General features: G+C 51.6%; 57 protein-coding genes, 2 rRNA genes and 1 riboswitch (2 of these 60 only partly in view). Of the genes, 56 read left to right on the top strand and 3 right to left on the bottom strand.

What is annotated here, in order from left to right:
- The 3 genes from R70331_RS00055 to R70331_RS00065 form a co-directional block, all read left to right on the top strand.
- Positions 1–1,656: ribosomal RNA gene (locus tag R70331_RS00055) — 23S ribosomal RNA — on the top strand (it extends 1,271 nt beyond the left edge of the window).
- Between the two features lie 75 nt (positions 1,657–1,731).
- A 5S ribosomal RNA gene (gene rrf / locus R70331_RS00060) occupies positions 1,732–1,848 on the top strand.
- Between the two features lie 251 nt (positions 1,849–2,099).
- Positions 2,100–2,516 (top strand): hypothetical protein, encoded by a 417-nt coding sequence (locus R70331_RS00065; RefSeq protein WP_042171798.1) that lies wholly within the window; start codon positions 2,100–2,102, stop codon positions 2,514–2,516.
- A 97-nt stretch (positions 2,517–2,613) separates the two neighbouring features.
- Here the strand turns inward: R70331_RS00065 and R70331_RS00070 are convergent, their stop codons facing one another.
- On the bottom strand, positions 2,614–3,138 hold the full coding sequence (locus tag R70331_RS00070; protein WP_042171800.1) for a hypothetical protein: 525 nt from the start codon (positions 3,136–3,138) through the stop codon (positions 2,614–2,616).
- Between the two features lie 207 nt (positions 3,139–3,345).
- Here R70331_RS00070 and R70331_RS00075 point away from each other — a divergent pair, with 207 nt between their 5' ends.
- The 10 genes from R70331_RS00075 to rsmI all read left to right on the top strand — a co-directional run bounded on the left by R70331_RS00075 (position 3,346) and on the right by rsmI (position 11,074).
- Complete coding sequence (locus R70331_RS00075) at positions 3,346–3,531, top strand: sigma factor G inhibitor Gin (RefSeq protein WP_042171802.1); 186 nt, start codon at positions 3,346–3,348, stop codon at positions 3,529–3,531.
- Positions 3,532–3,743: 212 nt separating this feature from the next.
- Positions 3,744–5,474 (top strand): aminotransferase class I/II-fold pyridoxal phosphate-dependent enzyme, encoded by a 1,731-nt coding sequence (locus R70331_RS00080; RefSeq protein WP_042171804.1) that lies wholly within the window; start codon positions 3,744–3,746, stop codon positions 5,472–5,474.
- Positions 5,475–6,116 (top strand): dTMP kinase, encoded by a 642-nt coding sequence (gene tmk, locus R70331_RS00085; protein WP_042171806.1) that lies wholly within the window; start codon positions 5,475–5,477, stop codon positions 6,114–6,116.
- Between the two features lie 77 nt (positions 6,117–6,193).
- The gene (locus tag R70331_RS00090; RefSeq protein ID WP_042171809.1) at positions 6,194–6,523 is read left to right on the top strand and encodes a cyclic di-AMP receptor DarA; all 330 of its coding nucleotides are present in this window, start codon (positions 6,194–6,196) and stop codon (positions 6,521–6,523) included.
- Positions 6,524–6,547: 24 nt separating this feature from the next.
- Positions 6,548–6,991, top strand: coding sequence for a YaaR family protein (locus R70331_RS00095; RefSeq protein WP_042171811.1), 444 nt, complete (start codon positions 6,548–6,550; stop codon positions 6,989–6,991).
- Between the two features lie 18 nt (positions 6,992–7,009).
- The gene (holB, locus tag R70331_RS00100; RefSeq protein WP_042171813.1) at positions 7,010–7,984 is read left to right on the top strand and encodes a DNA polymerase III subunit delta'; all 975 of its coding nucleotides are present in this window, start codon (positions 7,010–7,012) and stop codon (positions 7,982–7,984) included.
- Between the two features lie 142 nt (positions 7,985–8,126).
- A complete protein-coding gene (locus tag R70331_RS00105) occupies positions 8,127–8,927 on the top strand; it encodes a PSP1 domain-containing protein (RefSeq protein ID WP_039868836.1) in 801 nt (266 codons plus the stop codon).
- Between the two features lie 28 nt (positions 8,928–8,955).
- A complete protein-coding gene (yabA, locus tag R70331_RS00110) occupies positions 8,956–9,321 on the top strand; it encodes a DNA replication initiation control protein YabA (protein WP_039868839.1) in 366 nt (121 codons plus the stop codon).
- A 68-nt stretch (positions 9,322–9,389) separates the two neighbouring features.
- Entirely contained in the window at positions 9,390–10,166 is a 777-nt protein-coding gene (locus R70331_RS00115) for a tRNA1(Val) (adenine(37)-N6)-methyltransferase (RefSeq protein ID WP_042171816.1), read from the top strand.
- Positions 10,163–11,074 carry a 16S rRNA (cytidine(1402)-2'-O)-methyltransferase gene (rsmI, locus tag R70331_RS00120; RefSeq protein WP_197071382.1) on the top strand — a complete coding sequence of 304 codons (912 nt, stop codon included), beginning with the start codon at positions 10,163–10,165 and terminating at the stop codon, positions 11,072–11,074. Before R70331_RS00115 ends, rsmI begins: the two co-directional genes overlap by 4 nt.
- A gap of 892 nt (positions 11,075–11,966) precedes the next feature.
- Here rsmI and R70331_RS00125 read toward each other — a convergent pair.
- A complete protein-coding gene (locus tag R70331_RS00125; RefSeq protein ID WP_019914502.1) occupies positions 11,967–12,221 on the bottom strand; it encodes an AbrB/MazE/SpoVT family DNA-binding domain-containing protein in 255 nt (84 codons plus the stop codon).
- Between the two features lie 307 nt (positions 12,222–12,528).
- Here R70331_RS00125 and R70331_RS00130 point away from each other — a divergent pair, with 307 nt between their 5' ends.
- From R70331_RS00130 to R70331_RS00190, 13 genes are all read left to right on the top strand, one after another.
- A complete protein-coding gene (locus R70331_RS00130; protein WP_042171819.1) occupies positions 12,529–13,812 on the top strand; it encodes an HD domain-containing protein in 1,284 nt (427 codons plus the stop codon).
- A gap of 54 nt (positions 13,813–13,866) precedes the next feature.
- On the top strand, positions 13,867–14,637 hold the full coding sequence (locus tag R70331_RS00135; RefSeq protein ID WP_042171821.1) for a TatD family hydrolase: 771 nt from the start codon (positions 13,867–13,869) through the stop codon (positions 14,635–14,637).
- A gap of 198 nt (positions 14,638–14,835) precedes the next feature.
- Positions 14,836–15,064: riboswitch (cyclic di-AMP (ydaO/yuaA leader) on the top strand.
- A 292-nt stretch (positions 15,065–15,356) separates the two neighbouring features.
- A complete protein-coding gene (locus R70331_RS00140) occupies positions 15,357–16,520 on the top strand; it encodes a resuscitation-promoting factor (protein WP_042171824.1) in 1,164 nt (387 codons plus the stop codon).
- A gap of 155 nt (positions 16,521–16,675) precedes the next feature.
- Positions 16,676–17,227: a ribonuclease M5 gene (gene rnmV / locus R70331_RS00145; protein ID WP_042171826.1), complete on the top strand. Its 552-nt coding sequence runs from the start codon at positions 16,676–16,678 to the stop codon at positions 17,225–17,227.
- The gene (gene rsmA, locus R70331_RS00150; RefSeq protein ID WP_042171827.1) at positions 17,224–18,108 is read left to right on the top strand and encodes a 16S rRNA (adenine(1518)-N(6)/adenine(1519)-N(6))-dimethyltransferase RsmA; all 885 of its coding nucleotides are present in this window, start codon (positions 17,224–17,226) and stop codon (positions 18,106–18,108) included. The genes rnmV and rsmA overlap by 4 nt, the downstream gene beginning before the upstream one ends.
- Positions 18,109–18,169: 61 nt before the next feature.
- On the top strand, positions 18,170–19,069 hold the full coding sequence (yabG, locus tag R70331_RS00155; RefSeq protein WP_042171829.1) for a sporulation peptidase YabG: 900 nt from the start codon (positions 18,170–18,172) through the stop codon (positions 19,067–19,069).
- A gap of 270 nt (positions 19,070–19,339) precedes the next feature.
- Positions 19,340–19,615, top strand: a complete 276-nt coding sequence (gene veg / locus R70331_RS00160; protein ID WP_042171831.1) for a biofilm formation stimulator Veg — start codon at positions 19,340–19,342, stop codon at positions 19,613–19,615.
- A 153-nt stretch (positions 19,616–19,768) separates the two neighbouring features.
- Positions 19,769–19,951 carry a small, acid-soluble spore protein, alpha/beta type gene (locus R70331_RS00165; protein ID WP_042171833.1) on the top strand — a complete coding sequence of 61 codons (183 nt, stop codon included), beginning with the start codon at positions 19,769–19,771 and terminating at the stop codon, positions 19,949–19,951.
- A 155-nt stretch (positions 19,952–20,106) separates the two neighbouring features.
- The gene (gene ispE, locus R70331_RS00170; RefSeq protein WP_042171835.1) at positions 20,107–20,961 is read left to right on the top strand and encodes a 4-(cytidine 5'-diphospho)-2-C-methyl-D-erythritol kinase; all 855 of its coding nucleotides are present in this window, start codon (positions 20,107–20,109) and stop codon (positions 20,959–20,961) included.
- 116 nt (positions 20,962–21,077) lie between these two features.
- Positions 21,078–21,905 carry a pur operon repressor gene (gene purR / locus R70331_RS00175; RefSeq protein ID WP_042171838.1) on the top strand — a complete coding sequence of 276 codons (828 nt, stop codon included), beginning with the start codon at positions 21,078–21,080 and terminating at the stop codon, positions 21,903–21,905.
- Positions 21,906–22,115: 210 nt separating this feature from the next.
- Positions 22,116–22,403 carry a septation regulator SpoVG gene (spoVG, locus tag R70331_RS00180; protein WP_020425826.1) on the top strand — a complete coding sequence of 96 codons (288 nt, stop codon included), beginning with the start codon at positions 22,116–22,118 and terminating at the stop codon, positions 22,401–22,403.
- Positions 22,404–22,574: 171 nt separating this feature from the next.
- Positions 22,575–23,975 (top strand): bifunctional UDP-N-acetylglucosamine diphosphorylase/glucosamine-1-phosphate N-acetyltransferase GlmU, encoded by a 1,401-nt coding sequence (gene glmU, locus R70331_RS00185; protein ID WP_042171840.1) that lies wholly within the window; start codon positions 22,575–22,577, stop codon positions 23,973–23,975.
- 88 nt (positions 23,976–24,063) lie between these two features.
- On the top strand, positions 24,064–25,017 hold the full coding sequence (locus R70331_RS00190; RefSeq protein WP_036678796.1) for a ribose-phosphate diphosphokinase: 954 nt from the start codon (positions 24,064–24,066) through the stop codon (positions 25,015–25,017).
- 87 nt (positions 25,018–25,104) lie between these two features.
- On the opposite strand, the gene R70331_RS00195 is transcribed toward R70331_RS00190, so the two are convergent.
- On the bottom strand, positions 25,105–25,305 hold the full coding sequence (locus R70331_RS00195; RefSeq protein WP_042171844.1) for a hypothetical protein: 201 nt from the start codon (positions 25,303–25,305) through the stop codon (positions 25,105–25,107).
- Between the two features lie 93 nt (positions 25,306–25,398).
- On the opposite strand from R70331_RS00195, the gene pth reads away from it, so the two are divergent.
- The 30 genes from pth to pabC all read left to right on the top strand — a co-directional run.
- Positions 25,399–25,959: an aminoacyl-tRNA hydrolase gene (gene pth, locus R70331_RS00200; protein WP_042171847.1), complete on the top strand. Its 561-nt coding sequence runs from the start codon at positions 25,399–25,401 to the stop codon at positions 25,957–25,959.
- A gap of 90 nt (positions 25,960–26,049) precedes the next feature.
- Positions 26,050–26,280: an anti-sigma-F factor Fin gene (locus tag R70331_RS00205; protein ID WP_042171849.1), complete on the top strand. Its 231-nt coding sequence runs from the start codon at positions 26,050–26,052 to the stop codon at positions 26,278–26,280.
- A 135-nt stretch (positions 26,281–26,415) separates the two neighbouring features.
- Positions 26,416–29,940 (top strand): transcription-repair coupling factor, encoded by a 3,525-nt coding sequence (gene mfd / locus R70331_RS00210; RefSeq protein ID WP_042171851.1) that lies wholly within the window; start codon positions 26,416–26,418, stop codon positions 29,938–29,940.
- Positions 29,927–30,976 (top strand): peptidylprolyl isomerase, encoded by a 1,050-nt coding sequence (locus R70331_RS00215; protein WP_042171853.1) that lies wholly within the window; start codon positions 29,927–29,929, stop codon positions 30,974–30,976. Before mfd ends, R70331_RS00215 begins: the two co-directional genes overlap by 14 nt.
- 195 nt (positions 30,977–31,171) lie before the next feature.
- Positions 31,172–31,714 (top strand): stage V sporulation protein T, encoded by a 543-nt coding sequence (gene spoVT, locus R70331_RS00220; RefSeq protein WP_042171855.1) that lies wholly within the window; start codon positions 31,172–31,174, stop codon positions 31,712–31,714.
- A gap of 138 nt (positions 31,715–31,852) precedes the next feature.
- Positions 31,853–33,517, top strand: a complete 1,665-nt coding sequence (locus R70331_RS00225) for a putative polysaccharide biosynthesis protein (RefSeq protein ID WP_042171858.1) — start codon at positions 31,853–31,855, stop codon at positions 33,515–33,517.
- Positions 33,518–33,648: 131 nt separating this feature from the next.
- On the top strand, positions 33,649–35,145 hold the full coding sequence (mazG, locus tag R70331_RS00230) for a bifunctional methyltransferase/pyrophosphohydrolase YabN (RefSeq protein ID WP_042171859.1): 1,497 nt from the start codon (positions 33,649–33,651) through the stop codon (positions 35,143–35,145).
- 286 nt (positions 35,146–35,431) lie between these two features.
- Positions 35,432–35,704, top strand: a complete 273-nt coding sequence (locus tag R70331_RS00235) for an HU family DNA-binding protein (protein ID WP_039868883.1) — start codon at positions 35,432–35,434, stop codon at positions 35,702–35,704.
- Positions 35,704–35,982: an RNA-binding S4 domain-containing protein gene (locus tag R70331_RS00240; protein ID WP_042171862.1), complete on the top strand. Its 279-nt coding sequence runs from the start codon at positions 35,704–35,706 to the stop codon at positions 35,980–35,982. The genes R70331_RS00235 and R70331_RS00240 overlap by 1 nt, the downstream gene beginning before the upstream one ends.
- A 135-nt stretch (positions 35,983–36,117) precedes the next feature.
- Positions 36,118–36,402: a sporulation protein YabP gene (yabP, locus tag R70331_RS00245; RefSeq protein WP_039868889.1), complete on the top strand. Its 285-nt coding sequence runs from the start codon at positions 36,118–36,120 to the stop codon at positions 36,400–36,402.
- On the top strand, positions 36,399–36,962 hold the full coding sequence (gene yabQ, locus R70331_RS00250) for a spore cortex biosynthesis protein YabQ (protein ID WP_042171863.1): 564 nt from the start codon (positions 36,399–36,401) through the stop codon (positions 36,960–36,962). Before yabP ends, yabQ begins: the two co-directional genes overlap by 4 nt.
- Positions 36,963–36,984: 22 nt before the next feature.
- On the top strand, positions 36,985–37,320 hold the full coding sequence (locus tag R70331_RS00255; RefSeq protein WP_042171865.1) for an FtsB family cell division protein: 336 nt from the start codon (positions 36,985–36,987) through the stop codon (positions 37,318–37,320).
- 124 nt (positions 37,321–37,444) lie between these two features.
- Positions 37,445–37,945: a S1 domain-containing RNA-binding protein gene (locus tag R70331_RS00260; protein ID WP_042171867.1), complete on the top strand. Its 501-nt coding sequence runs from the start codon at positions 37,445–37,447 to the stop codon at positions 37,943–37,945.
- 147 nt (positions 37,946–38,092) lie between these two features.
- Positions 38,093–38,224, top strand: coding sequence for a hypothetical protein (locus R70331_RS32260; RefSeq protein ID WP_269322262.1), 132 nt, complete (start codon positions 38,093–38,095; stop codon positions 38,222–38,224).
- 139 nt (positions 38,225–38,363) lie between these two features.
- Entirely contained in the window at positions 38,364–40,874 is a 2,511-nt protein-coding gene (gene spoIIE / locus R70331_RS00265) for a stage II sporulation protein E (protein WP_042171869.1), read from the top strand.
- 415 nt (positions 40,875–41,289) lie between these two features.
- Positions 41,290–42,036, top strand: a complete 747-nt coding sequence (locus R70331_RS00270; protein WP_042171871.1) for a vWA domain-containing protein — start codon at positions 41,290–41,292, stop codon at positions 42,034–42,036.
- A complete protein-coding gene (locus R70331_RS00275; protein WP_042171872.1) occupies positions 42,026–42,964 on the top strand; it encodes a serine/threonine protein kinase in 939 nt (312 codons plus the stop codon). The genes R70331_RS00270 and R70331_RS00275 overlap by 11 nt, the downstream gene beginning before the upstream one ends.
- A 40-nt stretch (positions 42,965–43,004) precedes the next feature.
- Positions 43,005–44,447 (top strand): tRNA lysidine(34) synthetase TilS, encoded by a 1,443-nt coding sequence (tilS, locus tag R70331_RS00280; RefSeq protein ID WP_042171873.1) that lies wholly within the window; start codon positions 43,005–43,007, stop codon positions 44,445–44,447.
- A 45-nt stretch (positions 44,448–44,492) separates the two neighbouring features.
- Positions 44,493–45,032, top strand: coding sequence for a hypoxanthine phosphoribosyltransferase (hpt, locus tag R70331_RS00285; RefSeq protein ID WP_042171874.1), 540 nt, complete (start codon positions 44,493–44,495; stop codon positions 45,030–45,032).
- 110 nt (positions 45,033–45,142) lie between these two features.
- The gene (gene ftsH / locus R70331_RS00290) at positions 45,143–47,197 is read left to right on the top strand and encodes an ATP-dependent zinc metalloprotease FtsH (RefSeq protein ID WP_042171875.1); all 2,055 of its coding nucleotides are present in this window, start codon (positions 45,143–45,145) and stop codon (positions 47,195–47,197) included.
- A gap of 259 nt (positions 47,198–47,456) precedes the next feature.
- The gene (gene nadA, locus R70331_RS00295) at positions 47,457–48,395 is read left to right on the top strand and encodes a quinolinate synthase NadA (protein WP_042171876.1); all 939 of its coding nucleotides are present in this window, start codon (positions 47,457–47,459) and stop codon (positions 48,393–48,395) included.
- A gap of 39 nt (positions 48,396–48,434) precedes the next feature.
- Positions 48,435–50,051, top strand: a complete 1,617-nt coding sequence (gene nadB / locus R70331_RS00300; RefSeq protein WP_042171877.1) for an L-aspartate oxidase — start codon at positions 48,435–48,437, stop codon at positions 50,049–50,051.
- Positions 50,041–50,916, top strand: coding sequence for a carboxylating nicotinate-nucleotide diphosphorylase (gene nadC / locus R70331_RS00305; protein WP_042171878.1), 876 nt, complete (start codon positions 50,041–50,043; stop codon positions 50,914–50,916). Before nadB ends, nadC begins: the two co-directional genes overlap by 11 nt.
- The gene (locus R70331_RS00310; protein WP_042171879.1) at positions 50,913–51,680 is read left to right on the top strand and encodes a type III pantothenate kinase; all 768 of its coding nucleotides are present in this window, start codon (positions 50,913–50,915) and stop codon (positions 51,678–51,680) included. The genes nadC and R70331_RS00310 overlap by 4 nt, the downstream gene beginning before the upstream one ends.
- A 47-nt stretch (positions 51,681–51,727) precedes the next feature.
- Complete coding sequence (gene hslO / locus R70331_RS00315) at positions 51,728–52,612, top strand: Hsp33 family molecular chaperone HslO (protein ID WP_042171881.1); 885 nt, start codon at positions 51,728–51,730, stop codon at positions 52,610–52,612.
- A gap of 9 nt (positions 52,613–52,621) precedes the next feature.
- On the top strand, positions 52,622–53,566 hold the full coding sequence (locus R70331_RS00320; protein ID WP_081947420.1) for a peptidyl-prolyl cis-trans isomerase: 945 nt from the start codon (positions 52,622–52,624) through the stop codon (positions 53,564–53,566).
- A 196-nt stretch (positions 53,567–53,762) separates the two neighbouring features.
- Positions 53,763–54,701, top strand: a complete 939-nt coding sequence (cysK, locus tag R70331_RS00325; RefSeq protein WP_042171883.1) for a cysteine synthase A — start codon at positions 53,763–53,765, stop codon at positions 54,699–54,701.
- Positions 54,702–55,046: 345 nt separating this feature from the next.
- Entirely contained in the window at positions 55,047–56,669 is a 1,623-nt protein-coding gene (locus R70331_RS00330; RefSeq protein WP_231576382.1) for an anthranilate synthase component I family protein, read from the top strand.
- Positions 56,666–57,247, top strand: coding sequence for an aminodeoxychorismate/anthranilate synthase component II (gene pabA, locus R70331_RS00335; RefSeq protein ID WP_042171886.1), 582 nt, complete (start codon positions 56,666–56,668; stop codon positions 57,245–57,247). Before R70331_RS00330 ends, pabA begins: the two co-directional genes overlap by 4 nt.
- Positions 57,244–57,671, top strand: the beginning of a protein-coding gene (gene pabC / locus R70331_RS00340) for an aminodeoxychorismate lyase (RefSeq protein WP_042171888.1). It continues 454 nt past the right edge of the window; the window shows 428 of its 882 coding nt (coding positions 1–428); its start codon is at positions 57,244–57,246; the stop codon falls past the right edge of the window. The genes pabA and pabC overlap by 4 nt, the downstream gene beginning before the upstream one ends.

A 57,671-nucleotide genomic window follows, 5' to 3' on the forward strand; every position in this document is an offset into this window, starting at 1 on the left:
GAGCGCTGGACAGCATACAAGTGAGAATGCCGGTATGAGTAACGAAAAGATCAGTGAGAATCTGATCCGCCGAAAGCCCAAGGTTTCCTGAGGAAGGCTCGTCCGCTCAGGGTAAGTCGGGACCTAAGGCGAGGCCGATAGGCGTAGTCGAAGGACAACAGTTTGAAATTACTGTACCACCGTAATCCGCTATGAGCGATGGGGTGACGCAGGAGGGTAGTGACGCGGACTGATGGATGTCCGTCTAAGCAGTGAGGCTGGTGTGTAGGCAAATCCGCACACTATTAAGGCCAGGCTGTGATGGGGAGCGAAAATTGTAGTAGCGAAGGTCATGATCTCACACTGCCAAGAAAAGCCTCTAGCCAGGAGAAGGTGCCCGTACCGCAAACCGACACAGGTAGGCGAGAAGAGAATTCTAAGGCGCGCGGAAGAACTCTCGTTAAGGAACTCGGCAAAATGACCCCGTAACTTCGGGAGAAGGGGTGCCTCGGTAGGGTGAATAGCCCGAGGGGGCCGCAGTGAAAAGGCCCAAGCGACTGTTTAGCAAAAACACAGGTCTGTGCGAAGCCGCAAGGCGAAGTATACGGGCTGACGCCTGCCCGGTGCTGGAAGGTTAAGGGGAGTGGTTAGGAGCAATCCGAAGCTATGAACCGAAGCCCCAGTAAACGGCGGCCGTAACTATAACGGTCCTAAGGTAGCGAAATTCCTTGTCAGGTAAATTCTGACCCGCACGAATGGCGTAACGACTTGGGCGCTGTCTCAACGAGAGATCCGGTGAAATTTTAATACCTGTGAAGATGCAGGTTACCCGCGACAAGACGGAAAGACCCCATGGAGCTTTACTGCAGCTTGATATTGAATTTGGGTACGATCTGTACAGGATAGGTGGGAGCCGTAGAAACAGGAGCGCAAGCTTCTGTGGAGGCGCCGTTGGGATACCACCCTGATCGTATCTAGGTTCTAACCTGGTGCCCTTAACGGGTACGGGGACCGTGTCAGGCGGGCAGTTTGACTGGGGCGGTCGCCTCCTAAAGAGTAACGGAGGCGTTCAAAGGTTCCCTCAGAATGGTTGGAAATCATTCGAAGAGTGCAAAGGCATAAGGGAGCTTGACTGCGAGACCTACAAGTCGAGCAGGGACGAAAGTCGGACTTAGTGATCCGGTGGTACCGCATGGAAGGGCCATCGCTCAACGGATAAAAGCTACCCTGGGGATAACAGGCTTATCTCCCCCAAGAGTCCACATCGACGGGGAGGTTTGGCACCTCGATGTCGGCTCATCGCATCCTGGGGCTGAAGTAGGTCCCAAGGGTTGGGCTGTTCGCCCATTAAAGCGGTACGCGAGCTGGGTTCAGAACGTCGTGAGACAGTTCGGTCCCTATCTGTCGTGGGCGCAGGAAATTTGAGAGGAGCTGTCCTTAGTACGAGAGGACCGGGATGGACGTACCGCTGGTGCACCAGTTGTTTCGCCAGAAGCATGGCTGGGTAGCTACGTACGGACGGGATAAGCGCTGAAAGCATCTAAGCGTGAAGCCCCCCTCAAGATGAGATTTCCCAATTAGTAAGACCCCTTGGAGACGACGAGGTAGATAGGTTGGAGGTGGAAGTGCAGCAATGCATGGAGCTGACCAATACTAATCGGTCGAGGGCTTATCCAATAGTAATTCGCAGATTCGTTTCGGATTCAGTTTTCAGGAATCAAGTTCCTGAAGCATTTACGCTGTAAATGCCCGTTTGGTGGCGATAGCGGAGGGGTTCCACGCGTACCCATCCCGAACACGACCGTTAAGTCCTCCAGCGCCAATGGTACTTGGACCGAAGGGTCCTGGGAGAGTAGGACGCTGCCAAGCACATGAAGTCATTGTTGAGCAATCAACAATGACTTTTTTGTTGTTTTCTACAGAAAGAGAAGAGAAAATATTGTAATAAAACGCTTTCATTTGAGTGACATTTTTGTTACCGACGTTATGGGTTATCCAAGTATAATAGAAATGTGCAAATATCAGGCATTGCCCTTAATACGATCGAACTACTGTTAAATTCTAAAACTGAATTTTCTTGTGTCTTTTGATGCATGGTAGTGGTAAGGAGGATTTAAGGTATGAAGCAAAACCGGCCCTTGTGGATACTATTAATTGTTTGTATATTGAGCGTGTCATTGATTGGTTGTGGGGCGAAGGAGCCCAAATGGGATAGCTTTGAGGGAGCCTTGAATGAGAAGAGCTTCCCTGTCCCTGAGGAGGCAAGCTCACCTGACAGGACAACTACAAATGTTGCTATGGACTATGTACGGTATTCGTTATCCGGTCTTAAGGAAAAAGAAGGCCTGCCCGATCCCTATCTGGAAGCCATTGAAGCCTGGGGCTGGAAGGAACAAAAAGGCGCTGAGGATGCGGGGAATTCCCGTGTTTTTCAAAAAGACAGCCTGATCATACATTTAACCGTTCATGATGGTTATTTTATAGTTATGATTCCTAAGGAAAAGAAGGTAGCTATTAAGGGACTAAAGAGTAAATAAATAATCGCCGTCCGCTATGGACGGCGATTATTTATTTTTTAATGAGCCAATGGTTTCTGATCAGGCTGCATTTATAGTATGTATAAGACGCTTAACATTACTGTGCATAATAGGAGACATCGGCAGGACTGAATTTAAGCATTCCGCTATTGTCATTATGCCGGAGCATCAGAAGTGCATATAACCGGGGCAAAAGAAGCCATAAGTGGCAGACTGCCAGTGAGGCTGTAAATGCAGCAGGTACCCAGACAATAAATAGCGCAGCAATGCACAGGCCGATCCAGAAGTTATGCAGCTGTACTTTGCGGAAGATGCTGTAGCTGATATACTGCTCAGGCATATAGCCTAACCAGGGCAGGCGAAGGGTGATTTTCCAGCGCTTGGCGATAGGGTGCCCTGTGATAAGCAGTACTGAACGTGAAATGACATACTGGACCCACAACACAACGGGAGCGGCAATAAGCATATACAGGAAGCTCCACCAGGAGAGGAATACAGTCTCCAGTACCAGAAATATTAGAGGAAGCAGGTAATAGGCACGCAGCTTCGTATTCGTCAGGTTTATTTTTTTGATAAGCTTGTATTGGTAGAATGTTGCTGCGCCTTTGGTGTTAGATTCCATCGCGAAAATTTAACCTCCTCATGAATGCTCATGTTAATAATATCGGATGTAAGGGGTATTTTATTAAACTTCGTTAACACAATCACCAGCCGGAGATCACAGAATATATATATTATGGGCAGGGCAGGATAGGAAAAAACTATGAAAAGGTTTAAAATGATAGAAGGTGTAACATACTGTTCTTAAAAGAGTCAAGGTGGGATGGCAATGGAACAGCAAACCGAGCAACCCTGCATTATTTGCGGGCAGATAAAGCAAGAAGGAATTGTGATTGTCTCGCATTTCATTTGTGAGGATTGCGAGAGTGAGATGGTGCATACGGATGCTGAAGACATCAAGTACCGCTTTTTTATCGGACGGATGAAGAAGATCGGATTGCAAAAGAACGCCTAACCGGTCAAGAGTACTAACTACGGTGTAAAAAGAGCAGGCGGTGAAGTTGTGTCGCAATGGCTGTACAACAGGCAATACGTATAACGGCTTTCCCGTTCTCTATTGGTGCGGTGAAGCCGTTTTGTTGTGCGGCTTAAGCTTTTGCACGGTATTATAGGCGTTTGGCCGTATTTGCGTTAAAATAGAGGTAACCCCCAGGGAAGGATATAGATATGGACAAGTTAGAGCCTGGCAGGGCGCCAATATATGAAATGCTGGAACAATATAGACTTAAGGGTAATATATCTTATCACGTGCCCGGCCACAAGAACGGCAATGCCTACAGCACCGGCGGAGGGGCAGGCTTTCTCGGTGAGATTATGAGATACGATGTTACCGAGATAACCGGCACAGATGATCTCCATCATCCGGAGGGAGTTATACAGGAGGCACAGGAGCTGGCTGCGGACTGCTTCGGGGCGGAGGAGAGCTTTCTGCTGGTTGGCGGAAGTACAGCCGGCAATCTTGCCCTTATTCTGACTGTATGTCCCGAGCCGGGGATGACGCTGATTCTGCAGCGTAATGTCCATAAATCAGTGATACACGGGCTGATGCTGGCCGGGGTGAATGCTGTCTTTATGGAGCCGCAGCTGGATGCGGACAGCGGCCTGGCGGTCGCTCCGGCGGCTGAAGCGGTACAGGCTGCTCTCGCAGCCTACCCGGAGGCCGCCGCCGTACTGGTGACCATGCCGAATTACTACGGCATGGGAACGGATCTTGCGCCCCTCGCGCGCATCTGCCACGCCAGCAGCGTTCCGCTGCTGGTTGACGAGGCGCACGGGGCGCATTACGGGCAGCACCCGGCGCTTCCGGCCGGGGCACTTGCCTGCGGCGCGGACGGCGTGGTGCAGTCCACGCACAAGATGCTGCCGGCGCTGACGATGGGCGCCATGCTGCATGTGCAGGGGCCGCGCCTTGACCGCACGCTGCTGCGGCAGCGGCTGGCTATGGTGCAGAGCTCCAGCCCATCGTATCCGCTGATGGCTGCGCTCGATCTGGCCCGGCGGCTGGTGCACACCGGGCGCGCCGGGGCCTTCACGGCGGGTCTCGCCGCCGTGGACGTGCTGAAGCGCGGCCTGGCTGCGCTGCCGCGCTTTGGGCTGCTGCAGCCTTCGGCGCAGCAGCAGACCCCCGGCGGCGCTGGCACAGCCGCCGGAGAACCCGCGCCGCCAGCCAGCGGGGCGGCGTACACGACCCAGGACCCCTTCAAGGCGGTCATCTATGACGCCGCCGGGTTCCTGGGGGGCTTCGAGCTGCAGCGCAGGCTCGAAGAGAAGGGCATCGTGCCGGAGATGAGCGACGACCGGCACGTAGTGCTGGCCTTCAGCCTCGGCTCGAAGGCTGAAGAGGTTGCTGCGCTGCTGGGCGCGCTGCGCGGCATAGATGCTGAAGCGCCGGCGGCAGGCCGGCCGGGCCTGAGCAGTGCTGAAGAATCGGCACACTGCCGGAACGGCGCAGCCGGTAAGGAATTAGCTCCGCTTAGAAGCCCGTGGGCTTCTGCTTTAGTTAGGGAATCAGTTCACTCAGCAGATCGGCCTGATTCGCCGGATACTGTAGCTGAAGCTATCCGGGAGCATGCAGCTTCCCAGCCAGCCAATATTTCCACGTGGAACATTTTGAGCGGACAGCTTTTTTCACAGCCGGTAAGGTTCACCATGAAGCCGGTATCTCAAGCTGAAACCGAAAGCATACCTCTCGAATACAGTATAGGAAGAACAAGTGCGGAGATGGTGATCCCTTATCCGCCTGGAATTCCGCTATTATACCCGGGAGAGGTTATAACCGATGCAGCCTGCAGCAGGCTGGAGGCGCTGAGCCGGGGGGGAGCCAGGTTTCAGGCCTGCGCTGACCCTTTGCTGCAGAGAATCAGGGTCTACAACATACAGAAGGGCGGAGAAGTATAAGTGGGACGTGAAGGCTTTTTTATTACTTTGGAGGGAGGCGATGGAGCAGGAAAAACAACCGTGCTGGGCAGAGTAGCAGCTTATCTGCAGAATCATTCCATGCCTTATATCATTACACGGGAACCCGGAGGCATTGAGATTGCTGAGAAGATCCGCTCTATCATTCTTGACCCTGCCCATACGGCAATGGATGCACGGACGGAAGCGCTGCTGTATGCGGCGGCAAGAAGCCAGCATCTGGCTGAAGTGGTTGAGCCTGCACTGCAGCAAGGCCTTACTGTACTTTGTGACCGCTTTGTCGACAGCAGTCTTGTTTACCAGGGTCATGCCAGAGGGCTTGGCATTAAGCAGGTACGGAATATCAATGAGTTCGCCACCGGTGGGCGCAAGCCGGATCTTACCTTCTATCTTGATGTAGATCCGGAGGTCGGCTTATCGCGGATTGCTGCCAACCAGGACAGGGAGGTTAACCGCCTTGATCTGGAGAAGCTCGATTTTCATCAGAAGGTGCGCGAGGGCTATCAGCTGGTGGTACAGTCTGACCCGGAACGTGTAGTTGTACTGGATGCCAACCGCCCGATTCATATGGTAGAGCAGGATATCGTCCGGACGCTGAAAGAGCGTATATTAAAGGGTTTTTAAGTTGTCATGTCAAATATTACAGTAAGCACACTGCTATAAAATGAGGTTCTTACCAAACTATTAGGAGGAATGCGAAGATGAATCTAATCATTGCAATTATCCAGGATAAAGACAGTAACCGGTTGTCCAGTGAACTCGTCAAGGCCAATTTCCGTGCCACCAAGCTGGCAAGTACAGGCGGATTTTTGCGGGCGGGCAATACGACATTTCTGATTGGTGTAGATGACTCCCAGGTGGATGCGGTACTTGGAGTAATCCGCAACAGCTGCAAGGTGCGCGAGCAGCTCGTTACTCCAGTAACTCCAATGAGCGGTACTACGGATTCCTATCTGCCGCTTCCGGTAGAAGTTCAGGTAGGCGGAGCTACAGTATTTGTTCTTCCTGTCGATCGTTTTGAGCATTATTGAGCATAATAAGGGCGGTAGATACCATTGAAAATCAATCCGGGCTACAGGCCCTTAAAAAGTGAACTCCCTAACGCTGATGCCGAGCGCAGACCCGTTCAGCAAAAGAGCTTTAATGACGTATTTCAGCAGCAGGGGGAGCAAAAAACACTGGATGAGCTAAACCGTCAGATCAAAGATATTCAGCAGCAGGGTGACCGGCTGGCCAAATCAATGACGGTGCGTGAGCTTGCTATATACCGGAATATGGTCAAACGCTTTTTGGAAGAAACAGCCCGGCGCGGTGTTGTCCTAAAAGAAACTAAAGGCTGGGACCGCCGCGGCCGCGGCAAGCGCTACAAGCTGCTGGAGGAGATTGATGCCGCCCTGCTGAATCTGGCAGATGATCTGCTGGAGAGTGAGCAGGGACGGATCGATCTGCTGGGCCGGGTCGGTGAGATCCGCGGGATGCTGATTAATCTTTCTTTTTAAAAGAAGTTGGAGGAATTTATGCCTTTTCATGATATATTAGGCCAGGAGGATGCAAAGCGTCTGCTGCAGAACGCGCTCCGCAAGGATGCCGTCAGTCATGCCTACTTGTTCACCGGCCTTGCCGGCAGCGGACAGATGAAGACAGCGCTGATGTTTGCCCAGGCGATTTTCTGTACCGGGCGTAAAGATGATGCCTGCGGAGAGTGTCTTGAGTGCCGTAAGGTGGAGCATGGCAACCATCCGGATCTGACGCTGCTGAAGCCCGACGGGGCAAGTATTAAGATTGATCAGATCCGCGAGCTGCAGCGTGTGTTTTCCTACCGGTCAGAAGGGGTTAACCCGAAGGTTTATATTATAGAGGGAGCAGACAAAATGACGGTCCAGGCCGCCAACAGTCTGCTTAAGTTTCTGGAGGAGCCGCCTGCTCCGGCAGTAGGCATTCTAATCTCCGATAACAGCAGTTCCCTGCTGCCCACAATTCAGTCGAGGACACAGCGTATTCCGTTCAGTCCACTGTATCCGGATCTTATGCTCCAGGCTTTAGCCGCTGATGGGGTTCCGGTGCCGCTGGCCCGGTGCGCTGTTTCGCTTACTTCGGGACTTGACGGCTGCAGGGAACTTTTGGCACAGAATTGGTTTGCAGAAATGAGAAATCTAGTGTTACAATTAGCAAAGGAGTCTATGGGCAAGGGCAGCACTGCAGTGGCAACCGCCGGGCAGAAGCTGACTAAGGCCGGACTCGGTGAACATATGGATACTCTGTTCAGCATGTTCCATCTTTGGTTCAAAGATATGCTCTACTTCCTGTACCGCAGACACGAAAGCATCGTTTTCATAGATCAGTTAGACTTTATTTCCAGACATGCCCGCGAGCGGAGCACGGAACAATGGGTCTCCTATATGGAATCCGCAACGGAGAGTAAGCGCAAGCTCCGTTCCAACGCCAATGCGGTACTCTGTCTGGAGCAGTTTTTAATCCGATTGGAAGGGTAAAGGCTTAGATATAATATAATCCTCCGGATCAGCGCTTCAGCCTGGAACTAAAGGTTTAACGGATGAGGAAGGACAAGCATAGATCACCAGGGAGCGGATTTGCTTAAGGGTTCCTTTTACCGGCAAACAAGGGGGTTAATTTTTGTACAGCGTAGTAGGCGTCCGCTTTAAAAAGGCGGGTAAAATATATTATTTCGATCCGCTTGATTTCCCGATTGAACGTGATCAGTGCGTTATAGTGGAGACAGCACGTGGGGTTGAATACGGTAAGGTTGTCGTTGGCAAAAAAGAGGTGCAGGAAGCTGATGTTGTATTGCCTCTCAAGAAAGTCATGCGGATCGCCGGGGAAACCGACGCACGCGTGGTGGAGGAGAACAAGGGCGCAGCAAAGGACGCTTTCAACACCTGTTTAAATAAAATCCGCGATCACGGCCTCAAAATGAAGCTGGTGGATGTAGAATTCACTTTTGACCGCAACAAGATTATTTTTTATTTTACGGCTGAGGGACGGGTTGATTTCCGTGAGCTGGTCAAGGATCTGGCAAGTATTTTCCGGACCCGGATTGAGCTGCGGCAGATTGGTGTGCGTGACGAAGCGAAGATGCTGGGCGGTCTAGGGCCTTGCGGACGGGTGTTATGCTGCTCCTCCTGGCTTGGCGATTTCGAGCCGGTATCCATTAAGATGGCCAAGGACCAGAACCTTTCACTGAATCCGACTAAGATCTCGGGCTTATGCGGAAGACTAATGTGCTGCCTGAAGTTTGAGCATGATAATTATGAGAGCACAAAGGAAGAAATGCCGGCGGTAGGCAAGCTTGTCGTAACCTCACTGGGAGAAGGCAAGGTGGTTGGAATTAATGCCGGAAGCCGTACGGTTCATGTACAGCTGTTTGAAGTGGGCAAAGTTAAGGAACTTCCAATGGATGATGTTGTCGTCAAGTAAACCATAAGGTTACTTTCGGGGTGGAAACTTGGAGAAGAAAAATATATTTGCACACATGCAGGAGATGGAAGCGCAGATGGAGACGATGCGCGCCACTCTCGGAGATTGGAAACAGACGGTCAAGGAACTGATGGAAGCCAATCAAAGGCTCAGTCTGGAAAATGAACAGCTCCGCAAAATACTGAAAAGGGAAGCACCTTTGGACCCGGCCGTGGATACAGCTGAAGCAGAAGCACTGCTGGCTGCCGCTGAAGGAACAGAGGAGGTCGTCGGAGAAGGTTATGATAACCTGGCCCGCTTGTACCATGAAGGCTTTCACATCTGTAATGTCTATTTCGGACATTTACGCACAGAGGGTGACTGCCTGTTCTGTCTTTCTTTTCTTAATAAATGAGGATATCCAGCCGTAGGAGATTTACGCCTACGGTTTTTTTTGAATTTTATACACTTTAGGAGATTATAATGATGAATTCTTTTAATGAAGTACCTGTTCCTTTGCAGTCGTCAGAGCGGATCGATGATCTGCTGACTCATGATTTGCGTATTATTCAGAGTGATGAGGTATTCAGCTTCTCTATGGATGCTGTACTGCTGGCCCGGTTCGCTGGTGTCCCGCCACGGGGCAGAGTGCTGGATCTATGTACCGGAAACGGCGTAATTCCCATGCTGCTGACCACGCGCACCAAGGCTTCTATCGAGGGAATTGAAATTCAGCCGCGTCTTGCGGATATGGCCCGCCGCAGTGTTGCCCTGAACGGCCTTGAAGAACGGGTACAGATACATGAAGGAGACTTGCGTGAGCTGCATACTACAGCCGGATACGGTGTTTACGATGCAATAACGGTGAATCCGCCGTATATGCCGCTTAACGGAAGCGATCTTAAGCTGAATTCGCATCAGGCTATGGCGCGGCATGAAATCGGGTGTACGCTGGAGGAGGTTATTCAGGCCTGCGTGCGGCTTGTCCGTACTGGAGGAAAAGTAAGCATGGTGCACAAGCCCCAGCGGCTGGTCGACATCCTCAGTTTAATGAGACAGTACAGGCTGGAGCCTAAGCTCATCCGTTTTGTTCATCCCCGGGCCCATCTGGAAGCCAATATGGTCTTAATAGAAGCAGCGCGTGACGGCAAGCCCGAGGTACGTTTACAACCGCCGCTGATCGTATATAATGATGACAATCAATACTGTCCGGAAATTATGGACATCTATTATGGAAATAAAGAGGATAACAGCCAATGACAATAACATGCCAAAGCAGTTTTCAAAAGAATACAGAAGCGGGCTCTGGTGCACCGGAAGGAAGCGGCTGCCTGTATCTGGTGGCTACGCCGATCGGTAATCTGGAGGACATGACCTACCGCGCGGTACGTACGTTGCAGGAGTGTGACATTATCGCCGCTGAGGATACAAGACAGACGCGCAAGCTGCTAAGCCATTTTGAGATAACACCCTCGATGCTGTTCAGTTATCATGAGCATAATAAGGCGGCCAGCGGACCCGAATTAATACGCTATATAATAGAAGGTAAAAATCTCGCACTGGTCAGCGATGCCGGTCTGCCGGCCATTTCCGACCCCGGCGCAGATCTGGTTGCGCTGGCTGTCAGCCACGGTATTCCAGTCATTCCGATACCCGGAGCTAACGCCGCCTTGTCAGCTTTAATTGCTTCCGGCTTGCCGACCGCAGGTTTTACCTTCATCGGATTCCTTCCGCGTGAGCGTAAGGATATCCGTACTGTACTATCCGGCCTGCGTGCTGTGCAAAGTACTCTGCTCTTCTATGAATCACCGCACAGAGTAGCTAAGACGCTGGTTCACCTGCAGGAGGCATTCGGTAACCGCCGTGTGGTCCTGGCCCGTGAATTGACTAAGCGCTACGAAGAATTCCTGCGGGGCACAATCGAAGAGTGTATCTCCTGGCTGTCCGAGCATCCGCCGCTTGGGGAATATGTCATCGTGGTTGAGGGAGAAAGCAAGGAGGAGGCTGAGCTGGCCGAGTCCTCCTGGTGGCGCGAGCTCAGCATCGAGCAGCATGTTGCCCACCACGAAACATCCGGCCTGACACGTAAGGATGCCATGAAGAAGGCAGCCTCCGACCGTGGCCTTGCAAAGCGGGACATTTATAATGCTCTGCTGGAGCGGGAATGAGGGGAAGCTAACTGTAAGAGCCCGACCTAAATCTCATGTTCAAATAAGCTAAAGAGCATCAATAATTCTCTCGCTTAGCGTTTTTTATAAAAATAACTACATTTTGTACACCTATTTGCCACATTTTATTCCTTTTATTAGATATAGATGTATTATATACATTTATTTTTAAAGAAAATACTTATTAATGAGGTTTTATATGAATTTAAGTGTACAAAATGCAATTAAAGTTATTTTTCGACCAATATGGAGTAATTTAACTGCAGAAAATACAGTTATTATACTGTAGTAAGCAATTCCCGAAGGGAGAGCGCCTCCGGCAGGAAAGTAGTCAGTGCTCAAGTCGCTGGTAAGCAGCACAGTGAGCAATTCCCGCAGGGAGAGCGGTTCCAAGGAGTAAGGCCGCTCGTGCTCAGCCACTAGCAAACACTGCAGTAAGCGATTCCCGCAGGGAGAGCGCGCCCCGCTCGGCAGTAACGCCGGAGCGTCCTGTAAATCGCGTAGCCCTCATAGGTAAACCGCCTATGAGGGGAGTCCCTCGCATGGCAAGGCCCTGAGGGCGTGCCCGAAAGAGGGCCGGTCTTCCGCCGAACAATCCATTTATCCGCGCTGCTGCCAAATCAGACAAGCTTCCGGGTGTCCAGAGGGCCGGGGCCCTCCCAAACCCTCCCTGTCAGGGAGGGTTTGGGAGGGTAAGAAAAGAAATTTTATGTTGGCTTAATTATTATGGTTTAAGATATATAAGAAGTAAGAGATTTAAATTAAAGGCGGATAACGGGGGAAGCCCCCGTCATGAAAGCAAAAAAATACCTCCCGCATGTACGGGAGGCCAAGGAGATATAAAAAGGTTAGAATTAACAATTGGATTAGTTCTTATTATAACCGATTTGATTTAATTTGTCACAGGGGTAGGAATAGCAGAAATACATTCGTGACAAACAATTTTTCCTTTGAAGTAAGTAACGTTCTCGGCGTTTCCGCAGAAAATGCAGGCAGGCTCGTACTTTTTAAGCATGATCCGCTCACCGTCCACGTAAATTTCGAGCGCATCTTTTTCTCCAATGCCCAGCGTACGGCGCAATTCGATCGGAATAACAACCCGTCCAAGCTCGTCTACTTTTCTTACAATTCCTGTTGATTTCATCATTGCAATCTTGCTCCTCTCAAATTTCAAAAGCGTCATTATTCGACATTGTTCACCGTTTTATGATACTTATAATACCAACCATTCCCAAAACAGTCAACCTTTTTTGAGACTAATTTTAAGGAATTTTTGAAAGAAAACTTTTATAATCCCTGCAGTTATCCCGATTCCCCGGAAAAGCGCATTAAAATGGGGTGTCGATTTATGAATATCTGAAATGTCATTATTCGACAAACTATGACATAATTCATTATTATAGACTTAATTCCAATCAATTACTAATTAAATTATGGAAAAAGGAGTTGATCCCATGAAGCAGCTGCTGTCAGAGGAAAAGGTTTTTAAAGATCCGGTTCACAATTATGTCCATGTTCAGGAAACAATTATCTGGCGTCTGATTAATACCAAGGAATTTCAGCGCCTGCGGCGGATCCGCCAGCTCGGCACCTCCTATCTTACCTTTCATGGTGCAGAGCATAGCCGGTTCTCGCACTCCCTTGGAGTGTATGAAATTACACGACGGATTATTTCACAGTTTGAACGGAGCGGGTATAAGGACTGGATGCCGGAAGAAAGCCTGCTGACCCTGTGCGCAGCCCTGCTGCATGATCTGGGGCATGGCCCGTTTTCCCATTCTATAGAAGAAGCCTTTGAAATGAACCACGAGGACTGGACCTGCCGGATTATTCTGGAGGACACGGAGATCACAGCGATTCTAAAGGAGGTAGCCGAGGATTTCCCGCAGAAGGTGGCTTCGGTAATCTCCAAAACCTATGAACATGAAATTGTCGTTAATCTGGTTTCAGGGCCGCTTGATGCCGACCGGATGGATTATCTGCTGCGGGATGCCTATTACACCGGAGTTAACTACGGAACGATTGATATTGACCGGATTCTAAGAATGCTGCGTCCCTATGATGGCAGGGTTGTAGTTAAAGAATCAGGAATGCATGCCATAGAGGATTACCTGATGTCCCGTTACCAAATGTACTGGCAGGTCTATTTTCATCCGGTGACCCGCAGCTCGGAGATTATTTTGCGGCAGATCCTGCGCAGGGCCAAAGAGCTCTTTCAGAGCGGTTATACCTTCGGCTTCATGATTGAGCCGCTGGGTGACTTATTCAGAAGCGAGGTAACCGTACAGCAGTACCTGCTGCTGGATGAAGCGATGATGCAGACAGCCTTTATGCAGTGGACTCTGGAGCAGGATGAGCTGCTGAGTGACTTGTGCAGCCGTTTTATACATCGTAAACTGTATAAATATGTACAGACGGATAACCTGGATACTGAAACAATTGACGAAATCCGCCGCAGCTTCGCTGCAGCCGGACTAAATGCCGAATATGACCTGGAAATTGATTTTCCGACAGATCTTCCCTATGATGTATTCCGCCCGGGTGACGCTTTTGACAGCAAACAGATTCTGCTGCTTGACCGCTATGACAGGCTGAAGGAAATCTCAGAGGTCTCAGATATTGTCCGCTCTATCAGCGGAATTCACCGCGGCCGGTATCATCTTTATTTCCCGCAGGACAAGCTGCAGAAAGCACTTTCACAGCTGCCGTCCTCCATTGCTGAGATTTTTGCAAAATAATACAAAAAAAGTTGGTATTCATCATAGAAATTAGGACAGGAAGGAAGCTGCTTAATGCGCTTATTCGACACACACACCCATTTGGATGCTCCGCAATTCGACGAGGACCGCGAGGAAGTGATCTCCCGGGCCAGGGAGGCCGGAGTAACGAAGATGATTAACATTGGTTTTAACCGGGAAACCATCCCGACAACCATGAAGCTGGCCGAATCCTATGATTATATTTATGCAGCGGTCGGCTGGCACCCGGTTGATGCGGTCGATATGAGGGACGGGGATCTGGAATGGATCGCTTCCCTGTGCAGCCATCCCAAAGTGGTGGCTATCGGAGAAATCGGGCTGGATTATTACTGGGATACCTCTCCCAAAGAGATACAACATGAGGTACTCCGTAAGCAAATCGGGCTGGCCCGTGAACTGAATATGCCAATCTGTATCCATAACCGTGATGCTCATGAGGATGTCGTCCGGATTCTGCGGGAGGAGAAGGCAAATGAGGTTGGCGGTGTTATGCACTCCTTTTCGGGCAGCTGGGAAACGGCAAAAATGTGTCTTGATCTGGGCTTCCATCTGGGCTTCGGCGGACCGGTTACCTTCAAGAATGCCAGAGTACCAAAAGAGGTGCTGGCGAAGACGCCACTCGACCGTCTGCTGATTGAAACGGACTCGCCATATCTGACTCCCCACCCCTTCCGCGGCAAGCGCAATGAAAGCAGTTATGTAAAACTGGTGGCAGAAGCAGCGGCGGAAATAAAAGGGATTGATTTACAGGAATTAGCTGAAATTACGTATGCGAACGCACTGGAACGATTTGGGATTGTCTGAAATCGGAAGGAAAACAGGTGAAAAAAGAAGTATAAGCGATATATTAAATCTTTTTAATCTTAAAATGGCCGAATATTACAATATTTTAATCATTTTTTTGCGTAAACGTGGTTGAACCGTCCTTTACAACATGCATCAAAACAGGATATCATCTTTTCAGTGCAGTGAGCTGTTGTTACTGTGACAGTCACTGATTCATGGATCGTCTCGCTGAGTCTCCGTATGGAGAACGGGGGAACCAATAATGCACTGCCGCATGAGCGTACATAGAGTACAACCAGGAAATGCCGCAGACTTTATTTGATTTCTTCACGTGGTCTTTGGGGTGAATTTGAGGGCAACCGCCGTGAGCGGGTGACCTGAGATAGGGCGTCTCTCTTATGCCCGAACCCGACAGCTAACCCCGTAAGCGCAAGTAAGAGAGGAAACCTCGTGCATACACATTCCCGCGTATTTTAACACCCGGAGAAGCCACGAAAGAGTCCTCTATAGAACTCTTTTGGGCTTTTTTTGTTTTGAATAATGCGGATGTACCCAGCATACTGTTATATAACAGGTTCTGGGATTCTTTATGCCGGGCAGGCGATCCATGAGCAGGAAACGCTGAAGTTATGCGGGCGTATCCTGTTGCAATCTCAAACTTAGTTTCGTCAGATATGATTCAGTCAACTTTTGATATACTATTTGGACGACGGGGCTATGTAAGGAGGATGGAGAGAATGGGCGTATTCCAACCAGAGGTATCCCATGATTCGCAATCATCCAGCAGGTCTTTCGCATTACGGTTGAAGCAAGTGAACCCTCGCGTACTTTCGCTTGCAGGTGCGGTATCTATTGTTATCGCGCTGTTAATTCTGCTCTACGTACACGGTCAAGGCAATAAAGTTATTAACTTAGTGATAGACGGAGAAGTGCTTACGCTTGAAACGCGTGAAGCGCTGCTCAGCGATGTGCTGGCCAAGGAGCAGATTACGCTGACGCCGCATGACGTAGTATCCATAGGCCTTACCGATGAAATACAGGACGGCGACCGTGTTACCATTACCCGTGCCCAGAAGCTTACGCTTACTGCAGACGGCGCGACCAAGACGCTTTATACTACCGAGGACTCACTCGGAGATGCCATTACCAAGCTGGGCTACAGCCTGGACGGCGACGACAAGATTTTCCCTTCGCTTGATACCGCAGTTACACCTGACATGGAAGTCAAGATTGTCCGTATTACCAAGCAAACGGTACAGCAGACAGTAAGCTTGCCCTTCAAAGTCATCAAAACCGCAGATCCTTCCCTGTATAAGGGAGACGTAAGAGTTGCACAGGCAGGCAAGCCGGGAGCCATCATCCAGCATTACCAGAAGATTTATCAGGATGGTGAGCTGGTCTCGAAGACCCTGATCGGCAAGGAAGTGCAGACCGTTACCAAAGACAAGATTATTGCCGTTGGTACCAAGAAGCTTCCGACACCTGTTGTTGCTGCAGCAACCACTACCAAAACCAAAACAACTACCTCCAGTTCAGCTAAAAAAGTAGCGGCAACAACCAACGTCGTGCACAAGGCAGGCGTAGACTTTGAGTACAAAAGAATGATTAAAAATGTGTCGATGACCGCTTATTCTTCGGAAGAGCCCGGCATCGGAACAAAAACGGCTTCGGGAACGCGCGTAACTGAAGGCCGGACTATTGCAGTTGATCCAAGTGTAATACCTATCGGCTGGTGGGTGTATATTGAGGGATTGGGATTCCGCCGTGCAGAGGATACAGGCGGTGCCATTAAAGGCAATAAGATCGATGTTTACTACGATTCACTGAGCCACGCCCGCAATTTCGGACGTAAATCCCGGACAGTCTATGTGATTGGACCCGTGAAGCCCGAACTGAATTAAGGCGGCCGTCTTTTGCAAATTAACGGTTTATACGATATAGTGAGGGTAGCACTTTATGAACGGGCTAGCTCATCACTTATACATTCTTTAGCCAAAAAGAAGGGGAGCGAATCCTCTTCTTTTTGTGTTTCTGCTGTAAGGGAAGGAGCTTAACAATGATTAAAGAACTAATTGTAGTCGAGGGCAAAAGCGATACGGTTGCCGTCAAACGGGCGGTGGAGGCCGATACGATAGAAACGGGCGGCTCAGCGGTAGACCGCAGGGTCATTGCCAAAGTTGCACTGGCCATGGAGCGCAGAGGGGTAATTATCCTGACCGATCCCGACCATGCCGGCGAGCGCATACGCAAGATTGTTTCGTCCAAGGTGCCGGGCTGCAAGCATGCTTTTATACCGGAGAAGGATGCTACCCGCAAGGGGGATATTGGAGTTGAAAATGCCTCACCCGAGGCGATACGCCATGCGCTTGCCAATGTTCACACCTCCTTCGAGGGGGCTCCTGCACTAATCGGGCTGGACGAGCTTATGGCTGCAGGGATGCTGGTTCACCCCAGAGCCGCAGAGCGGAGAATGGCACTCGGCAATGCGCTGGGCATAGGCTACTGCAACGGCAAGCAGCTGTTTAAGCGGCTGGCCATGTTTGGAATTACCCCGGAGGAGTTTCAAGCGGCTCTCACGCAAATTGATCAGGGAGGCAACATTACATGAGCGGATTTGACCAAATCTCGTCCCCGACACGGACGAAGGAAATTATTCAGCGCTACGGATTTTCATTTAAAAAAAGCCTGGGACAGAATTTTTTGATTGACCAGAACATTCTGGACAAAATAGTCGGCGCAGCTGGACTTAGCCCATCGTCAGGCGCCCTCGAAATCGGGCCTGGTATCGGGGCGCTGACAGAACGGCTTGCCCTGGAGGCAGGTGCAGTTACGGCGGTAGAGATCGACCGCAGGCTGATTCCGATTCTCCGCGATGTGCTTGCGGCTTATCCCCATGTCAAAGTCCGCAACGATGACGTATTAAAGGTGAATCTGCAGGAGCTGTTCGCCGAGGATTTTGCTGCGGTCGATAAGGTAAGCGTGGTTGCCAATCTGCCTTATTATGTAACTACGCCGATCCTCATGAAGCTGCTGGAGGAAAAGCTGCCGCTCGATAATATTGTCGTGATGATTCAGAAGGAGGTAGCCGAGCGCATGGCTGCTTCTCCCGGAGGCAAAGAGTACGGCAGCCTGAGCATAGCGGTCCAATACTACAGTGAGCCGGAGCTGGTCTGTATCGTGCCCCGTACTGTGTTTATCCCGCAGCCTAATGTTGAATCTGCCGTTATCCGCCTGAAGGTGCGCGAGCGGCCTCCTGTGGAGGTGGCTGACGAGAAGCATTTCTTCGATGTGGTGCAGGCCGCCTTTACGCAGCGCCGTAAGACTATTGCCAACAACCTTAAGGCCCGCTTCTTCCCGGGAGAAGGGCGTGAGCGCCTGGAGGCGCTGCTGGCTGAAGCAGGGATTGAGCCGGTGCGCCGCGGCGAGACGCTGAGTATAGCCGAGTATGCGCGGCTGAGTGCGGTATTGCTGGCTGCCGGCGTTAAATAGCGGCTGTTTATGAACCAACCGAGGCCTTTGCCCATACGATGGGGGTAGAGGTGGTGTTGTAATGAATTTAGGAGATTTGGTTGTACGTAAATCATATGGCGGAGATGTGACCTTCCGGGTAGAAAATATAATGCAGAATGCAGCTGTAATCAAGGGGACTGAATTCCGCCTGCTTGCGGATTCCCCTCTGGATGATCTGTTACAGGTGCCGCCTACCCGGATCACAGAACGGGGACAGCAGGCTCAGATTAAGGCTACGGAGTCGCTGACAAAGCTTCGCAGGGACCGACAGGAGCAGAGCCAGCGCAGCGGCGAGAGCGCTGCCGGGGTTTGGGCGCAAGCCCCTAAGGAAGCAGCTTATTTCGAAGTGCCGGGCAAGGTGCTGCATCTGGACGGAGATCAGCTCTATCTTCGGAAAAGCCTGAGTCTCTACGAGCAGCTGCGGATACCGGCAGAAGGGCATCATGTGCATGAATCCAAGATGGCCGATACACTGTACCGCCTGCTTCCGCGTGTCCGTCCGGACATCGTTGTCATTACGGGCCATGACGGTGTACTTAAGCAGTCCAATACTTATGATCTTTACAGCTTGAGCAGCTACAAAAATTCACAGCATTTTGTGGCGGCAATTCAGGCAGCACGGGAGTATGAGCGTAATTTTGATGCTTTGACGATTGTAGCCGGAGCGTGCCAGTCCCATTTCGAAGCATTGCTCGGCACAGGAGCCAATTTTGCCAGCTCACCGGGAAGAATACTGATCCATGCGCTGGACCCGGTGTACATCGCAGCCAAGGCTGCGTTTACCTCTGTGCGTGAGACAGTGAACCTGGGGGATGTGCTGAATCATACCATCAGCGGAAGCAAAGGGATGGGCGGCATCGAAACGCGCGGAAGCTTCAGGATCGGCATGCCTCGGCTGCAGAACCTGTCTACGCTGAAGGTAACACCTTCGGTAATTTAGCTGTATTCAGCAGTATGGGGAATGACAGAAGCAAATGAGGGGAAGGATAAGCTTAATGCTGTCCTTCTTTTTTTATACTCTTAATGGCTATTCTCTCCTGCAGTAGCTAATTATTTTGTTGCATATAACAATAATAATTAACCGGTAATCTACTCTCTCAAAAAAATCCCGTTGACAACTATTTTTACATCCTCTATAATTAATTATTTGATTTGACAAAGTTTGTGAAAAGATGTATAATGGGACAAGGAAAGAGGTGGTCGTCAGGCAATGGCTAATAACGCGCTGTTGGAAATTAAACGCAGTCTCGAAGCTCATGTCGGTCATAAGATTACGTTGCGGGCTAACGGTGGCCGCCGTAAGACCGTTGAACGCACCGGTGTCCTGGAAGAAACGTACCCTTCTGTTTTTATTGTCAAACTGGATCAGGAGCAGCAGACCTTTAAGCGAGTCTCCTATAGCTACGCCGATATCCTTACCGAATCTGTGGAAATCACAGTCTGTGAAGATGACGGGCAGATGCAGGTTTTGTATATTAAAGCTTAATGTTTTACAGGACAGCCCCTTTGCGGGGCTGTTTTTGTTTTGAACTCATAATTTCATGGAACTAGCGGCACCGGGAATGGGCAGAGCGCTGCGGCAGCATACTATAGGGGCAATAAGCTTATTATCCAATACCGAAAAGGAGGGCATTAGCCAATGAGCCGCAGAAAACGGGGGATAATGTCAGAGGAGCTGAAGACAGAGCTGGCCAAGGAGCTCGGCTTCTATGACACGGTGGAAAAGGACGGCTGGGGCGGGATTCGGGCTAAGGATGCCGGTAATATGGTCAAGCGTGCAATCCAGCTTGCCGAGCAGGCTGCGCGTAAGTCAGAGCTGTAGCCCGCAGCTGTTACAGGCGTCAGAAACGGGGGCCTGCCCTGGCGGCAGAGCCCTCTTTCTGATTGTGGGGACTTTTGATCATGGACTTCATTACAAGTTTCTCATATAATATGTTAAGTTGTTTTTACGGGAAAAGCTGAGGGTGGGTGAACGCCTTGAAAATGTATGAAAAAGCGCCGGCCAAAATCAATTTGATGCTGGATGTGCTTCACAAGCGCGCTGACGGGTTTCATGAAGTGGAAATGATAATGACAATGGTCGATCTGGCAGACCGTCTGGAGCTGTCTGAGCTGAAGCGCGATTCCATTATCATCTCAAGCCAGGCCGGATATATCCCGCTAGACGAGAAGAACCTGGCCTTTCAGGCAGCAAGACTGATTAAGGACCGCTACAATGTGAAGAGCGGAGTACATATTCATCTGGACAAAAGAATTCCGGTTGCTGCCGGGCTTGCCGGCGGCAGCAGTGATGCTGCGGCTACGCTGCGCGGCCTGAACCGGCTCTGGCGCCTTGGTATTCCGTCGCAGGAGCTGCAGGAGCTGGGGGCCGAGCTTGGCTCTGACGTTCCGTTCTGCGTCACCGGCGGCACAGCTCTGGCTACAGGCCGGGGAGAGAAGCTGACGCATATCGCGAACCCCCCGCAGTGCTGGGTCATTCTGGCCAAGCCTCCGATCAATGTCTCCACAGCGGAGGTATACGGCCGCGTGCGGGCCAATCAGATAGCGGTGCATCCTTCTGCTTCACGTATGCAGCAGGCGATTGAGGCAGGCGATTTTGGGGCAGTCTGCGCCGGTCTTGGCAATGTACTGGAGGATGTGACCCTAAAGCTGCATCCGGAGGTCCAGCAGCTCAAGGAAGCTATGGTAAGGCTGGGGGCAGATGGAGTGCTGATGTCCGGAAGCGGACCGACTGTGTTCGGCCTTGTGTCGAAGCAGTCTAAGGTAGCGAGAATTTATAACGGGCTGCGCGGCTTCTGCAAGGAAGTGTACGCTGTACGCTCCCTGACTTAGTGCATGACGAAACGGTTATCCTCCTCCAAAGGACGGCTTAACCGTTTCTTCTTGTGTAATTCCGTACAAAAATGATATTATTTTTAATAATATTCGGTTTTGGCGAGGAGTATTCTGTGAAAAAACTTAAAAGAAGCCAGCGTTTGGTTGATATGACCCAATTTTTACTTGAGAAACCGCATGATCTGCTGCCATTGTCCACCTTTTCGGACTTGTATGGCGCGGCGAAGTCATCCATCAGCGAAGATCTGGCTATTATAAAAGAGGTATTTGAAGGTGAAGGCATAGGTGAGCTGCAGACACTGGCCGGTGCAGCCGGAGGAGTGCGTTATATTCCGCGTATACCGGCGGATCTGGCCCTGGAATTTGTGAACCGCCTGTGCGGGGAGCTGGAGCAGAGCGACCGGATTCTGCCCGGCGGTTATCTGTATATGTCCGACCTGCTGGGTCTGCCTTCAGTGATGGAGCAGGCCGGCAAAATTATTGCAACAGCCTTCTACGGTGTAGAGATCGACGTCGTAATGACAGTCGAAACAAAAGGGATTCCGCTTGCTTATGCTACAGCAGCCCAGCTTGGCCTGCCCGTAGTACTGGTACGCCGTGACCATCAGGTGACGGAAGGCTCGGCAGTGAGCATTAACTATGTGTCCGGTTCGCATAAGAGCATTCACACCATGTCCCTGTCGAGACGTGCGCTGCGCGAGAAATCAAGGGTTCTGATAGTAGATGATTTTATGAAGGCCGGCGGTACCGTACGCGGTATGGTGGATCTGCTCGGGGAATTCAACGCAGAGGTTGCCGGAGTGGGTGTGCTGGTTGAGTCAGGCGCAGTGGAGACCGAAGAACGGCTGCTGCATGACTACGTATCGCTTGTGAAGCTGACCGAGGTGGATTCCAAGGGGCGGAGAATTTCTGCACATCCCGGCAACTATTTTTCCACTTAGAACAGAGTCAAGGCTCCGTTTAGCATTTTGCAGTATAGTGTCGAAAGCATGAGGAACCATTAGAAAACAGCACGAAACGTGTCGAAAACAATGGTATCCGAAAAATAATCTTCTTTAGCAGTCATTTTTTGGAATCAAAAAGAAGGAATTTGCCTTGCTGTGTGGAATTATACACCAAGTCTCTGATGGAAAAAGGTGGTGAACACACACATGCAAATTACGGATGTCAGACTCCGCCGCGTCAACTCTGAGGGGAGAATGAAAGCAATCGCATCCATTACCATCGATAACGAGTTTGTTGTTCATGACATACGCGTCATCGACGGTAACAACGGGATGTTCGTTGCGATGCCCAGCAAGCGTACACCAGACGGTGAATTCCGCGACATCGCACACCCGATTTCTTCGGGAACACGCGAGAAGATTCAATCCGCGGTATTGGCTGAGTACGATCGTGCCGCTACGGAAGAAGAGGAAGTTATCGAAGAGGGAGCTTAAGCGTAAAGCGCTGTCTCTGAAGAACGCCTGCCCGTAAGGGATGGCGTAAGGTCAAGCCGTTTTCAATTGGGGTTCGAAGAAAAGGGAACCATGGCAGCATGGTTCTCTTTTCTTTTTGCCCGGAATGAGATATATTCAGTAGTGAGCTCAAGAAGTAGGAGGTTGGCATTCTTGAAAAGAATGGCTGTTGTACTTGCTGCAGGTCAAGGCAAGCGCATGAAATCTAAATTATATAAAGTCTTGCACCCTGTCTGCGGTAAACCGATGGTAGGGCATGTGCTTGATACGGTAAAGGCGACCGGATGTGAACGTAATATTGTAGTAGTCGGACATGGCGCAGAAACAGTAAAAGCTTATCTGGGTCAGGATGCGGAATATGTACTTCAGGAAACCCAGCTGGGAACCGGGCATGCTGTAAAGCAGGCTAAGGAGCTGCTGGGCGGTGAAGAAGGCACGACGATTGTTATTTGCGGGGATACGCCGCTTATCACATCTGAAACGCTGGAAGGATTAATGGCGCTGCATGAAGGGCAGCAGGCGGCAGCAACGATTTTGACTGCTGTAATGGATCAGCCTGCCGGCTATGGACGGATTATCCGCGGAGAAGACGGCGGTGTCTTGAAGATTGTTGAACAGAAGGACTGCAACGCGGAAGAGGCGGCTGTTAAGGAGATTAATACAGGCACCTACTGTTTTGATAATGCTAAGCTGTTCGCTGCACTGGAGCAGGTGACGAACAACAATAATCAGCAGGAATACTATTTAACCGATTGTATCGGCATACTCCGGGCACAGGGGGATATCGTTTTGGGATATCAGGCTCATGATGCTGCGGAGTCTATTGGCGTTAATGACCGGCTTGCCCTGTCTGAGGTAGAAGGACATATGCGCCAGCGGATTAACAAGGAGCATATGCTGAACGGGGTTACAATCATTGATCCGGCTTCGACTTATATCGGAGCAGAGGTAGTCATTGGTGCAGATACCATTCTGTATCCCGGAACGCTGCTCAAGGGCAAGACTGTAATCGGCGAAAACTGTGTGATCGGACCGTCCAGTGATATTGAGGATTCGGAAATCGGGGAAGGCGCTTCGGTAAAGCAGTCTGTGCTGAGCCAGGCCATCGTCGGAGCCCGGACTTCTGTCGGACCTTTCGCTTATCTGCGGCCGGGTACTGTACTTGGCGAAGAAGTAAAAATCGGCGATTTTGTTGAGGTCAAGAATGCTACAATCGGCGACGGCTCCAAGGTATCCCATTTAAGCTATGTAGGTGATGCTTCGGTCGGCAGGAACGTCAATATTGGCTGCGGTGCCATTACCGTCAACTACGACGGATATAATAAAGCAAAGACAACGATTGAGGATGATGCCTTTATCGGCAGCAACGTCAATCTGATTGCTCCTGTAACAGTAGGCAAAGGAGCGTTTGTTGTAGCAGGGTCGACGATTACACGCTCTGTTCCGGATAGTGATCTGGCTGTAGCCAGAGCAAGGCAGGAGAACAAGCCGGGATATGCAGATAAGATTCGCGCCCGTGCCAAAGCCAAGAAAGACCAGTCCAGTCCATCGTAAAGGCCAAAGCCAAAGCGCGGGACGAAGCTTATAGGCTCGTCCCGGCGCAGCTTGGAAGTTAAATTCCGTCACGGAGGGTTTATATTTTATGACTTATTGCGATTCCAAATTAAAGATCTTTACTTGTAACTCCAATCCTAAGCTGGCCAGCCAGATTGCCGACTACATCGGCATTCCGATGGGGGAGTCACACACTACAAGCTTCAGTGACGGAGAGATCCAGGTTAAGCTTTCGGAAAGTGTCCGGGGCTGCCATGTCTACATTGTCCAGTCCACCTGCGGCCCGGTCAATGATAACCTGATGGAGCTGCTCGTTATGGTGGATGCGCTCAAACGCGCCTCAGCCAAGAGCATCAACGTGGTTATTCCTTACTACGGCTATGCGCGCCAGGACCGCAAAGCACGTTCCCGTGATCCGATTACGGCCAAGCTCGTAGCGAATCTGATCGAGAAGGCCGGTGCGCACCGTGTCATTACTATGGACCTTCATGCTATGCAGATTCAAGGCTTCTTCGATATTCCGGTGGATCACCTGCTGGGCGTTCCCATTCTGGCCCAGTACTTCCGTTCCAAACAAATCGAGAATCCGGTTGTTGTATCCCCTGACCATGGCGGTGTAGTACGGGCCAGAAAGCTTGCTGACTTCCTTAATGCACCTCTGGCGATTATTGACAAGCGCCGCCCGGAGCCGAATGTCAGCGAGGTTATGAACATTATCGGTAACATTGAAGGCAAGACAGCGATTCTGATCGATGATATCATCGATACAGCCGGAACGATTGTACTGGGGGCAAATGCCCTGATGGAAGGCGGCGTGAAAGAGGTCTATGCTTGCTGTACCCATCCAGTATTGTCCGGTCCGGCCCATGAGCGACTGGAGAATTCACCGATTAAAGAAATCATCGTGACCGATACTATTCCGATCCGCAGCGCTAATCCAACTTCCAAGCTGAAGGTGCTGTCCGTCGCTCCATTGATGGGCGAAGCCATTATCCGCGTTCATGAGGAATTGTCGATCAGCAAGTTGTTTGAGATCGAGTAGGACAAGCCGGAACGGCGATAAATAATTAAAAAAAGGGTTACACCTCCGATGACGGAAGATGTAACCCTTATCGGCGTATACACGCCCCTAGTACCCCGGACGGGAAATAAAGGTGAAGATGCCGCGGTTGTAAAGAGTGCCTTCGAGCTCTGCAAAGCCCTCGTCAACGGCCGTCACTACACCCATTGCCACGAATATACCATCCCTGTAGATTTCTACTGGGACAGCGTATTGAATGTGATACTGGAAATGGCGCTGAAGCGTTAAGATTTCGCCCTGATGTGGCATCGTTCATCACCTGTCTCTGGAGTGTATAAAGCTTATTGTACCAAAAACGGAACTCTTCTGCTTACAAGAGGATAGAAAGGATAGGCCGGAATCATGAAATGGATTGTTGGACTCGGAAATCCGGGAACACAGTATGCGAAGACCAGGCACAATGTCGGATTTATGGCGCTGGACGAGCTTGCAGCCAGAAACGGAATAACCTTTAACCAGAACAAATGCAAATCGGTAATAGGTGAAGGGGTTATCGGCGGAGTCAAAACCGTTTTGATTAAGCCCATGACTTTTATGAACCTGTCCGGAGAAGCGGTCCGTGCCTATATGGAATATTATAAGGTAGCGCTTGAGGACCTGATCGTAGTGTATGATGACCTGGACACCGAAATCGGAAAAATCAGGCTGCGCTATCAGGGCAGCGCCGGCGGCCACAATGGAATCAAATCCATCATCCAGCATAGCGGCACCCAGAGCTTCAACCGGGTAAGGATGGGCATTTCCCGTCCGGAGCCGGGTTATGCCATCGTGGATTATGTGCTGTCCGGCTTTCCAAAGAAAGATGCTGATAAGCTGAAGACGATGATTCTCGATACCTGTGATGCACTGGAGTTCAGTCTCCAGCACACCTTTGAACAGACAATGGCCAAATTCAACGGCTGATTGAAACAGCGGCCCCGCACCGGCTCCGGGCTAAATACACGGGGGGCGGGGCATACTGAAGGGTATATACTACCTTCAGGAGGCATATAGATGGCAATACACTACGTGTGCAGGCACTGCCGCACTTTTCTGGGGAGCATTGACAGAAGTACGGCCACAGAAATTCAACTGGGCTTGCATTCCTTGACCCCTGCGGAACGCAGAGAGATCATAGCGTATGATTCAGACGGCGAAATCACGGTGAAGGTTACTTGCGATTATTGCAAGGAGGCCTTGGATAACAATCCCGAGCTCAGCCTGCTGGCCAGTCCGCTTCAGTAAGGTAAAGCGGCTGTCTCTGTCGTCAACCGTAAGCCTTGGCCTTAATGCTAAGGCTTGTTTTCAATTCCCATCATAACGGGCGGCAGTGATCTAGCAGTCGCTGCCCGGCCTGTTCAGTAAGAGAGGTGTCTTTAGTTGTTACATGGTCTTATAGAGGCTTTTTCCAAGGATCCTGATTTTCAATCGGTTACCCGCGGCGTAGCTGCCGGTATGAAGGAGCAGCTGATCTCGGGCCTGTCAGGCTCAGCCAGACAAATCATGCTGGCAGCGCTCCATGAAGAGCTCGAACGCCCGTTGCTTGTAGTGACCCATAATATGTTCTCTGCCCAGAAGATGGCTGAGGATTTACAGGAAGCGCTTTCTACAGAACGCGTGCTGCTGTATCCTGCCAACGAACTGGTTGCTGCTGAAGCGGCTGTATCCAGCCCGGAGACGCTTGCGCAGCGGATTGACGTGCTTACCCGGTGTGCGCAGGGCTTCCGCGGGGTTATTGTTGTTCCGTATTCCGGCGTCCGCCGGCTGCTGCCGGCGCCGCATGTAATGGCAGCGGCACAGCTGACTGTATCACAAGGCGGGACGCTCTCCCTTGATGAATTCCTGATGTCGATGATTGAGATGGGTTATGAGCGGGTAGAACGCGTAGAGAACCGCGGTGAGCTGAGTGTACGCGGAGGCATCATCGACTTCTATCCTATGATCTCTCCGTTTGCTTACCGGGTGGAGCTGTTTGATGATGAGGTCGATTCAATCCGGACTTTTGATCCTGCCGACCAGCGGTCCATTGATAAGGTCCGGAGTGTTACAGTCACTCCTGCCAAAGAGATCATTGCCGATCAGTCCCGGCTTGAATCGGCTGCTTCAGCAGCTGCCGGGCTGCTGGAGCGTCAGCTTGAGAAGATGACTGACCGTCAGGCCAAGCTGCGCCTGCGCGAAGAAATGGGCCGGGAGCTTGAAATGCTGCGGGAAGGCACCTATTTCCCTGAAATCTATAAATATATCAGTCTCTTATATCCGGAGCGGACTCATCTGTATGATTACATGGCGGAGGACACTCTGCTGGTGCTGGATGAGCCGGCCAGACTGCTGGAAACGGCAAAGCAGCTGGAACGCGACGAGTCGGAATGGAATCTGCATCTGCTTCAGAACGGCAAAAATCTGCCCGATCTGCATCTTTCGGTAGATAATGATGCCATTATGTACCGGCGGCCGTTCCAGAGCCTGTTCATGTCCATTTTTCTGCGCCAGGTTCCGCATATCCAGCCGCAGAATATTCTGGGCTTCATCAGCCGCGGAATGCAGGATTTCCACGGGCAGATGAACGTTTTAAAATCAGAAATGGAGCGCTGGCAAAAATCCGGCGTTAAGGTTGTAATGCTGGCAAGCAGCGAAGAGCGGATGGAACGCATCCGCCGTGTGCTCGACGATTACGGAATTGAGGAGCCGACGCTGCTGCAGGGCAATCTGGGCTCAGGTTTTGAGCTGCCGTCCATTCATCTGGCGGTTATTACCGAAGGCGAAATGTTCTCGCAGAAGCAGCGTAAAGCACGCAAGCTGAACAAGGGAATCGACAACGCTGAACGGATCAAGAGCTATACCGAGCTTAAGATCGGAGATTATGTCGTCCACCAGAATCACGGTATCGGCAAATATATGGGAATCGGTACGCTTGAGGTCAGCGGGATTCACCGGGATTATATGCACATCATGTATGCCGGCGGTGACAAGCTGTCCGTGCCGATTGACCAGATCGATCTGATCCAGAAATATGTCGGTTCGGAAGACAAGGAGCCAAAGGTCTACAAGCTGGGCGGCAACGAGTGGACGAGAGTTACCAGCAAGGTGCGTTCCTCCGTTCAGGATATTGCCGATGATCTGATCAAGCTGTATGCAGAACGTCAGAGCGCCCTCGGCTACGGATTCGAGAAGGACACGCAGGAGCAGCATGAATTCGAGGAAATGTTCCCTTATGAGGAGACGCGTGACCAGCTCCGGGCGATTGAAGAAATCAAGAAGGATATGGAGCAGAACCGTCCGATGGACCGGCTGCTGTGCGGTGACGTAGGCTACGGAAAGACTGAAGTGGCGATTCGTGCCGCGTTCAAATCAGCCATTGAGGGCAAGCAGGTAGCGGTGCTTGTGCCGACGACTATTTTGGCCCAGCAGCATTACGAGACATTCCGTGAGCGTTTCGGCAATTATCCGATTAATATACAGGTACTCAGCAGGTTCCGCAGCCGTAAGGAGCAGAATGAAACCTTAAAAGGCGTGAAGCAGGGAACCGTCGATGTCGTAATCGGGACACACCGGCTGCTATCCCAGGATATGGTGTTTAAAGACCTGGGCCTGCTGATTGTTGATGAAGAGCAGAGATTCGGGGTAACCCATAAGGAGAAGCTTAAAAAGCTGAAAACAAATGTCGACGTTCTGACGCTGACCGCAACACCGATACCGCGTACGCTGCATATGTCCATGCTGGGTGTACGGGACTTGTCAGTCATTGAGACGCCACCGGAGAACCGCTTTCCCGTACAGACGTATGTGGTTGAGCACAGCCAGACTCTTACCCGTGAGGCTGTAGAGCGTGAGCTTGCCCGCGGAGGACAGGTGTACTATTTGTATAACCGGGTGCAGGGTATTCATGAGATGGCAGCACAGATTTCTATGCTGGTGCCTGAAGCACGGGTGGGCGTGGGGCACGGGCAAATGTCGGAATCCGAGCTGGAAAAGACGATACTGGACTTCTTGGACGGGGAGTACGATGTACTCGTCAGCACCAGTATTATTGAGACTGGCGTTGATATCCCGAATGTCAACACTCTCATTGTGCATGATGCCGATAAAATGGGCCTGTCTCAGCTCTACCAGCTGCGCGGGCGCGTCGGACGTTCCAACCGGATTGCCTATGCCTACTTCACTTACCAGCGGGACAAAGTGCTGACAGAGGTTGCCGAGAAGCGCCTGCAATCGATCAAGGAATTCACTGAGCTTGGTTCCGGCTTCAAAATAGCGATGCGCGATCTTTCCATCCGCGGAGCGGGAAATCTGCTCGGTGCAGAACAGCACGGCTTCATTGCCTCGGTCGGATTTGACCTGTATTCGCAGATGCTTGCCGAGGAAATACGGAAGCGGAAGGTTACAGTGCTCGGAGAAGAGGATACGTCCCTGAAGCAGGGTAATACGGTCATTGATTTGTCGATTGACGCTTATCTTCCGTCCGAGTATATTTACGACAGCATCCAGAAAATTGAAATTTATAAAAAGGTTGCCGCAGTGTCTGCCTTTGAGGATGCTAACGAGCTGGAGGATGAGCTGCTTGACCGGTTCGGCGAATTGCCGGAGGCCGTAATTAACCTGCTGTCAGTTGCCCGGCTGAAGGTGTATGGCAAGCTGTACGGCATGGAATCGATGATCCGGCGCGGTGATGAGGTATCCCTTAATTTCCATGAAGGCGGCGCAGCTGCCTTTGATACCGCAAAGCTCGCTAAAGTTGGTAATCAATTCGAAAGACGTGTACAATTTGATAGAGAGGCCAAAGCTGGCATCCGTATTAAAGTCAAGGATCTCAGTGACAAGGAGCTGCTTGATTCTCTGGAGCAGTTTCTGGCTGCAGCGAAAGAGTCGTTAAAATTGAAGGGAGAACTACACAATGTCAGTAAATAAAACAAAATCCTGGAAAGTGCTGCTGGTTTCATTAGCCGCAGCGGTTTCCTTCACTATGCTGTCTGCATGCAGCAGCAATAACAATGCCGCCAATACGGCTGAGGATACCAGCCAGGCTGTAGCAACCTACAAGGACGGTACGATTACAGAAAAGGAATTCGATCTGGACACCCGGGTCATGAAATTCCTGTCCCCGCAACAGGCGGCATATCTGGAGATTGATGCCTTTAAGGAATCCATTTTGAAGCAGGAGGTTGCTTTTGAGTATCTGGCCGGACAAGCTTCGGACGATGCCAAGAAGCAGGCTGAGAAAGAAGCTGATGTACAGGTAAGCTCAATGAAAGAGGCACTCGGCGATACCTATGAAAGTACACTGAAGGAGCAGAATTTGACCGAAGCCGAAATTCGCTCGTATATGGTACGCGTGCTTACAGTGTACCAGGATATGCTGTTGAAAATTACCGATGAGGATCTGAAGGCCGAATATGAGGCGACCAAAGGCGATTACACAGTCGCTACACTGCGTCATGTACTGGTCGGCCTGACTGATGCTGACGGCAAGGAACGGACTGATGAGGATGCGCTGAAGCGGGCTAACGAGGCTAAAGCCAAGCTTGACGCCGGCGGAGATTTCGCTGCAGTTGCCAAGGAGTATTCCGATGATACCGGGTCTGTAGAAAATGGCGGTGAATATAAGGACAAGGCACTGGGCTCTTACGTGGAAGAGTTCAAGCAGGCTGCACAGACGCTGGCGCTGAATACCATCAGCGAACCGGTGAAGACCAGCTTCGGTTATCACATCATCGAAGTGGAGTCCCGGACAGAGACTGCTTTTGATAAGCTGACCGATGAGCAGAAGGAAACGGTGAAGAGTACGCTTGCTTCAAAGAACCTTGAGAAGTTCCTTGATGAGGAGCTTGACTCGCTGGAAATTGAAATTAATCTGCCGAAGAGCACTGCTGCTGCGGACGAGTCCGGTACTGCGGCTACAGCAGCACCAAGCGCAACACCGGCTGCTACAGAAGCAGCCCAATAATCAAAAGAAAAGCCATCCTGACGCTTCCAGGCGAGGGGTGGCTTTTTTGTGTTTAATTAAGCACCTGAGATGTATAAGGAACTGGGAAGAGATGAATACTATGGTCAGATATTACGATAAATCACTGGGATTATCCTTTCCCATAATGGACAGTAGTTGGACCATACTTCTTAAGAAAGCGGGGCAACATGTGAAATGAAAGCTACTGGTATTGTTCGCCGTATTGATGATCTGGGCCGTGTTGTTATTCCTAAAGAAATTAGACGCACACTGCGTATCCGTGAAGGCGATCCGCTGGAGATATTCGTTGATCGGGACGGTGAAGTCATACTGAAAAAGTATTCCCCGATAGGGGAACTTGGCGACTTTGCCAAGGAATATGCGGAATCGCTGTATGAGGGTACCGGACACATTACAATGATTACAGACAGAGACACCTTTATCGCTTTGGCCGGCGGCTCCAAGAAGGAATATTTGGACAAGCAGGTGGGGGTGCTGCTCGAAAAGGTTATGGAGAGCCGCAAGACCTCGCTTGAGACGAACGGCGGAACTTACGACATCAGCAAAGAGCATTCCGAACTGCTGTCCAGTTATGTTGCTGCCCCAATCATTTCAGGCGGTGATCCGATTGGCTGTGTCGTACTGATGAACAAGGATGACTCCGTAAAAATGTCACAGATGGAAATAAAGATGGCCGAGACCGCTGCCGCTTTCCTGGGCAAGCAAATGGAGCAGTAGAAGCTTTGGTGCCGCTGGCCCCGCTCTCCCTTTGATGAATAATCAAAGAGGGGGCGGGGTTTTGTCGTCTGCCTGCTTGCGGTATAATATAGAAATTCATCCTATTATAGCGGTTATTGCTGCAGAAGCAGGTAAATTATGAAACCAGGCACATCAGGCTCCAAGCTGCTGCAAGGGGCATTTATTCTCAGCGCGGCAGCCATTGTATCCAAGCTTATCGGTACGCTGCAAAAGATCCCGCTGCAGAACCTGGGCGGTGACGCTGTATTCGGTATTTATAACACGGTTAACCCGCTTTATACGATGCTGATTACGGTGGCAATGCTGGGCCTGCCGTCGGCGATCTCCAAGTTTGTCGCTGAAGCCTCAGCCGGGGGCAATGAGGCTGAGGGAAGACGGATTCTCCGGCAGTCAGCAGTTCTCACAGCGGTCTGCGGGATTATCATCGGTATACTTACCTATGCAGGTGCTCCTGTGATTGCCCGTATAGTCGGCAATTCACACATCATACCGGCTCTGCATACCAGTGCCTTCGGACTGGCTGTTGTTCCGCTTATGGCTGCATTGCGCGGTTATTTTCAGGGACTGCATAATATGCTGCCCACAGCCGTATCACAGGTAACAGAGCAGTCTGTACGTGTCATTGTCATGATTGCGCTGCTGCTGTATCTGACCGGAAGCGGAGCAGGCGCAGCGGAAATTGCGGCTGGAGCCATGCTCGGCTCGGCTGCCGGCGGAGCTGCCGGGCTGATCGTTATGCTGCTCTTTTGGAGACGGCACGGGCGGCAGTCTGGTCAGGCCGGACCTGCTGTGTCTGCAGCTGCCGGTGCAGAGCCTCCGCGCCTACATACCGCAGCTGCGGGCCGAACCAAACAGGCGACCCGAGGGCAGCTCCTGGCTTACGGCCTGCCGGTGATGCTGGGAGCGCTGGCTGTGCCGTTGATCGGGCTGGTCGATGTATTCACCGTCCCAAGGCTGCTGTCATCTGCCGTCGGCGAGGCAGCCTCCATGGCCCAATTCGGTATTTATAACCGCGGGCTGCCGCTCGTGCAGATCGTGACCATGCTGGCGACCTCGCTGTCAGTTGTCTTCATCCCCGCCCTGGCGGAGGCCAAGTACCGCGGCGATGATGCCTTAATCCGAACCCGCTGCAGCCTGTCGCTGCGCTGGTTCTGGCTGCTGGGCCTGGCCGCTTCGGTCGGCCTGGCGGTTCTGGCAGAGCCGGTCAACGTGGCTCTGTACGGCGATGCCGCAGGCAGCGGCACGATGATCTGGCTGGCCTTCACCGCCGCCGGCGGTACCGTCAGCATCATCTCTGCCGCGCTGCTGCAGGGCCTTGGCGCCGTGCGCGCGCCGGCGCTGCACCTCTTGGCCGCCGCTGTGCTTAAGGCGGCCCTTAACCTGCTGCTGGTGCCGCAGCAGGGCATTACCGGCGCCGCCATCGCCAGCGTGGCGGCGCACGGGTTCGCAGCAGCGCTGAACGTGCTGCTGCTGTACCGGCAGGGCTATCTGCGGCTGCGCATCGCAGATGCCCTGCTGCGGCCCGCGCTGCTGCTCGCGGGCCTGGGGCTTGCCGCCGCCGCCGTGAGCAGCGGCACGGCTTTGGCGCTTACCGCCGCCGGCTTAGGCGGCGGGCGGATGGCCAGCCTTGCGCAGACGCTGCTGGGCGTTCTGGCGGGCTGCGCGGTCTTTGCGCTGGGCGCGGTCAGGCTTCGGCTGCTCAGCGAGAGCGAGCTGCGCCAGCTGCCGGGCTTCGGCCCGAAGCTTGCGGACAAGCTTAAGCAGCTGCGCCTCTTTCCTTAAGAGTACAGTCAATAACCTGTACCATCCGGCTTATGCATAGCTGATATTAGAGCGTTATAACAATAACAGGCAAGACAGGCCTGCCCCCGGATCAACCGGCCACAAGGGCAGGCGAAAAAGGAGTGAAAGCCATGAGTGCAAAATTAACTGTGGTCGGCCTGGGCTCAGGCAACCCGGACCGTCTGACGCTGGGGATTATCAAGAAGCTGCAGGCGGCTGCGGCCGTCTATGTGCGGACGGCAGAGCATCCGGCAATGGCGGCTTTGACAGAGCTTAAGATTAATTCGCAGTCCTTTGACGGACTGTACGAGTCGCTGGACTCCTTCCCGGAGGTGTATGAAGCGATCACCGCAAGACTAATTGAAGAAGCGCTGTCCGCACCGGAGGGTACTGAAATAGTCTACGCTGTTCCCGGACATCCGATGGTGGCCGAATCAGCGGTATCCAAGCTGCGGCACCGCTGCCCGGAAGCCGGCATTGAGCTGCAGATTCTCGGCGGCGAGAGCTTCCTGGACGAAGCCTTCGTGCGGCTCGGCTTTGATCCGATTGAAGGCTTTCAGCTGCTGGACGCCTCGGGGATCCGCAGCTCACAGCTCCAGCCTGAGCTCCATACGCTGATCGGGCAGGTCTATGATACCTTTACTGCTTCGGAGACCAAGCTGTGCCTGATGGAGCTGTATCCGCCGGAGTACGAAGTGATAGTCGGCCATGCCCTTGGGGTGGAGCAGGAGGAGCAGATTGTGCGTGTGCCGCTCTATGAGCTGGACCGGATTGACGGCTACGGCAATCTCTCCCTGGTCTATATCCCTGCGAACCGTGCAGAGAATGCGCGCAGACGTACCTTTGCGCGGCTTCATGAGATTGTGGACACCCTGAGAAGCCCGGAGGGCTGCCCGTGGGACCGTGAGCAGACGCATGAATCGCTGCGCAAGAATCTGATTGAGGAAACCTACGAAGTGCTGGAGACCCTTGATGAGGATGATCCGGATCACATGAAGGAGGAGCTTGGCGATCTGCTGCTGCAGATTATGCTTCACTCCCAGATTGAAGAAGAGCTCGGCACCTTCAGTGTCTTTGATGTCATCGAGGGATTGAATGACAAGCTGATTTTCCGTCATCCGCATGTATTCGGCGATATGAGCGCAGCGGACGCTGAGGAGGCGCTGAAGAACTGGGACGGCATGAAAGCCGAAGAGAAGCGGCTCAAAGGCGTGAAACCGGAGACAGAATCGGCGCTCAGCGGAGTTCCCCGTGATCTGCCTGCCCTCATGAAAGCCTACAAGCTGCAGAAGAAGGCCTCCAAGGTGGGCTTTGACTGGGACAATATTACCGATGTACTGGCCAAAATCCGTGAGGAGGCAGATGAGCTGCAGGAGGCTGTTGAGAGCGGCGCAACGCCTGAGGAACAAATGCTGGAGCTTGGTGACCTTCTGTTCGCGGCAACGAATGCCGCCCGTTTCATTGGAGCAGACCCGGAGGAGGCGCTAACCCGCACTAACCGTAAGTTTGTGTCCCGCTTTGCCTACATCGAGCAGCAGCTGCTTGCCCGGGGTACCAGTGTGAAGGAGAGCAGTCTGGGTGACATGGAGCTGTTATGGCAGGAAGCCAAGCTGCAGGAGCGGAATTAATTGCAGCAGACTTTTGCATAAACCGTTACTCTAGCCGTATAGCTGCTGCAGGAAGCGGCAATGCTGTGAATGAGGCTTCATTCTCTGGTTTCAAATGCCGCAAGAGGTTTATAATGTAGTAGTGCCTGGAGCCGGAATAGACGATTTTTCAAAAAAACGGCGGTTTGCGGCAGGATTTCCGGGCGGCATCAAGAATATCATAAAGACGAAATGACGATTTGAGGCAGATTTTGGCAGCTGATCGCGTTTCATTTATTTTTTTGTATCCTAGGAGGAACTTCTAATTATGAACAAGACAGATCTGGTAAACAACATTTCCGAAAAAAGCGGATTGGCAAAAAAAGATGTAGAAGCCGTATTGAACGGTGTACTTAGCGAAATTACCGATGCTTTGTCCAAGGGTGATAAAGTACAGCTGATCGGCTTCGGTACTTTTGAAACACGCAAACGTTCCGGCCGTACCGGCCGCAACCCGCAATCGGGCACACCTATTGAAATTCCTGAATCGACTGTACCAGCCTTTAAGGCTGGCAACAAGCTCAAAGAAGCCGTTAATTAATGCGTCTGGACAAGTATCTGAAGGTGTCCCGTTTAATCAAGCGCCGCACAGTGGCCAAGGATGTGTCCGAGCAAGGCCGGGTGCTGATTAACGGTAAGGAATCCAAGCCAAGCAGCACAGTAAAGATCGGTGACGAGATTACAGTGCAGTTCGGCCAGAAGCTTGTAACGGTCAAAGTGGAGAAGCTGGTTGAAACCACCCGTAAGGATGAGGCAGCCGGGATGTACACACTGCTCCGTGAGGAGCCTGTTGCCAAAAGCAGCGGACTGGACTGGTAGAAGCAAATAGTAATAATCACAAGTACAGCCTTACTTTATGTAAAGCTGTGCTTTTTTATATGTTCAGGAGATTCAGCCAGTTCTATAACCCGTTCCCCCACCATAGATTAGAATCAAGAAGGAGGGGTACATGCTATGATCGAGCCAGTAAAAGTCAATAAGCAGCATGATCTGCACATGCGCAGCCGCAAGCAGCTGGAGCTGACGGGTGTTCAGAATGTAGAGAGCTTCGACAGCGAGGAATTTTTGCTCCGTACGGAGCTTGGCCATCTCACCATCCGGGGGAATCATTTACATATCAAAAACCTCAGCCTCGAGAACGGCATTCTGTCGCTGGAAGGCAATGTCCATTCCCTGATTTATCTTGATCCCGGAACACAGGGGAAAAACAAAGGCATACTGGGCAAGCTGTTTAAATGAACCCCGCAGTTCAGTGGATGACCCTGATTTATATGATACTGGCCGGTTCAGCTATGGGCGTGGCTTATGACAGCTACCGGGTGCTGTCGCTGAAGCTGAGCTTTCCTAAATGGCTCAATGCGCTGCTGGATCTGCTGTATTGGATATGGGCTGCGCTGCTTGTGTTTCGCATGCTGTATGCCGGAAATCAGGGTCAATTGAGGTTTTATGTCTTTTTAGGGCTCTTTCTAGGCGTATGGATCTATTTTTTGATCTTCAGTGTTACGGTCCGGCGTTTTGTGGTAATGTTAATTCAGTCGGTCCAGTATACGTGCAGACTGCTATGGAGAGCACTGGAAATCTTAATAGGTGTACCGCTGCGCTGGCTTTGGCGGCTTTGTAAAGGGACGCTATTGCTGCTCGGGCGCATCCTGTTATTTATTTTGAAGCTGCTCTTGCGTCTAACGAAGCCAATCTGGGTATTTCCAGTAAGATGGATCTCTCCGTATGTATCCCGGCTCGGTCAATCGGCCTGGATTAAGAGATCAATTGAATGGATAACCGCATGGCGGAAACGCTGACCTTACATTGGGGGTACGACGCATGAACAGATTTACTGCGGAAGATAAGGGAACGGCAAGCAAGGCTGTGGCCGCAGGTGCGAAGAGAAGAAAGTTCATATGGCTTGCGGTAATGACTGTATTCTTCAGCTGGTCCGGTTACATTTTCTTTGCCCAGAGCGCTTCGATTGCGGACAAGAGTGAGGTGCTTGCCAAGAAACAGGCAAGCAGCGAGAATGTCACTGCCTCGCTTAACCAGCTGAAATACGAGGTCTCCAGGCTTAATGATGATGAGTATATCGGACAACTGGCGCGGAAATGGTACAATATGTATCTTCCGGGCGAACTGCCAATCCGTACAGAGCAATCAGGGCAATAAAGCTGGCCAAATCAGGCTTTAGCTGTGTTGCCTTGATTTGCTCTTTACTGTATAATCAAATCACCGCAGACTGGATGGAGTTTATATTCGTCTGTATATTTTTAAGGGAGGATCATTTTATTCTATGGCAATTGAAGTGGGCACCAAGTTAGAAGGCAAGGTGACAGGCATCACGCATTTCGGAGCATTTGTGGATCTGTCAGGAGGTGTCACAGGTCTCGTTCACATTTCGGAAATCGCTGATAACTACGTCAAGGATGTTAACGATCATTTGAAGATTGCTGATGTAGTAACCGTCAAGGTGATCAATGTTGACAAGGACGGCAAGATCGGGCTTTCCATTAAGCAGGCTGTTGATAAGCCGGCATCAGAAGTACGTCCCCCTAGAGCCCCAAGACCAGAACGTCCAAGCGGCGGAGACCGTTTCGGCGGAGGTAGCGGAGGCGGTGGAGGCGGCGGTAGTTTTAATCGTGAACGGGGTGGGCGTCCATTCAAGCCTGCAGCCGGTAAACCTTCATTCGAGGATAAAATGTCACGCTTCCTGAAAGATAGCGAAGAACGGATATCTTCGATCAAGAAGAACACAGAAGGAAAACGCGGCGGCCGTGGAGCCAAACGCGTGTAATCCGATACTTGTACAGCATAAATAACCGCAGGGGCATCATGCCGCTGCGGTTTTTTTATTGTATTCCTGGAATCCCCCCGCAAAAGGTCTGAGCCACGTTCCATGTGAAGGCTCTGCTGTGGGGTTAATTTGTCGCAGCAGAATAAATTGCCGACAGCATCCTTGCCGATTTCACATATCTCCGGGGCAATCGCTGACGAATATCTGCTGTCAGGTTTTAATCCGCAAGTCATGTATGCAGCCACAAGCGAAGCTAATCCGGTGGCCCGTAAGGGATAGGAGTTAATTTCCATAAAATGTCGGCCCGGGCTTTTTTGTCGGAAATTTCTTAAAGTCTGCTCTCTGTTTCTGACAAACTTTCATAGAATCGTGCGCTTATAATGAGAACCATAAATTCTCTAACGGGTGGTGCGAAGGAATGAACAAAAGCAATGTGGTGAATTTGCCGGAGTGGACCAGAGCCGGAAGCAAGGACAAGGGACAGAAGGAAGAGGCCTGGAGCACGCGTGTAAAGAACTGGGGCATGAAGCTGACGCTAATCCAGCTGATAGCGGTGAAGAAATGGACCCTGCTGCTCAGTCTGATGGGCTTTCTGCTGGGACGGGCCATGATTTTGGACGAGCTCTCACCCTTTGCTGTAGCTTACTTTGCTGTAATTCTCTTTATGAGAAAAGACTCCGTGCTGCCCGTGGCTGGTGCTATTATTCTCGGCAGCCTGTTTACACCGTTTCCCGGAGCCGCTGTAGTCGCCTCAGAGCTGATCGTCCTCTTCCTGATCTATAAGGGTATGGAGAACTTTCAGCGGATAGACTTATCCTATGCTCCGCTTATGGTATTTGTATCCTCGTTTATGGTCGGCCTGTTCCGGGTCGTGATTGGTCCCTCAATTGCCTGGTACCCGCTGATGATGGCTGCTGTTGATGCCCTGCTTGGCTTTGTACTGACACTCGTATTTCTTCAGGCTCTCCCGTTGTTTACATTCAAAATGAAAAGCCGGGCACTGCGCAGCGATGAGGTTCTCTGCCTGATTATTCTGCTTGCCTCGGTTATGACAGGACTTGTAGGCTGGACAGTAGGAGGGCTATCGCTCGAGCATATCCTGTCCCGTTATCTGATTTTGCTGTTTGCCCTAGCGGGAGGAGCTCCGCTTGGTGCTGCAGTCGGAGTAGTCACCGGCCTGATCCTCAGCCTTGCGGATATCGGAGCCATCTATCAGATGAGCCTGCTTGCTTTCTCTGGTATGCTGGCAGGTATGATGCAGGCCGGACGCAAAGGGGCCGTATCCATGGGGATGCTGCTCGGCTCAACGATTCTATCCGTGTACTTTCTGGGGCCCGGCGATGTCATGTCATCCACCTGGGAAACCTGTGCTGCTGTGCTGCTATTTCTTCTAACACCGAAAGGAATGATTACAGCTATAGCAAAGTATGTACCTGGCACTGCCGATCACAGCCGTACCCAGCATGAATATGCGCGGAGGGTCCGGGATATTACAGCAGAACGGGTTACGCAGTTCTCTCAGATTTTTCAGCAGCTGTCCAGCAGCTTCGGACAGATTCCCCGCGCCGCAGAGGCAGGAAAGAGTGACCGGGAAATGGAGAATTTCATGAGCACTGTAACTGAAGGCGCTTGCGCGGGCTGCATCCGGCGGACACACTGCTGGGATGCTAAATTCTATCAGACCTACCGGTATATGACCGATATGATGACTACGGTGGAAGAATGCCCGGATATCACAGCAGCCCAGCTTCCTCCGGAATGGAACCGGATCTGCGGAAAAACGGCTGAGGTGCTGGATGTTATGAAAGGCCAATATGAGCTATACCAGCATGATATGCGCTGGAAGCGGCAAATATACGACAGCCGCCAATTTGTTGCCGAGCAGCTGTCCGGCGTCTCCCAGGTCATGGAGGATCTGGCCCGGGAAATTAAACGTGAGGGACAAGCCATGTACCGTCAGGAAGGGCAGATCCGTGAGGCGCTGGAGAAGCTGGGCTTGTCCATCCACAGCATTGAAATTCTCAGTCTGGACCCGGGGCGGGTTGAGATCGAGATTGTCCATGCTTACACAAGAGGCTTCGACGAATGCCGTAAAATGATTGCACCGCTGCTCTCGGACATACTGGAGGAGAATATCGCTGTCGTCAATGAAACGGCAGTTCATCCGCGGGAGGGCCTGTCCATGGTTACCTTCGGCTCAGCAAAAGCATATGAGGTTAGTACCGGTGTGGCAGGCGCAGCCAAGGGCGGAGATATGCTCTCGGGAGACAGCTTTAGTACAGTGGAGCTGGGGAACGGAACCTTTGCAGTCTCAATTAGTGACGGGATGGGTAACGGGGAGCGCGCGCGGATGGAAAGCAGTGCTGCGCTATCGATGCTGGAGAAGCTGCTGCAGTCAGGTATGGACGAGAAGCTGGCAGTCAAATCGGTAAATTCCATTTTACTGCTCCGATCGCCCGAGGAATTCTATGCGACGGTCGATATGGCACTGATTGACCAGTACTCCGCACAGACCACCTTTATGAAAATCGCCTCCGCACCCAGCTTTATCCGCCGGGGCAGTGAGGTGATTCCGATTACCTCAAGCAACCTGCCTATCGGAATCATTAAGGATATCGAGGTGGATTTGATCAGTATGCAGCTATGCCCGGGTGATATTCTCATTATGATGACAGACGGTATTTATGATGCGCCCGGATATGCCGTTAATAAAGAGATATGGATGAAGAGGCTGATTCAGGAGCTTGAAGGGGACGATCCCCAGGATATGGCTGATGAGCTGCTGGAGAAGGTAATCCGCTACCAGGGCAATGAGATCCATGATGATATGACGATTGTAGTCAGCCGCCTGGATCACTATCATCCGCAGTGGTCCAGCCTGCATCTGCCCGGGATCGGCCGGATGGAGCGCCCGCGGACTGTCAGCTGATTAGCTGGTATCCGTGAGGGTACGCTGCTGGAGCAGATCGACTTTTGTAAGCAGGCATTTAATGGAATGAATCCACTTACATGCTGCGTGGGGGCTCTAAATTCGATTTTAGTGGGAAAAGGTTCACTTAATTTCTGCACATATTGACCCAAAGTCTACTTTTTGAGAATATAAGTAGCTTTTTTCCAACTAACTTCTGATATTCGGGCAGATTCATTTAAATAGCGGTCGTTTTTCCAACTAGTGGACTCGCTCTCTATTTAAACCGCAGTGCGGCCGCTCTGCGGCAGGTTTTTGTCTTCTCTTTGGCGGGCCCATTCACTAGACCTTTAATTTTGCAGCTAAAGCGCGTTTGAAATCTCTCAACCTTGGATATGCTAGAAATAGAGACAAGGCAAAGGGGAGTGAACGGGTTATGAGACAAATTCTGCTCATTACTGACGGCTGTTCGAACGTGGGGGAAAGTCCGGTGATGGCTGCGGCGCATGCCCGGCAGGAGGGAATCACCGTTAATGTTGTCGGCGTTATCGATTATGGAACAATCGGAGAGCTGGGCAGCAGGGAAATTGCTGACATTGCCAAGGCAGGCGGAGGCCTAAGCCGGATTGTCGGGACGCCGCAGCTGGCGCAGACGATGCAGATGATGACGCGCAAAACCGTGGTTCAGACCATTCAGCAGGCGGTTAATAAAGAGGTAAAAAAAATACTGGGTGAAGGCTCGCTCGAGGATTTGCCTCCGGCCAAACGTTCCCAGGTAGTTACTGTAGTGGATGAGCTTACGGAGACTACACCTCTGCGCATTGCGCTGCTAATAGATGCCAGTGCCAGCATGAAGCCCAAGCTTCCAGCAGTGGAGGAAGCCATCCGCGATTTGGCGCTGAGCCTGGAAGCGCGCGAAGGACGCAGCGAAATTGCCGTGTTCCATTTTCCCGGGCGCAGCAGCAGCGAGGATGCGGCACTGGATATGGACTGGAGCAGTGATGTATCGGCGGTACGCTCGCTCTTCAGCAGAATGAAGATGAGGGGGGCTACTCCGACAGGACCGGCAATTTTCAGGGTGCTTGAGCATTACCGATATGATAAACTGGATGAACACCGTGACCGCCTTGAGCGGGGGGAACGCGATGAACGAGAAGGGATGATTGGTGGGTATGTCGTCTAATCCACCCTATCCAGTAGGCACAGTAATTACAGGCAAATGGCGGGGCAACCGCTATGTCGTCGAACGGATGCTGGGAAAAGGGGCGAATGGAACCGTATATCTCGTGCAGCGGGAAGGCCGACGGGAGAAGTATGCGCTAAAGGTTGGTAACGATACGCTTGAGCTGCAGTCGGAGATCAATGTGCTGACCACCCTTCAATCCTGCCGCAAACGCAGTGAGCACCGGGCACGCCGTGAATCTCCGCTATCCTCATATTTACTGGAATCCGATGATTTCAAAGATGGGGTGAATGAGCCCTTCTATGTTATGCGTTATGTTGAGGGAAGACCGCTGCATCATTTTCTCTCCAGGCACGGCGCATCCTGGCTTGGGCTGGTCGGTCTCCGGGTACTGGAGAAGCTGGAGAAGCTGCATGAATGCGGCTTTGTCTTCGGCGATTTGAAGCCGGAGAATGTGATGGTGTCTGACTATGGTGAAGCCGAGCTGATTGATTACGGAGGGGCAAGTCCCATCGGGCGCAGCGTCAAGCAGTTTACCGAATGGCATGACCGCGGCTTCTGGAATGCCGGCAGCCGAACGGGGGATGAGAACTATGACCTGTTTTCCTTTGCTGTATTATGCCTGCGCCTTTTAAATGAGGGCGGACTGAAGGTCTGTGCCCAGCAGCTGCCTCAGACACGGAGCGTGGATGATCTCATGAAGCTGGCCCGAAATCTTCCGGATAAGAAGCTCTCCTCCTGGCTATGCCTGGCGCTAAAGGGCGGATTTCCCGGATCGGCACAAGCGTCGGCGGTCTGGAAACAGCATATTTATGGGCAGCACAAACCGGAGAGACAGGCTGCAGTCACACCGCGCTGGCTTAAGAATGCTTTTGCATTATCGTTATTTGTACTGGTCTTTACGATTTACTGGGTAATCCGGTTTTGACATAATACATAAGATCAACTGGCAGGAAAGGAATCCGCAGATGGAGCAGATGAAAGAACTGGTGCAGTCCGTAATGGAGTCCGCGGCCGAGCATGAGCTGTGGGCGCCCCATGACACCTTAGTAGTCGCAGTTTCCGGAGGACCGGACTCTGTGGCTCTTTTGCGTATCCTGTATGAAATTTCGCAGAAATGGACACCGCTAAAGCTGGTATGTGCCCATGTTAACCATGGCTTCAGGGAGGAGTCTGCCGGAGAAGCTGAATTTGTCCGCAGGCTTGCCGAGGAGCTGGGATTGCCGTTCGAGCTGGCAGAGTTCGATATTCCTGCTATGGCAAAGGACAGCGGTCTCGGACCGGAGGGAACAGCAAGGGAGAAGCGGTATGCGTTTCTGATCGAAATAGCACTTCGTTACGGTGCGCGTGCGGTCGCACTGGCCCATCATGCGGATGACCAGGCGGAGACGGTGCTTATGCGGCTGCTGCGGGGAAGCGGTTCCGGGGGGCTTGCCGGAATGCGCTGGAAACGGACCGAAAAAAAGGTGGAACTCATCCGGCCCTTCCTTCGTATTAACAAAACAGCTCTTACCGGCCTATGCCAAGAGCAGGGGTATAACTACGTTCTGGATGCCAGTAATCTGCTGACGCATTATACGCGTAATGCAGTACGGCTGGATCTGCTGCCCATGCTGGAGAAATACAATCCCAGGGTGAAGCAGTCCCTGCTGCAGCTGTCTGAAATTACCGGGGCGGAAGATGAGTACATGGAGGCGAACGCGCTAAAATGCTTCCAGGAGCTTGTTTCGGCGGAGCATGGAAAATACACCTTGAAAAGAGCTTCATTTGCAGCGCTGCCGTCCGCTTTACAACGGCGTTTGATTAAACTAATATTAAATTATCTGTCGGCGGATGCATTATCACCCGATTTTTCCAAGATCGAAGCAGTACGCCGGGGAACGCTGCAGGAACAACCCACCGGATGGAATCTAGATTTGGGCGGGGGACTGATCTGTGTGCGGCAGTATGATACCATTTTATTCTCGTCCAAGCCTCAGCCTCGGAAGGTTAGCTATACATATCGGTTGTCTTTGCCGCATTCCCGCCTTGACATTGAGGAGATTGGAAAAGCAATGACGATGACGGTGCTGGAGAGGGAAAGCTTTGCTTTACAGGGGGAGGATTCCGGGAAGACATCAGCCTGGTTTGACAGTGAAGAGCTGGCCATGCCGCTGACCGTCCGTTCCCGATTGCCTGGAGATACCATAAGGGTTATGGGATTAAACGGAAGCAAAAAGGTAAAAGATATTTACATTGATGATAAAATACCTTCTTCCGAACGCTCTGTGATTCCCCTTGTTTGTGATGCTGCAGGCAATATCGTCTGGATTCCGGGCGTTAGGCGCTCGATGCATGCCGCAGTAGGGCGGCACACGGCCTCGGTTCTGCTCTTGACTCTGGAAGAACTGGAGAAAAGTGAAGAAGCGTAATGGTCGAAGTAAGTCTTTCATAGTATAACTTAGGAGGTTCGCAAGTTGCAGAATGATATTCAGGAAATCTTGATCAGCGAAGAGGAAATTCAACAAAGAATCAGGGAGCTTGGCGCCCAGCTGAGCGAAGAATACGCAGGACGCACGCCTTTAGTGATTTGTGTACTCAAAGGCGCGTTTATCTTTATGGCAGATCTGGTTAAAGTCATTACAGTACCCGTTGAAATGGACTTTATGGCGGTATCCAGCTACGGTGGTACGACTAAGTCGTCCGGCATCGTCAAAATCATTAAGGATTTGGATACCTCGGTAGAAGGCCGCGATGTTCTGATTGTAGAGGACATTATCGACAGTGGCCTCACGCTCAGCTACTTGATTGACATGCTGCAGGGACGGAACGCCGCTTCCATTAAAGTAGTGACCCTGTTCGACAAGCCTTCAGGCCGCGCAGTTACTCTAGAAGCCGAATATACCGGCTTTGTGATTCCTGATGCCTTCCTGGTAGGCTACGGTCTGGACTATGCCGAGCTATACCGGAACCTCCCTTATGTCGGTGTGCTGAAGCCTGAAGTTTACACTAAATAATCGATTCGACAGCCTTAGATCTAAGGATCAGATTCCCGGACCTGACGTTATTTGAGGACCCCGGGCAGGCTATGGTACAATAACTTGAGCGTTGTGAGAGGAGGTAGGGGATGAATCGGTTCATCCGGAATTCTGGTTTTTATTTGATTTTATTTTTAGTCGTGGTGGGCATTGTCCAGTTTGTAAGCAATGGAAATGAATCCGCCGATTTCCCTAGATACGATGAGTTGCGGCAGGAGATCAAGGCTAACAATGTGAAGAGCATGACGATTCAGTTTGAAGGCAACGCCTTCCTGGTTACCGGTGAATACAAAAATTTACCGGCTGATACCAAATCGAAAAACTTCTCCACATATGTTCCTCCTACAGATGCAGCGATCAATGAGCTCATTGCCGCCAGTGATTCCAATGGCGTTGAGCTGACTCAGAAGAAAATGGAAGGCGACAGCATCTGGCTGACATTCCTTTCTTCCATTATCCCGCTGGTTATTATGTTCATCCTGTTCTTCTTCCTGTTCAACAATGCACAGGGCGGCGGCGGCAAAGTGATGAACTTTGGTAAGAGCAAAGCCCGCCTGTACAATGAAGAAAAGAAGAAGATCAGCTTCGAAGATGTTGCCGGTGCGGATGAAGAGAAGCAGGAGCTTGTCGAAGTTGTTGAATTCCTTAAGGACCCGCGTAAGTTCGCTGCAGTGGGTGCCCGTATCCCTAAAGGGGTACTGCTCGTCGGCCCTCCGGGTACAGGTAAAACGCTCCTGGCCCGTGCAGTAGCCGGTGAAGCAGGCGTTCCATTCTTTAGTATTTCCGGTTCCGACTTTGTAGAAATGTTTGTCGGTGTCGGTGCTTCCCGTGTACGTGACCTGTTCGAGAACGCCAAGAAGAATGCTCCATGTATCATCTTCATTGATGAAATTGATGCAGTGGGCCGTCAACGCGGCGCCGGACTCGGCGGCGGACATGATGAACGTGAACAGACGCTCAACCAATTGCTCGTTGAAATGGACGGCTTTGGCGGCAACGAGGGCATTATCATCGTCGCGGCAACCAACCGCGCAGACATACTGGATCCGGCGTTGCTGCGTCCGGGACGTTTTGACCGTCAGATTACGGTTGACCGCCCTGACGTGAAGGGCCGTGAAGCTGTACTGAAGGTTCACTCCCGCAACAAACCGCTGACCAAGGACGTTAGGCTGGATGTTATCGCGAAGCGCACTACCGGATTTACCGGTGCGGACCTGGAGAACCTGCTTAATGAAGCAGCCCTGCTCGCCGCCCGCCGTAACCGCAAGGATATCGGAATGCGCGAAGTAGATGAAGCGATCGACCGTGTAATCGTCGGTACCGAGAAACGCAGCCGTATTATCAGCGACCGCGAGAAACGGATCGTTGCTTACCACGAAGCAGGCCACACGATTGCCGGTTACTTCCTGGAGCATGCGGATATGGTTCACAAGGTTACTATTATCCCGCGCGGACGCGCAGGCGGATATGTCATTATGCTTCCGAAGGAAGACCGGATGCTGGTTACCAAGCAGGAGCTGCTTGATAAGGTAACCGGACTCCTCGGCGGACGTGTTGCCGAAGAGATGTTCATCGGTGAAATCGGAACGGGTGCATACAGTGACTTCCAGCAGGCAACAAGCATCGTGCGCAGCATGATTATGCAGTACGGTATGAGTGATAAGCTGGGACCAATGCAGTTCGGCACATCGCAGGGTCAGGTATTCCTGGGCCGCGATATCGGGCACGAGCAGAACTACAGTGATTCCATCGCTTATGAAATCGATCAGGAAATGCAGAACTTTATCCGCAGCTGCTATGAGCGCTGCCGTGAGCTTCTGACTAAGCATTCCAAGGAAATGCATCTGATTGCGAACACTCTTCTTGAGAAAGAAACACTGGAACTTGATCAGATCAGAGAACTGATTGAGCAGGGCTTCCTTACTGAAGACGGAGAACCATCAGAGGATTCAGGTGTAACTCATGAGGCAGGAGAACCTGTTATTGATTCCATCGGCGATGTTCGTGTCCGCATTCAGGGCAAGACCGATGAAACACCTTCCACTTTGCCTGATTTGACTAAAGACATTCCGAACAAGCCGGACTCCGGAGACGGAAATGATCCGGACGGCAACAATAAAGACGGAGGCGGCAACCTCGTCTAACCTAATGTAAAGTAAGCCTGAAAGATCGGCCACCGGAGAACCAATTGGTTCTCCGGTTTTTTTTATGGAGCAATAGGCTGGGGGCTAGCTTCCTCATTAATTGTCATTCTGACTTTTTATTATCCCGTGGGCATACTGAATCAGGACCGTTACATTGACAGTGGGGATTACGTTGTGTACATTAGTGATTAACTATTAAATTATTGTGAATTCATAAAGCAGGCATAGAAGCCATTAGAATTAAGGGGGAGAATTAACCGTGGAAGCTTTGGCGCTTGAGCGCAAGCAGGAACAGAATCGTGAACTTCGTGGGCGCCTCGAACAGCTTAAGAAGGAACGCAATGCCATTATTTTAGCTCATTATTATCAGCGTGATGAAATACAGGAAGTGGCAGATTTCCGTGGGGATTCTTTTTTACTGGCCCAAAAGGCAGCGCAGACAGATGCAGAAGTCATCGTATTCTGCGGCGTTCACTTCATGGGAGAAAGCGCTAAAATTCTTGCTCCGAACAAAACGGTCATTATTCCTGACGAACGCGCCGGCTGTCCTATGGCTGATATGGTTAATGTAGATGGACTCCGCAGGCTCAAGGCTCAGCATCCGAACGCTAAAGTCGTAACCTATATTAACTCGTCAGCTGAGATCAAGGCAGAGACAGATATTTGCTGTACCTCTGCTAATGCGGTCAGAGTCATTGAGTCACTGGATGCGGAAGAGATTATCTGGGTACCGGACAAAAATCTGGGGCATTACGTTCAGGAGAAAACCGGCAAGAAGCTGATTATCTGGGAAGGCTACTGTAACACCCATGATATGCTTACGGTTAAAGATGTTATTGAAATGAAGGCCAAATATCCGGAGGCTGAATTTGTAGTTCATCCGGAGTGCCGTCCTGAAGTTGTTGCAATGGGTGACTATGTAGGCAGCACCACCTCAATTATCGATTATTGCCGGAAATCGGACCGCCGGCAGTTTATCGTTGGAACAGAGGACGGAACTGGCTACCAGCTGCGTTTGGACAGTCCGGATAAGGAATTCCACTTTGCGACAAAATTCCTTGTCTGCCCTAATATGAAAGTAAATAATCTAAAAAAACTGGTGAAATGCCTGGAGACGATGAAGCCGCAGATTTACGTACCGCCTGCTGTCGCCGACAAAGCCAGAACCTCCTTAGAGCGCATGCTACAAGTCCGGTAGCATGCGCTACTCTTTCGTTGAAACAGGTGAATTGCGGTCATGATTCCACAATATTTAGTAGATTTCGATGTTCACGCGCTTCCTTCAGTTAAAACTGATGTTATTGTTATCGGATCAGGTATAGCGGGCTTGTTCACTGCAATTAAGGCCGCTGAGGACCGGAAGGTTATCGTGATTACCAAGAAGTCGCTGATGGAGAGCAATACCCGGTATGCACAGGGCGGGATTGCTGCGGTATTCTCCAAAGAAGATTCACCGGCATACCACCGGCAGGATACTCTGCTGGCTGGCGCCGGGCTTAACTCCTCATCGGCAGTCGATGTCTTGGTTCATGAAGGGCCTGCAGGTGTGCACGAGCTAATCCGGCTGGGCACCATATTTGATGAAGAGAACGGTGTATTGGCTTTAACCCAGGAAGGGGCGCATAGCCACCGCCGTATTTTACATGCCAACGGAGATGCTACCGGATACGAAATTGTACGTGCACTTATAGAGCAGGTGAAGCAGGAAGAGAATATAGAGGTCTGGGATGATCATTTTGTCATCGATCTGATTACGGAGAACAGCGAATGTGCAGGTGCACTGGTGCTGCGGCCTAACGGGGAGCGGCTGTTCCTGCAGGCGGACGCCACCGTGCTCTGCTCCGGAGGGGCAGGCCAATTATACCGCTATACCACCAACCCTGAAGTAGCCACCGGTGACGGGGTTGCAATTGCTTACCGGGCAGGAGCCCATGTGCGCGATATGGAATTTATCCAGTTCCATCCGACAGCGCTGAGCTATCCCGGAGCACCGCGCTTTCTGATCTCGGAGGCACTGCGCGGCGAGGGGGCAGTACTGCGCAACATTCACGGAGAACGCTTTATGGAGCGGTATCATGAACTGCTTGAGCTTGCACCGCGGGATATTGTGGCCCGGGCTATTGTCAGTGAGATGGAGCTGACCAAATCAACTTTTGTATACCTTGATATCACCCACGAACCGGCCGATATGGTGAAGCACCGTTTTCCGACCATTTATGAGACCTGTATGGGTTACGGGCTGGATATTACAAGTGACTGGATTCCGGTGGCTCCTGCTGCGCATTATATGATGGGAGGCATTAAAACCGATCTGAACGGGGAAAGCAATATCGCCCGGCTGTTTGCCTGTGGAGAGGTTTCATCAACGGGAGTACAGGGAGCTAACCGACTGGCCAGCAACTCTTTGTCAGAAGCTATTGTTTTCGGACGGAGGATAACAGAACGCATCCGCGGGCTTGCTCCGGCCGACTGGACCAGCCTCTCTGCCGGCTGCAATGAGGGCCGTACAGAACAGCCGACCCAGGCTATTGTGGAGCGCCGGCTGAAGCTGCAGAAGGTGATGGTACGTTATGCCGGTCTTCGGCGTAATGAGGGAATGCTTAATAAAGGGCTGGATGAGCTGAAGCGGCAGCTGCCGATTTTTAGTGCTGCACTCACCAGACGTGAGGAATATGAGTTCGCCAATATGCTCACCTGCTGCCTGCTGATTACAGAATCTGCTTTGGCACGGCAGGAGAGCCGCGGAGCCCATTACCGGGAGGATTATCCGCTGCGGGATGATGCAAACTGGCAGAAACATTTACTCCAGATCCGTGATCTGGGCATAGTGGAGGAATTTAGCGATGATGTTTAACGGTTATAATGAAGAGCTGGTACAGCTGATCAAGAGCTGGCTTCAGGAGGATGTAGGCTCCGGTGATATTACTACCCGGACAACGATACCGGCAGGACATGAATCCAAGGGTATTATCCATGTGAAGGAAGCCGGAGTAATCTGCGGTCTGCCTGTAGCCGAGCTGGTATTTGAGGTGGTCGACCCGTCACTCAGATTCATGACTCTGGTTCAGGAAGGCCAGAATGTATCTAAAGGAACGGTAATTGCCGAGGTGGAAGGAAGTACGCATGCCATTCTCACCGGTGAGCGGCTTGCGCTTAACTTAATGCAGCGGTTATCGGGTGTTGCTACCCGGACTGCCGCTTTTGTAGAGGAGCTCAACGGTTTAAAGACAAGGCTGGTGGATACACGCAAGACGACGCCGGGTCACCGGATGCTGGAGAAGTACGCGGTCCGTGTCGGGGGTGGAGCGAATCACCGGTTCGGTCTATATGATGCTGTAATGATTAAGGACAACCATATCAAGGGAGCCGGCGGCATTCTTCAGGCAGTCGGCCGGGCCCGGGCGAATATCCCGCATACAATGACCATTGAAGTGGAGACAGAGAGCCTTGAGCAGGTGGAAGAGGCGCTTGCAGCCGGTGCAGATATTATTATGCTGGACAATATGGCGCCTGATCTGATGAAGGAAGCAGTCCGGAGAATTAAAACCAAAGCCCCGCATGTCAAAACAGAAGCTTCAGGAAACGTGTCGCTTGAAACCATACGCGCTATTGCTGAATCTGGTGTGGATGTGATTTCTGTAGGCCGGCTGACGTACTCCTTTAACAGTCTGGATATCAGCCTGGATTTGAACGCCCGGAAGGAGGGAACGCTCTCATGATGCTTGCAGTCGATATCGGCAATACTAACATCGTACTCGGCATATACCGGAAGCGTGAACTGCTGCATCATTTCCGGCTCAGTACGGCCCGCCAGTCTACAGTTGATGAATATGGCGTACTGATTCATAATCTGTTCCAAATGTCGAATATTTCGTTCAAGGACGTGGAGGGCGTAATTATCTCGTCTGTCGTGCCTCCGCTCGTTCAAGTTATTGTGGAGATGTGTGTAAAATATATCGGCAAAGATCCGCTGCTTGTTGGTCCCGGTATTAAGACCGGTCTTAACCTGCGGTATGAAAACCCGCGCGAGGTAGGGGCAGACCGGATTGTAAATGCGGTAGCTGCTATTGAGCAATATAAATGTCCGCTTGTGGTAGTGGACTTCGGGACAGCGACTACATTCGACTGTATCGATGCCGGTGCTAACTACCTGGGCGGGGCAATTGTTCCGGGGCTTGGAATTTCGACCGAGGCCTTGTACCAGCGGGCATCCAAGCTGCCGCGCATTGAGCTGGAGAAGCCCAAGAAGGTAATTGGGCGTAATACCGTACATGCTATGCAGGCCGGAATTATTTTTGGCTATGCCGGGCAGGTTGAGGGAATTGTACGGAGAATCAAGCAGGAGATGAACGCACCCGTGCTGAAGGTCATCGCGACCGGAGGGCTGGCTACACTTATTGCCGGAGAGACGGATTGCATAGATGAAGTGAACCCGATGCTTACACTTGAAGGTCTGCGTATTATTTATGACCGTAACCAATAAAGATAAAGAAGCCTGAATCAGGCTCAGAGACAGGAGGGTATGACCCAATGGATAATAAAAAGGACCGGCTGGTACGGGGAACTGCACTCCATGGCAGAGTGAGAGCATTTGCTGTCCGGACAACAGAGCTTGTTGATGAGCTGCGGCGCAGACATGACACGTACCCGACAGCCACGGCTGCGCTGGGCCGTACAGCAACCGCTGCAGCTATGATGGGCGCTATGCTTAAGGGAGAAGAGAAGCTAACGGTAATGGTTAAAGGCAACGGTCCGATTGGACAGATTACCGCTGAGTCTAATGCCCGTGGGGAAGTGCGGGGCTATGTAAGCAATCCGCATGTTCATTTGCCAAGTAACAGCCTTGGGAAGCTGGACGTTGCAGGCGCTGTGGGAACGGAAGGATTTATCGATGTAAGTAAGGATTTGGGGCTTAAAGAACCGTACCGTGGCAGTGTACCCATTGTTTCGGGCGAGCTGGGCGATGATTTTACTTACTACTTTGCCATTTCTGAACAGACACCGGCAGCGGTAGGGCTTGGCGTGCTCGTTGAGACTGATAACTCAGTCCGTGTAGCGGGCGGCTTCATTATTCAGCTGCTTCCGGGTCTTACGGATGCTGAAATCAGCGAAATTGAGCAGACACTGAGCACGATGCCTTCTGTTACGGCGCTGCTGGATCAGGGACTGGAGCCTGAAGAGATGCTGACCTATCTTTTGCCGGATGCGGTTATTCTTGACGGGCTTGATATTGCGTTTAAGTGTCAATGCTCGCGCGAGCGGGTTGAGCAGACTCTGATCAGTCTGGGTGAGGCCGAGCTGGAGCGGTTAATTGAAGAGGATGATGAGGCGGAGGTTGTATGCCATTTTTGCAACGAAGCCTATTTATTTAAGAAGGACGAAATGCAGGCGATCCTAGATCAAGCAAGATCGTAGGGCTGTGCGATGATGACTAGACAGGAGCGCGTGCTGCGAAATGCCGTTGTTATCCTTGCAATCGGTACTATGGTACTTGGCGGACTGCTCTTCTGGAGCCTGCGGGCTATGGCTGTTCTCAAGGGAGATGCTGCGGAGGGAGAACCGGCAGACATTGCCACTGCTGGCGGACAGCCGGTAACAGACCGTGAATGGATGGATGAGCTTGCCAAAAAACATGGAGATGAAGTGCTGCTGTCCATGCTCAATCACATTGTAGTCGGTAAGGAAGCCGAAGCGCTTGGCATTACTGTAACGGATGATGATATTGAAGAAGAGCTTCTGCGCAGCATGGCCGGATACGGTTCTGAGGAGCAGTATTACGCACAAATGCTGTCAGAGCTCGGATTGTCCCGTCAGGAGGTGCGCGAAGAGACGGTTTACCGGCTTACGCTTCGGGCAGTGGCAACCGCAGGCATAACGATAAGCGATGCGGCAATTGATCAATATCTGCTTGAGAATGCAGAACGTTTTGCCCCCAAAAAACAGCTGCAGCTATCCATAATCAGGGTGGATACTTACGAAGAGGCAGGTCTTGTGATGGACCGTCTAGAGGAGGGCGAGGATTTCGCTGCTGTGGCCGGCGAGGTCTCGACGGATGCTGAAAGCAGAGAGCACGGCGGGAGCATCGGGACGGTGGAGGAAGATGATCCGTTCTGGCCGTCCGAGCTGCTTAGGACAGCAGCCGGGCTTGAAGCCGGTGACATTGCAGGCCCGCTGCCGGCCGGCGAGGACTATGCTGTAATCCGGGTTGAGCGGATTATTGAGCCTCCCGGGGCCGATAAGACAGAAGTCCGGGAACAGGTAAGGCAACAGCTGGCACTGGAGCAGGCGGCTCCGCTGCAGCAGGTGGAAAGCGACCTGCGCAAGAAATATGATACAGCGATATATATTGACAATGGCCTGCAAGATTGATAATATGAGGATAAATGTAAAACCTACTGATTTAGTCGGGAATGATCGGCGGCAGAAGACACAAGACAGCCGCTGTACAGCGTTATAACTTGGCGCTGCGGTACGGATATCCTGGTGAAGGTATTACATACTGAAGACATCTGTCACAAGTTACGTACTCATATATCATTTACTATTCCAAGGAGGTTTTTTGCTCATGGCTAAAGTCGTTAACAGTGTAACAGATCTGATCGGTGGCACCCCGCTCGTCCGTCTGAACCGCCTTGCCCCGGAAGGTTCAGCAGAGATTTATTTGAAGCTGGAATATCAGAACCCGGGCTCCAGCGTTAAAGACCGTATTGCCCTCAGCATCGTCGAAGAGGCTGAGAAGGAAGGTCTGCTTAAGCCGGGCGGAACGATCGTGGAAGCTACAAGCGGCAATACCGGTATCGGCCTTGCGCTGGTTGCTGCTGCCAAAGGCTACAAAGCGATCATTGTTATGCCTGAAACGATGAGCCTTGAGCGCCGGAACCTGCTTCGTGCCTATGGTGCAGAACTCGTGCTGACTCCGGGCTCCGAAGGAATGAACGGTGCGGTTAAGAAAGCCGAGCAGATCCTGGCTGAGAATCCGGATTACTTCCTTGCAGATCAGTTTAAGAATAAAGCCAATCTTAAGATTCACCTTGAAACTACAGGTCCTGAGATCGTGGAAGCAATCGAATCCATTGGCGGACCTCTGGATGCCTTTGTTGCAGGTATCGGTACAGGCGGAACAATCTCCGGTGCAGGCGAAGTGCTGAAGAAGCAATATCCTGGAGTGAAGGTTTATGCTGTAGAGCCTGCAGCATCTCCGATTCTGGCCGGCGGTAAGCCGGGTCCACACAAAATCCAGGGGATTGGTGCTAACTTCATTCCTGAGATTCTCAACCAGAACGTCTATGACGAGATTATTCATGTTGAGAATGATGAAGCATTTGAAACAGCACGCCGTGTAGCCAAAGAAGAAGGCGTATTGTCCGGTATTTCCTCCGGTGCTGCTGTCTTTGCAGCTCTGAAGGTTGCCAAGGAGCTTGGTGCGGGCAAAAAAGTGGTTGTTGTTATTCCAAGTAACGGTGAGCGGTACCTGAGCACACCGCTTTACAACTTCGAAGTTTAATAATAGGCAGATATTAACGGGAGCCTTCCTATCCGCTTGTACAGGGATAGTGAAGGTTCTTTTTGGTATATGCTGTAGATGAGGATACAGTGATGCATACCGTAAAAATGATTTTGTGAAGAATCCGGTTTATTTTTGCAGGAAATCATCATCCGGGGCTTTCAAAGCTGCGCGAAGTACAGTATACTGACAGGCAATATATGATGAACGAAGTGAGCTTTACTGCGGAGTAGAACGAAGAGAAGCGTCAGCTTCACAAAACTTAAGCATATGCTTTCGAAGCAAGTTTTGCTGCGGAGTAGAACAAAGAAGCGTCAGCTTCACAAAACTTTTAGGAGGATGGCTTTGGAGATCTTAACAGCGTATCAGGATTGGGAACAATGGGCTGACGGGAGCTGGAGCGTTCTGCCCTTAATTATACGATCGGCCCGGAATCAGTCTGGTCTTCCGGCAACATGGATAAGTGCCTGGAAGCAGGCTTCACCTTATTCGGTGGTACTGGAGAGCGGAAAGGGAGGCCGGTATACCTATTTAGGACTGCAGCCTGTTTCTGTACTGGAAGGAAAGGCCGGGCGGGCTGAGGTACTTACGTTGCCGCGGATGGCAGCAGACAATGCTGCGGCTCAACCGGTGCCTGTGGAGCTTCAGGGCGAACCGCTTGATGTGCTGCATGGCTGGATGAAGCCATATTCATCGCCGCGTATGGATCTGCCGGAGCTGCCGCCGTTTGCCGGAGGCTGCATCGGATTTCTCAGCTATGATGTAGTCCGCTCCCTTGAGGAGCTGCCTTCACTGGCTGCAGACAATCCTAGATTCCCTGATTATCTGTTTATGCGTTTTGAAGAGCTCTGGATCTACGATCACGAGGACAACAGCCTTTATTGCACGGTCCATGTTCCGGTGGCTGATGATTCCAGACGACATCCGCCCGCCCTGAAGGCTCAATATGCAGCAGCAGCGGCACGTGCAGAAGAGATGCTGGAGGAGTGGAAGCAGCTTTGCATTGCGCCGGTGCCGGAAGAGTACTCGCAGAAGGAAAACAGCCGCATCATCGCTGCAATCGAAGAGAGCGTGAGCCTGTCCGGACAATGGCCCGGCATGCAGTCAGCCTTCTCTCCTGAACAATTCCAGCAGGCTGTGCTGGATGTTCAGAAATACATCCGCCAGGGCGATGTATTCCAGGTGAACCTCTCGCTGCGCCAGGAGGCGCAGCTGAAATCCCCGCCGGAGGATGTTTATGAATGGCTGCGCAGGCTCAACCCGTCCCCGTACATGGGGCTGCTCCGCTCGCCAGGCTTCGCGCTCTCCAGCGCTTCGCCGGAGCTGCTCGTCAAGCTGCACGGGGACAAGGTCTCAGCACGCCCCATTGCCGGCACCCGGCGCCGGGGGCTCACTCCCGCGGAAGACGCCGCCATGGAGGCGGAGCTTCGCGGGAGCGAGAAGGAGATCGCCGAGCATATTATGCTTGTCGATCTGGAGCGCAACGACATCGGCCGTGTCGCTGCGTACGGGTCGGTCAGCGTGCCTGAGCTGCTGACCGTGGAGCGATACTCGCATGTGATGCATCTCGTCTCGCAGGTGGAGGGGCGCATCGCCTCCGGCAAGGATGCTTATGATGTGATGGCCGCCTTGTTCCCAGGCGGCACGATTACCGGCGCGCCCAAGGTGCGCACGATGGAGATCATCGAAGAGCTGGAGCCGGTACGCCGGGGGCCGTATACGGGCTCTATGGGCTGGATTGACTATAACGGCAATATGGAATTAAATATTATAATAAGAACACTGGCAGTGAAGGACGGGACAGGCTATATTCAGACAGGTGCGGGTATTGTGATTGATTCTGAGCCGTACCGTGAATACCGGGAGTGCCATAACAAAGCCAAAGCAGTGGTCAAGGCGGTTCTCTGCAGCGAGCTGCAGCATGAATCCCAGGCCGCGAGCAGAGCCAAAGGGGGAGCAGCACTATGATCTTGGTCATCGATAACTATGATTCCTTTACCTATAACCTGGTGCAGTACTTGGGAGAGCTTGGGGAAGACGTAAAGGTGCACCGCAATGATGAGATTACGATCGGGGAGATTGAGGCTATGGCGCCCGATCATATCCTGATTTCACCGGGACCGTGTACGCCGAATGAAGCGGGGATCAGCCTTGAGCTGCTGCAGTACTTTAAGGGCGTCATTCCGATTTTTGGCGTATGTCTGGGACACCAGGCTATCGGACAGGCCTTTGGCGGAAATGTGATTCGTGCGGAGCGTCTGATGCACGGCAAAACATCGCCGATCCACCATAACGGCACCTCTGTCTTCGAGGGCATGGAATCGCCGTTCACGGCTACAAGATACCACTCGCTGATTGTTGAGCGGGAGAGCCTGCCGGACTGCCTGGAGATTACTGCGGAGACAGCCGAAGGTGAGATTATGGCGCTGCGCCATAAAGAATACCCGATTGAAGGTGTGCAGTTCCATCCGGAATCCATCATTACCGATCATGGGCATACAATGCTCCGCAACTTCCTGAAACGGAGAGCCGGAGAGCCGGCATGAAATATATAGGATTGAACCATAAAGCAGTTGAAGCCAAAGACGCCGTGGTGTCCGCTCTGGATCACGGCTTTTTGTACGGGATGGGTCTGTTTGAGACCTTCCGTACCTATGGCGGGGCTCCTTTTCTGCTGGATCGGCATTTAGAAAGACTATCTGCCGGCTGCAGACAGCTCGGTATACCATTTGATGCAGATGAAGCCGCTCTCGGTAAATGGATTAAGCAGGTAATGGAGGCGAACGGCCTGCAGGAAGCATACATCCGTTATACTGTTACCGCAGGAGAAGATATATTGGGTCTTCCGGCGGGAGAGTACCGTCAGCCTAACCATCTGCTGTATATTAAGGAGCTGCCAAAGCTGGACCCGGCACTGTACCTGGAAGGCAAGGGGCTGCAATTACTGAGCACACCGCGCAATACGCCGGA

Origin of the sequence: Paenibacillus sp. FSL R7-0331 (assembly GCF_000758645.1) — a bacterium.
Taxonomy (GTDB): domain Bacteria; phylum Bacillota; class Bacilli; order Paenibacillales; family Paenibacillaceae; genus Paenibacillus_AQ; species Paenibacillus_AQ camerounensis.

Excerpts from the sequence above, each read along its gene's own strand:
- R70331_RS00065 (WP_042171798.1), top strand. The coding sequence starts at position 2,100 with ATGAAGCAAAACCGGCCCTTGTGGATACTATTAATTGTTTGTATATTG.
- R70331_RS00070 (WP_042171800.1), bottom strand. The coding sequence starts at position 3,138 with ATGGAATCTAACACCAAAGGCGCAGCAACATTCTACCAATACAAGCTT.
- R70331_RS00075 (WP_042171802.1), top strand. The coding sequence starts at position 3,346 with ATGGAACAGCAAACCGAGCAACCCTGCATTATTTGCGGGCAGATAAAG.
- R70331_RS00080 (WP_042171804.1), top strand. The coding sequence starts at position 3,744 with ATGGACAAGTTAGAGCCTGGCAGGGCGCCAATATATGAAATGCTGGAA.
- R70331_RS00090 (WP_042171809.1), top strand. The coding sequence starts at position 6,194 with ATGAATCTAATCATTGCAATTATCCAGGATAAAGACAGTAACCGGTTG.
- holB (WP_042171813.1), top strand. The coding sequence starts at position 7,010 with ATGCCTTTTCATGATATATTAGGCCAGGAGGATGCAAAGCGTCTGCTG.
- R70331_RS00115 (WP_042171816.1), top strand. The coding sequence starts at position 9,390 with ATGATGAATTCTTTTAATGAAGTACCTGTTCCTTTGCAGTCGTCAGAG.
- rsmI (WP_197071382.1), top strand. The coding sequence starts at position 10,163 with ATGACAATAACATGCCAAAGCAGTTTTCAAAAGAATACAGAAGCGGGC.
- R70331_RS00125 (WP_019914502.1), bottom strand. The coding sequence starts at position 12,221 with ATGATGAAATCAACAGGAATTGTAAGAAAAGTAGACGAGCTTGGACGG.
- R70331_RS00130 (WP_042171819.1), top strand. The coding sequence starts at position 12,529 with ATGAAGCAGCTGCTGTCAGAGGAAAAGGTTTTTAAAGATCCGGTTCAC.
- R70331_RS00135 (WP_042171821.1), top strand. The coding sequence starts at position 13,867 with ATGCGCTTATTCGACACACACACCCATTTGGATGCTCCGCAATTCGAC.
- R70331_RS00140 (WP_042171824.1), top strand. The coding sequence starts at position 15,357 with ATGGGCGTATTCCAACCAGAGGTATCCCATGATTCGCAATCATCCAGC.
- rnmV (WP_042171826.1), top strand. The coding sequence starts at position 16,676 with ATGATTAAAGAACTAATTGTAGTCGAGGGCAAAAGCGATACGGTTGCC.
- rsmA (WP_042171827.1), top strand. The coding sequence starts at position 17,224 with ATGAGCGGATTTGACCAAATCTCGTCCCCGACACGGACGAAGGAAATT.
- yabG (WP_042171829.1), top strand. The coding sequence starts at position 18,170 with ATGAATTTAGGAGATTTGGTTGTACGTAAATCATATGGCGGAGATGTG.
- veg (WP_042171831.1), top strand. The coding sequence starts at position 19,340 with ATGGCTAATAACGCGCTGTTGGAAATTAAACGCAGTCTCGAAGCTCAT.
- R70331_RS00165 (WP_042171833.1), top strand. The coding sequence starts at position 19,769 with ATGAGCCGCAGAAAACGGGGGATAATGTCAGAGGAGCTGAAGACAGAG.
- spoVG (WP_020425826.1), top strand. The coding sequence starts at position 22,116 with ATGCAAATTACGGATGTCAGACTCCGCCGCGTCAACTCTGAGGGGAGA.
- R70331_RS00190 (WP_036678796.1), top strand. The coding sequence starts at position 24,064 with ATGACTTATTGCGATTCCAAATTAAAGATCTTTACTTGTAACTCCAAT.
- R70331_RS00195 (WP_042171844.1), bottom strand. The coding sequence starts at position 25,305 with ATGCCACATCAGGGCGAAATCTTAACGCTTCAGCGCCATTTCCAGTAT.
- pth (WP_042171847.1), top strand. The coding sequence starts at position 25,399 with ATGAAATGGATTGTTGGACTCGGAAATCCGGGAACACAGTATGCGAAG.
- R70331_RS00205 (WP_042171849.1), top strand. The coding sequence starts at position 26,050 with ATGGCAATACACTACGTGTGCAGGCACTGCCGCACTTTTCTGGGGAGC.
- R70331_RS00215 (WP_042171853.1), top strand. The coding sequence starts at position 29,927 with ATGTCAGTAAATAAAACAAAATCCTGGAAAGTGCTGCTGGTTTCATTA.
- spoVT (WP_042171855.1), top strand. The coding sequence starts at position 31,172 with ATGAAAGCTACTGGTATTGTTCGCCGTATTGATGATCTGGGCCGTGTT.
- R70331_RS00225 (WP_042171858.1), top strand. The coding sequence starts at position 31,853 with ATGAAACCAGGCACATCAGGCTCCAAGCTGCTGCAAGGGGCATTTATT.
- mazG (WP_042171859.1), top strand. The coding sequence starts at position 33,649 with ATGAGTGCAAAATTAACTGTGGTCGGCCTGGGCTCAGGCAACCCGGAC.
- R70331_RS00235 (WP_039868883.1), top strand. The coding sequence starts at position 35,432 with ATGAACAAGACAGATCTGGTAAACAACATTTCCGAAAAAAGCGGATTG.
- R70331_RS00240 (WP_042171862.1), top strand. The coding sequence starts at position 35,704 with ATGCGTCTGGACAAGTATCTGAAGGTGTCCCGTTTAATCAAGCGCCGC.
- yabP (WP_039868889.1), top strand. The coding sequence starts at position 36,118 with ATGATCGAGCCAGTAAAAGTCAATAAGCAGCATGATCTGCACATGCGC.
- yabQ (WP_042171863.1), top strand. The coding sequence starts at position 36,399 with ATGAACCCCGCAGTTCAGTGGATGACCCTGATTTATATGATACTGGCC.
- R70331_RS00255 (WP_042171865.1), top strand. The coding sequence starts at position 36,985 with ATGAACAGATTTACTGCGGAAGATAAGGGAACGGCAAGCAAGGCTGTG.
- R70331_RS00260 (WP_042171867.1), top strand. The coding sequence starts at position 37,445 with ATGGCAATTGAAGTGGGCACCAAGTTAGAAGGCAAGGTGACAGGCATC.
- spoIIE (WP_042171869.1), top strand. The coding sequence starts at position 38,364 with ATGAACAAAAGCAATGTGGTGAATTTGCCGGAGTGGACCAGAGCCGGA.
- R70331_RS00270 (WP_042171871.1), top strand. The coding sequence starts at position 41,290 with ATGAGACAAATTCTGCTCATTACTGACGGCTGTTCGAACGTGGGGGAA.
- R70331_RS00275 (WP_042171872.1), top strand. The coding sequence starts at position 42,026 with ATGTCGTCTAATCCACCCTATCCAGTAGGCACAGTAATTACAGGCAAA.
- tilS (WP_042171873.1), top strand. The coding sequence starts at position 43,005 with ATGGAGCAGATGAAAGAACTGGTGCAGTCCGTAATGGAGTCCGCGGCC.
- ftsH (WP_042171875.1), top strand. The coding sequence starts at position 45,143 with ATGAATCGGTTCATCCGGAATTCTGGTTTTTATTTGATTTTATTTTTA.
- nadB (WP_042171877.1), top strand. The coding sequence starts at position 48,435 with ATGATTCCACAATATTTAGTAGATTTCGATGTTCACGCGCTTCCTTCA.
- nadC (WP_042171878.1), top strand. The coding sequence starts at position 50,041 with ATGATGTTTAACGGTTATAATGAAGAGCTGGTACAGCTGATCAAGAGC.
- R70331_RS00310 (WP_042171879.1), top strand. The coding sequence starts at position 50,913 with ATGATGCTTGCAGTCGATATCGGCAATACTAACATCGTACTCGGCATA.
- hslO (WP_042171881.1), top strand. The coding sequence starts at position 51,728 with ATGGATAATAAAAAGGACCGGCTGGTACGGGGAACTGCACTCCATGGC.
- R70331_RS00320 (WP_081947420.1), top strand. The coding sequence starts at position 52,622 with ATGATGACTAGACAGGAGCGCGTGCTGCGAAATGCCGTTGTTATCCTT.
- cysK (WP_042171883.1), top strand. The coding sequence starts at position 53,763 with ATGGCTAAAGTCGTTAACAGTGTAACAGATCTGATCGGTGGCACCCCG.
- pabA (WP_042171886.1), top strand. The coding sequence starts at position 56,666 with ATGATCTTGGTCATCGATAACTATGATTCCTTTACCTATAACCTGGTG.